The organism is Pilimelia columellifera subsp. columellifera (genome assembly GCF_039532605.1).
Lineage (GTDB): Bacteria > Actinomycetota > Actinomycetes > Mycobacteriales > Micromonosporaceae > Pilimelia > Pilimelia columellifera.
Genome location: NZ_BAAARY010000005.1, coordinates 111,450 through 169,120 on the forward strand (window position 1 = coordinate 111,450; position 57,671 = coordinate 169,120).

The 57,671-nt window shown below is 72.4% G+C and carries 48 protein-coding genes, 1 tRNA gene and 1 pseudogene (2 of these 50 cut by a window edge); 23 read left to right on the forward strand and 27 right to left on the reverse strand.

Translation table 11 applies throughout. The features are described from left to right. A protein-coding gene (locus tag ABD287_RS07275) for an aspartate-semialdehyde dehydrogenase (protein ID WP_344170200.1) crosses the window boundary here: on the forward strand, window positions 1-693 show its 3' portion. 441 nt of this gene lie to the left of the window's left edge; 693 of the gene's 1,134 nt are visible here — the last part of the coding sequence; its start codon lies beyond the left edge, outside the window; its stop codon occupies window positions 691-693. Between the two features lie 19 nt (window positions 694-712). On the opposite strand, the gene ABD287_RS07280 is transcribed toward ABD287_RS07275, so the two are convergent. From ABD287_RS07280 to ABD287_RS07305, 6 genes are all read right to left on the reverse strand, one after another. Beyond that, a complete protein-coding gene (locus ABD287_RS07280) occupies window positions 713-1,870 on the reverse strand; it encodes a SigB/SigF/SigG family RNA polymerase sigma factor (RefSeq protein WP_344170202.1) in 1,158 nt (385 codons plus the stop codon). Window positions 1,871-2,094: 224 nt separating this feature from the next. Next, a complete protein-coding gene (locus tag ABD287_RS07285; protein WP_344170204.1) occupies window positions 2,095-3,510 on the reverse strand; it encodes a hypothetical protein in 1,416 nt (471 codons plus the stop codon). Between the two features lie 77 nt (window positions 3,511-3,587). Further along, complete coding sequence (locus ABD287_RS07290) at window positions 3,588-4,019, reverse strand: hypothetical protein (RefSeq protein WP_344170206.1); 432 nt, start codon at window positions 4,017-4,019, stop codon at window positions 3,588-3,590. Between the two features lie 60 nt (window positions 4,020-4,079). After that, window positions 4,080-4,877 (reverse strand): spherulation-specific family 4 protein, encoded by a 798-nt coding sequence (locus tag ABD287_RS07295; RefSeq protein WP_344170208.1) that lies wholly within the window; start codon window positions 4,875-4,877, stop codon window positions 4,080-4,082. A gap of 407 nt (window positions 4,878-5,284) precedes the next feature. Continuing rightward, a tRNA-Pro gene (locus ABD287_RS07300) sits at window positions 5,285-5,361 on the reverse strand. A gap of 64 nt (window positions 5,362-5,425) precedes the next feature. After that, entirely contained in the window at window positions 5,426-6,370 is a 945-nt protein-coding gene (locus ABD287_RS07305; protein ID WP_344170210.1) for a metallophosphoesterase, read from the reverse strand. Between the two features lie 132 nt (window positions 6,371-6,502). Between ABD287_RS07305 and ABD287_RS07310 the strand changes: the two genes are divergently transcribed. Next, window positions 6,503-6,958, forward strand: coding sequence for a GatB/YqeY domain-containing protein (locus ABD287_RS07310; protein ID WP_344170212.1), 456 nt, complete (start codon window positions 6,503-6,505; stop codon window positions 6,956-6,958). 58 nt (window positions 6,959-7,016) lie between these two features. Here ABD287_RS07310 and ABD287_RS07315 read toward each other — a convergent pair whose 3' ends face one another. Next, on the reverse strand, window positions 7,017-9,410 hold the full coding sequence (locus ABD287_RS07315; protein ID WP_344170214.1) for a transglycosylase domain-containing protein: 2,394 nt from the start codon (window positions 9,408-9,410) through the stop codon (window positions 7,017-7,019). A gap of 731 nt (window positions 9,411-10,141) precedes the next feature. Here ABD287_RS07315 and ABD287_RS07320 point away from each other — a divergent pair. After that, the gene (locus ABD287_RS07320; RefSeq protein WP_344170216.1) at window positions 10,142-10,444 is read left to right on the forward strand and encodes a WhiB family transcriptional regulator; all 303 of its coding nucleotides are present in this window, start codon (window positions 10,142-10,144) and stop codon (window positions 10,442-10,444) included. A 24-nt stretch (window positions 10,445-10,468) separates the two neighbouring features. Here the strand turns inward: ABD287_RS07320 and bagB are convergent, their stop codons facing one another. The 3 genes from bagB to ABD287_RS07335 are packed head-to-tail and all read right to left on the reverse strand — an operon-like array spanning window position 10,469 to window position 13,185. After that, window positions 10,469-11,593 (reverse strand): ArsA family ATPase, encoded by a 1,125-nt coding sequence (gene bagB, locus ABD287_RS07325; RefSeq protein ID WP_344170217.1) that lies wholly within the window; start codon window positions 11,591-11,593, stop codon window positions 10,469-10,471. Window positions 11,594-11,602: 9 nt separating this feature from the next. Beyond that, complete coding sequence (gene bagA / locus ABD287_RS07330) at window positions 11,603-12,565, reverse strand: ATPase BagA (protein ID WP_344170220.1); 963 nt, start codon at window positions 12,563-12,565, stop codon at window positions 11,603-11,605. A gap of 53 nt (window positions 12,566-12,618) precedes the next feature. Continuing rightward, window positions 12,619-13,185, reverse strand: coding sequence for an Rv0361 family membrane protein (locus ABD287_RS07335; RefSeq protein ID WP_344170223.1), 567 nt, complete (start codon window positions 13,183-13,185; stop codon window positions 12,619-12,621). A 66-nt stretch (window positions 13,186-13,251) separates the two neighbouring features. On the opposite strand from ABD287_RS07335, the gene sp36 reads away from it, so the two are divergent. From sp36 to ABD287_RS07360, 5 genes are all read left to right on the forward strand, one after another. Beyond that, window positions 13,252-13,416 (forward strand): Sp36 family protein, encoded by a 165-nt coding sequence (gene sp36 / locus ABD287_RS07340; protein WP_344170225.1) that lies wholly within the window; start codon window positions 13,252-13,254, stop codon window positions 13,414-13,416. A gap of 29 nt (window positions 13,417-13,445) precedes the next feature. After that, the gene (locus ABD287_RS07345; RefSeq protein WP_344170968.1) at window positions 13,446-13,874 is read left to right on the forward strand and encodes a RidA family protein; all 429 of its coding nucleotides are present in this window, start codon (window positions 13,446-13,448) and stop codon (window positions 13,872-13,874) included. A 166-nt stretch (window positions 13,875-14,040) separates the two neighbouring features. Then, a complete protein-coding gene (locus tag ABD287_RS07350) occupies window positions 14,041-14,802 on the forward strand; it encodes an MBL fold metallo-hydrolase (RefSeq protein WP_344170228.1) in 762 nt (253 codons plus the stop codon). Further along, window positions 14,799-18,386 (forward strand): adenylate/guanylate cyclase domain-containing protein, encoded by a 3,588-nt coding sequence (locus ABD287_RS07355; protein WP_344170231.1) that lies wholly within the window; start codon window positions 14,799-14,801, stop codon window positions 18,384-18,386. Before ABD287_RS07350 ends, ABD287_RS07355 begins: the two co-directional genes overlap by 4 nt. Before the next feature lie 101 nt (window positions 18,387-18,487). Next, entirely contained in the window at window positions 18,488-19,459 is a 972-nt protein-coding gene (locus ABD287_RS07360) for a serine/threonine-protein kinase (RefSeq protein WP_344170234.1), read from the forward strand. 65 nt (window positions 19,460-19,524) lie between these two features. On the opposite strand, the gene ABD287_RS07365 is transcribed toward ABD287_RS07360, so the two are convergent. After that, complete coding sequence (locus tag ABD287_RS07365; protein WP_344170237.1) at window positions 19,525-20,202, reverse strand: Crp/Fnr family transcriptional regulator; 678 nt, start codon at window positions 20,200-20,202, stop codon at window positions 19,525-19,527. Between the two features lie 394 nt (window positions 20,203-20,596). Between ABD287_RS07365 and ABD287_RS07370 the strand changes: the two genes are divergently transcribed. Genes ABD287_RS07370 through ABD287_RS07390 form a run of 5 tightly spaced genes read left to right on the forward strand, consistent with a single transcriptional unit; the run spans window position 20,597 to window position 25,031 of the window. Further along, complete coding sequence (locus ABD287_RS07370; protein WP_425565540.1) at window positions 20,597-21,766, forward strand: CapA family protein; 1,170 nt, start codon at window positions 20,597-20,599, stop codon at window positions 21,764-21,766. 14 nt (window positions 21,767-21,780) lie between these two features. Further along, a complete protein-coding gene (nth, locus tag ABD287_RS07375; protein WP_344170243.1) occupies window positions 21,781-22,587 on the forward strand; it encodes an endonuclease III in 807 nt (268 codons plus the stop codon). After that, on the forward strand, window positions 22,584-23,162 hold the full coding sequence (locus ABD287_RS07380; protein WP_344170246.1) for a TlpA family protein disulfide reductase: 579 nt from the start codon (window positions 22,584-22,586) through the stop codon (window positions 23,160-23,162). Before nth ends, ABD287_RS07380 begins: the two co-directional genes overlap by 4 nt. Then, a complete protein-coding gene (locus tag ABD287_RS07385; RefSeq protein ID WP_344170249.1) occupies window positions 23,159-23,848 on the forward strand; it encodes an NUDIX hydrolase in 690 nt (229 codons plus the stop codon). Before ABD287_RS07380 ends, ABD287_RS07385 begins: the two co-directional genes overlap by 4 nt. 4 nt (window positions 23,849-23,852) lie before the next feature. Beyond that, window positions 23,853-25,031: a MarP family serine protease gene (locus ABD287_RS07390; RefSeq protein ID WP_344170252.1), complete on the forward strand. Its 1,179-nt coding sequence runs from the start codon at window positions 23,853-23,855 to the stop codon at window positions 25,029-25,031. An 18-nt stretch (window positions 25,032-25,049) separates the two neighbouring features. On the opposite strand, the gene mycP is transcribed toward ABD287_RS07390, so the two are convergent. Together mycP and eccCa are read right to left on the reverse strand one after the other, a co-directional pair. Further along, window positions 25,050-26,363, reverse strand: coding sequence for a type VII secretion-associated serine protease mycosin (mycP, locus tag ABD287_RS07395; RefSeq protein ID WP_344170255.1), 1,314 nt, complete (start codon window positions 26,361-26,363; stop codon window positions 25,050-25,052). A 76-nt stretch (window positions 26,364-26,439) separates the two neighbouring features. Then, window positions 26,440-30,366, reverse strand: coding sequence for a type VII secretion protein EccCa (eccCa, locus tag ABD287_RS07400; RefSeq protein ID WP_344170258.1), 3,927 nt, complete (start codon window positions 30,364-30,366; stop codon window positions 26,440-26,442). Between the two features lie 97 nt (window positions 30,367-30,463). On the opposite strand from eccCa, the gene eccD reads away from it, so the two are divergent. Continuing rightward, complete coding sequence (gene eccD / locus ABD287_RS07405) at window positions 30,464-31,876, forward strand: type VII secretion integral membrane protein EccD (RefSeq protein WP_344170261.1); 1,413 nt, start codon at window positions 30,464-30,466, stop codon at window positions 31,874-31,876. An 81-nt stretch (window positions 31,877-31,957) separates the two neighbouring features. Here eccD and ABD287_RS07410 read toward each other — a convergent pair whose 3' ends face one another. Then, on the reverse strand, window positions 31,958-32,464 hold the full coding sequence (locus tag ABD287_RS07410) for an inorganic diphosphatase (RefSeq protein ID WP_344170264.1): 507 nt from the start codon (window positions 32,462-32,464) through the stop codon (window positions 31,958-31,960). A gap of 411 nt (window positions 32,465-32,875) precedes the next feature. On the opposite strand from ABD287_RS07410, the gene dacB reads away from it, so the two are divergent. The 3 genes and pseudogenes from dacB to tilS all read left to right on the forward strand — a co-directional run. After that, a complete protein-coding gene (gene dacB / locus ABD287_RS07415; RefSeq protein ID WP_425565541.1) occupies window positions 32,876-34,306 on the forward strand; it encodes a D-alanyl-D-alanine carboxypeptidase/D-alanyl-D-alanine endopeptidase in 1,431 nt (476 codons plus the stop codon). Between the two features lie 29 nt (window positions 34,307-34,335). Next, window positions 34,336-35,394: a zinc-dependent metalloprotease gene (locus ABD287_RS07420; protein WP_344170270.1), complete on the forward strand. Its 1,059-nt coding sequence runs from the start codon at window positions 34,336-34,338 to the stop codon at window positions 35,392-35,394. A 3-nt stretch (window positions 35,395-35,397) separates the two neighbouring features. Further along, window positions 35,398-36,381, forward strand: a pseudogene (gene tilS, locus ABD287_RS07425) (tRNA lysidine(34) synthetase TilS); the annotation flags it as partial. Window positions 36,382-36,411: 30 nt separating this feature from the next. On the opposite strand, the gene ABD287_RS07430 reads toward tilS, so the two are convergent. Further along, a complete protein-coding gene (locus ABD287_RS07430; RefSeq protein WP_344170273.1) occupies window positions 36,412-37,047 on the reverse strand; it encodes a histidine kinase in 636 nt (211 codons plus the stop codon). 237 nt (window positions 37,048-37,284) lie between these two features. Between ABD287_RS07430 and hpt the strand changes: the two genes are divergently transcribed. The 3 genes from hpt to folE all read left to right on the forward strand — a co-directional run bounded on the left by hpt (window position 37,285) and on the right by folE (window position 40,694). Continuing rightward, entirely contained in the window at window positions 37,285-37,860 is a 576-nt protein-coding gene (gene hpt, locus ABD287_RS07435; RefSeq protein ID WP_344170276.1) for a hypoxanthine phosphoribosyltransferase, read from the forward strand. 162 nt (window positions 37,861-38,022) lie between these two features. After that, complete coding sequence (ftsH, locus tag ABD287_RS07440) at window positions 38,023-40,032, forward strand: ATP-dependent zinc metalloprotease FtsH (protein ID WP_344170278.1); 2,010 nt, start codon at window positions 38,023-38,025, stop codon at window positions 40,030-40,032. 35 nt (window positions 40,033-40,067) lie between these two features. After that, window positions 40,068-40,694, forward strand: a complete 627-nt coding sequence (gene folE / locus ABD287_RS07445) for a GTP cyclohydrolase I FolE (protein ID WP_344170971.1) — start codon at window positions 40,068-40,070, stop codon at window positions 40,692-40,694. A 21-nt stretch (window positions 40,695-40,715) separates the two neighbouring features. Here the strand turns inward: folE and ABD287_RS07450 are convergent, their stop codons facing one another. The 6 genes from ABD287_RS07450 to ABD287_RS07475 all read right to left on the reverse strand — a co-directional run bounded on the left by ABD287_RS07450 (window position 40,716) and on the right by ABD287_RS07475 (window position 46,425). Beyond that, window positions 40,716-41,318 carry a hypothetical protein gene (locus ABD287_RS07450; RefSeq protein WP_344170281.1) on the reverse strand — a complete coding sequence of 201 codons (603 nt, stop codon included), beginning with the start codon at window positions 41,316-41,318 and terminating at the stop codon, window positions 40,716-40,718. Next, the gene (locus tag ABD287_RS07455) at window positions 41,315-43,939 is read right to left on the reverse strand and encodes an FtsK/SpoIIIE domain-containing protein (protein WP_344170284.1); all 2,625 of its coding nucleotides are present in this window, start codon (window positions 43,937-43,939) and stop codon (window positions 41,315-41,317) included. The genes ABD287_RS07450 and ABD287_RS07455 overlap by 4 nt, the downstream gene beginning before the upstream one ends. A 99-nt stretch (window positions 43,940-44,038) precedes the next feature. Then, window positions 44,039-44,647: a hypothetical protein gene (locus tag ABD287_RS07460; protein ID WP_344170287.1), complete on the reverse strand. Its 609-nt coding sequence runs from the start codon at window positions 44,645-44,647 to the stop codon at window positions 44,039-44,041. Window positions 44,648-44,686: 39 nt separating this feature from the next. Then, window positions 44,687-45,112, reverse strand: a complete 426-nt coding sequence (locus tag ABD287_RS07465) for a hypothetical protein (RefSeq protein ID WP_344170289.1) — start codon at window positions 45,110-45,112, stop codon at window positions 44,687-44,689. 76 nt (window positions 45,113-45,188) lie between these two features. Next, a complete protein-coding gene (locus tag ABD287_RS07470) occupies window positions 45,189-45,713 on the reverse strand; it encodes a hypothetical protein (protein ID WP_344170292.1) in 525 nt (174 codons plus the stop codon). Between the two features lie 226 nt (window positions 45,714-45,939). Beyond that, on the reverse strand, window positions 45,940-46,425 hold the full coding sequence (locus tag ABD287_RS07475; protein WP_344170295.1) for an Lrp/AsnC family transcriptional regulator: 486 nt from the start codon (window positions 46,423-46,425) through the stop codon (window positions 45,940-45,942). Window positions 46,426-46,535: 110 nt separating this feature from the next. Here ABD287_RS07475 and ABD287_RS07480 point away from each other — a divergent pair, with 110 nt between their 5' ends. Together ABD287_RS07480 and ABD287_RS07485 are read left to right on the forward strand one after the other, a co-directional pair. Further along, window positions 46,536-47,717 (forward strand): trans-sulfuration enzyme family protein, encoded by a 1,182-nt coding sequence (locus tag ABD287_RS07480; RefSeq protein WP_344170298.1) that lies wholly within the window; start codon window positions 46,536-46,538, stop codon window positions 47,715-47,717. 181 nt (window positions 47,718-47,898) lie between these two features. Beyond that, a complete protein-coding gene (locus tag ABD287_RS07485) occupies window positions 47,899-48,804 on the forward strand; it encodes a M28 family peptidase (RefSeq protein ID WP_344170301.1) in 906 nt (301 codons plus the stop codon). Between the two features lie 120 nt (window positions 48,805-48,924). Here ABD287_RS07485 and ABD287_RS07490 read toward each other — a convergent pair whose 3' ends face one another. Next, window positions 48,925-52,227: a S8 family serine peptidase gene (locus ABD287_RS07490; protein WP_344170304.1), complete on the reverse strand. Its 3,303-nt coding sequence runs from the start codon at window positions 52,225-52,227 to the stop codon at window positions 48,925-48,927. Between the two features lie 304 nt (window positions 52,228-52,531). Between ABD287_RS07490 and ABD287_RS07495 the strand changes: the two genes are divergently transcribed. Beyond that, the gene (locus ABD287_RS07495) at window positions 52,532-53,083 is read left to right on the forward strand and encodes a hypothetical protein (RefSeq protein ID WP_344170307.1); all 552 of its coding nucleotides are present in this window, start codon (window positions 52,532-52,534) and stop codon (window positions 53,081-53,083) included. A 37-nt stretch (window positions 53,084-53,120) separates the two neighbouring features. Here ABD287_RS07495 and ABD287_RS07500 read toward each other — a convergent pair whose 3' ends face one another. The 5 genes in view from ABD287_RS07500 to ABD287_RS07520 are tightly spaced (at most 6 nt apart) and all read right to left on the reverse strand, a layout consistent with a single transcriptional unit that may run on beyond the window. Further along, on the reverse strand, window positions 53,121-53,699 hold the full coding sequence (locus ABD287_RS07500) for a hypothetical protein (RefSeq protein ID WP_425565520.1): 579 nt from the start codon (window positions 53,697-53,699) through the stop codon (window positions 53,121-53,123). Continuing rightward, a complete protein-coding gene (locus ABD287_RS07505) occupies window positions 53,696-54,868 on the reverse strand; it encodes a M23 family metallopeptidase (protein WP_344170977.1) in 1,173 nt (390 codons plus the stop codon). Before ABD287_RS07505 ends, ABD287_RS07500 begins: the two co-directional genes overlap by 4 nt. Then, a complete protein-coding gene (locus ABD287_RS07510) occupies window positions 54,853-55,386 on the reverse strand; it encodes a hypothetical protein (protein WP_344170310.1) in 534 nt (177 codons plus the stop codon). The genes ABD287_RS07505 and ABD287_RS07510 overlap by 16 nt, the downstream gene beginning before the upstream one ends. A 6-nt stretch (window positions 55,387-55,392) precedes the next feature. Beyond that, a complete protein-coding gene (locus ABD287_RS07515; RefSeq protein WP_344170313.1) occupies window positions 55,393-57,300 on the reverse strand; it encodes an MFS transporter in 1,908 nt (635 codons plus the stop codon). 1 nt (window position 57,301) lies between these two features. After that, window positions 57,302-57,671, reverse strand: the end of a protein-coding gene (locus ABD287_RS07520; RefSeq protein ID WP_344170316.1) for an ATP-binding protein. It continues 2,870 nt past the right edge of the window; 370 of the gene's 3,240 nt are visible here — the last part of the coding sequence; its start codon lies beyond the right edge, outside the window; its stop codon occupies window positions 57,302-57,304.

Here is a 57,671-nt window from a genome sequence, read left to right on the forward strand (position 1 = left end):
GGGATCGTGGCCAACGCGGACTGCACCACCATGGCGATGATCATGGCGGTGGCGCCGTTGCACCGCGAGTACGGGCTCCGGGAGCTGGTCGTGGCGTCGTACCAGGCGGTCTCGGGCGCTGGCCAGGGCGGTGTCGACACGCTCCGCCGCCAGCTCGACAAGGTAGGCGACGACGCGGCGCTCGGCTCGCGTACGGGCAACGTCCGCCGGGCAGTCGGCGACGACCTCGGCCCGTTCCCGGCGCCGGTGGCCCTCAACGTCGTCCCGTGGAGCGGAACGGTAGCCGACGGCGGCTGGTCCTCCGACGAGCTGCGCCTGCGCGACGAGACCCGAAAGATCCTCGGGCTGCCGGACCTCAAGGTGTCGGCGACATGTGTGCGGGTTCCGGTGGTGACCGGTCACTCGGTGGCCGTCCACGCGGTCTTCGCCAGCGAGGTGGACGCCGCCGAGGCGCAGGACATCCTGCGGCAGGCGCCTGGAGTGGTCCTGGTGGACGATCCGGCGGCTGGCGAGTTCCCGATGCCCATCGACGCCGTCGGCACCGACCCGACCTGGGTGGGTCGGATCAGGCGCGCGGTCGACGACCCGCGGGCGTTGGCCTTCTTCGTCACCGGCGACAACCTGCGCAAGGGCGCGGCGCTCAACACCGCCCAGATCGGCGAGCTGCTCGCCACCGAGCTGGCGGCCCGCTGATCAGGAGACCGGCGCCCGGTCAGACCGGCTGTGGCGCCCGGACCGGCTCCAGCAGCCGGTGCAGGCCCGCGGCGGTGATCACCCGTCGGACATGCACCGGGGCCTGGCGGATCACCACCCGCAGCCCCGCCAACCGGGCGTCGGCTTCGGCGTCGACGAGCGCGGCCAGACCGGCCGCGTCGATGAACGGAACCTCGTCGAAGTCGACCAGCACAAAGCGCGCGCCGTCGGCGGTGCGGATCGCCGAGGCGAGCCCGGTGCGCAACGTCGACGCCGAGTCGCGGTCGATCTCCCCACGCACGGCCACGGTGACCCGCTGCCGTTCGTGGGTGACCCGGGCCGACGGCGTGGCGCCAGGGGAGGAATCCGGCCAGATCGCGGGGCCGTCGGTGAGCATGGCGTGCCGCAGCCAGGTCAGCGCCTTGGACAGCAGCCGGGAGACGTGCATCTGGGAGATGCCGAACTGGGCGGCGATCTCGTCCTGGGTGTGGTTCCCGTAGAAGCGCATCGCCAGGATCCGCTGCTCCCGGGCGGGCATCCGGGCGATGAGCTTGGCAACGGTGAGTCGGTCCTCGACCAGGGCCAACTCGCCGTCGGGACCGCCGAGCATCTCGCCCAGCTCCGCCCGCCCGTCCTCGGAGACAGGGCGGTTGAGCGAGGTCGCGGTGTAGGCGACGGCCAGCTCCTGTCCGGTGCGGACCTCGCTCTCGTCAACGCCGAGATACTCGGCCAGCTCGCCGGTGGTCGGAGACCGGGACAGCTGGTTGGTGAGGATCGTGGTGGCCTGGGTGACGTCGAGGCTCAGCTCCTGGAGCCGGCGCGGCACATGCACCCCCCACGAGTGGTCACGGAAGTGGCGGCGCAGCTCGCCCGTGATGGTGATGACGGCGAACGCCGTGAACGAGCCGCGCTCGGGGTCGTACCGGTCGACGGCCTTGACCAGCCCGAGCCGGGCCACCTGTTCGAGGTCCTCCAGCGGCTCGCCGCGGTTGCGGTACCGGCGGGCAAGCCGGCCGGCGAACGGCAGAGCGGCGGACACCATGGCATCGCGGGCGCCGCTACGGGCGCTGCCCGGTGGCAGGTCCGCGACGAGCCCGGCGTACGTCTCGGCGGCGGCGTCAAGGTCGACGAGGTCACCCTGATCGGTGCGGCAGCCTGGGCCCAGCGCGGTACGCATGGCGGCTCCCCTCTCCGCGGCGGGTGTTTCTGATACTGGCCAACGTGAGAATGGTTTAACACGAAATTTCGGGGTAAGTACTGTGATTGCGAATTCCCCGAACGCTTCCGCGCGCCCTGCGTACCCTCAGTCCACCACCGGCCCGGGCGAGCCCAGCAGCGCGCGTCACACCCTCAAACAACAGACGAAGGACGGGCTGCTCCGGCAGTTGGGAGGCCCGCGGTCTAACAGACGCTGAGGCCCAGAGGCGTGCCGTAGGCCCGCAGATCCCGGGTTGCCGCCTCCGGCGTCATCGGCGGCGGAACCGGCAGATCCTCGCGCAGCGCCGACAGCACCAGGCTCGCATGCCGGGTCGGCAGCGTCCCGTACGGGTAACTACGGGTGCCGAGCCTGTCCACCGCCGCCCGCTGCTGGCTGAACCAGGCCACGGCGTCCCACTGGCGCAGCGGCGCCACCACAGCCGACGGCCGTCCCGGGGGTTCGATGAGCACATCGATGCTGCGGAACGCCGGCGATCCCGCCACCCAGCACTCCGCCTCGGCCACCTCGTCCCGCAGCGGCGCCTCGCACCAGTACGGCACCAGCGCGCTGCGCAGCGCCTGACCAGGGTCCAGCAGCCGCCCGCAACCCACCGCCAACCGGTCGGCGCTCTTGCCCGCCCCCACCAACCAGCCCCGCACCGACCCGGCGACCGCCGCCGACAGGGCCGCCGGACGCCCGTACCGCACGCTCAGCGGCCTGCCGGCCACATCGCCGACGGTCTCCCGCAGATCGTCCTCGAACTCGACCTCAAGGCCCGACTCGGCCAAACCCATCGTGGGCGGCGTCGCCGGTGGCAGCCACGCCCGCGGCTCGCCGTCGGCACGACGCAACGCCTGCACGAGGTCCGGGCCCGGGCGCACGAAATCGTCCGGCTGTAGGCCCGACGACGGAGCGCCGAGCTGAAAGCTGTGCGCCGCGCCGAGGTCGAACACCGGCCAGGTCCGGCCGTCGCCGACCAGCAGCACCGTCGCGCCCGGACGCAGCTGTCGCAGCAGGAAAACCCGGTACGCCGGGGGCAGCCGGCGCCAGCGCGTGAACAGTGACAATGTCGTTCCGGCCGCCGGCCCGCGCAACACCGGGTCGTGTACCTGGCGGATGGCCACCGACGGATTCGCCGCCAGCAGGTCGCTGGCGCTCGCCGCGCCCTGCCGCTGCGCGGCCTCCGGGTCATCGACCGCGCCGTCGGGCCAGCGCACCGTCACCTCAAAGCTCGCTGGCAGCCAGGGCGCCCCCATCGTCGCGGCGAGGTGGGCGGCTGAGCCGTGCGGCGAGCCGATCACCACCGCCGGGAACCCCGGGTCGACGACCGGATACTGCGCGGTGACCCAGGCCGCCACCGCGTCGGCGTCCACCAGCTTGAGGTCCTCCGGCGCCAGCGCCACCCGGGCTGCCCCGGCGGCGAGCGCCTCGTCATCTGAGGTGGCCGCGAAGCCGCGGGCCCGGGACGCAGCCGTCGGCTCGTCGAGTTCGTCGCCGGCCCGCCCGGCGAGCGCCCGCGCCGTTACGGTGAGCAGGACCCGGCCGAGACTGTCGGCCGTCACCACCCGTTCCGGCTGGGGGCTCCCGCTGAACGGGGCGTCGATCTCCTGGTACGCCATCCGGCCGTGCTTCCCGCCAGAGGTCTGATCAAACACCGCCCCGGCGGCGCATCTGGGCTAGTGAGAGAACCAGCAGGTCAGGGCGTTGCGCTCGGCGCGGACACCCGCGGGTGGTCGCGCCGCAGCTCCCGGCGGACGAACGCGGTCAGCCCACCGACCAGGGCTGCCGCGGCCGTCGAGCCGAGGTAGACCATGACGGCGCCGACTATCCACATTCCGCTGCTGTCTTCAGCCGCCCGCCAGGACCACGCCAGCGTCAGCGCGGCCGGCAGCACTATGACGACTACCCACAGCGGCAGTCGCCAGACGGCCACGACCGCGACGGCCACGAGCGTCAGGGCGCAGCCTGCCACCTGCCAGGCCCGATAGGGGCCCTGGTGGGTCTGCAACTGCTGGTCGAAGTAGTACGTGGTGTCGTGGCCGAGCCAGGCCCACCACAGCGCTACGGTGATGAGCGCGAGCGCCGCGGCGGACAACGCTCGCGCGGCTGGCGAGGGGGTGATCGTCATCCATCGATCATCGCGGCTCGCCTGCGTGGTCGGATGAGTAGAGCTACTCATCCTGGCGACCTATCGGCAGGCGTTGCGGACCCGGTTGGTGTAGGCGGGCGCGGGCAACCGGTCCCACGGGTTGTCGGCAAGCGTCTCCGGTGTGACGTGTGCCCAGGCGACCGGCAGCGCCCGCAGCGCGTCGCACGCCGCGGGAACCGTTTCCCTACTGGTCTCGTAGACCAGCGCCGCCAACTGCTCCGGCGGCGTCTGCTGCACCCATTCCGGCGCGGCGAAGGAACCGAGGCTGGCCGCCGGGCCCTCGAAGATCACCAGGATGTCGGCGGCGGCCGGCTGGGTGAGGTGCCAGCCCGTCCCGGACGCTGTGCCCGTGTTGCCGACCACCAGGGCGCCGGCGCGGCGTTCGTTGGCCCGGGCGTATAGGGCACGGTAGTAGCTGGCTGTGGCGATGTCAGTGGCCATCTCATCGACGAAGACGCCGCTGATCCAGCTGCCGTAGAGGCCGTGCCACCGGTCGATCTCGGCGTGGACCAGCTCTGCGGACCGTCGGCCCCACTCCGTGTGCACGTATCCCAGCACCCGCTGACCGGCAAGCGCGCAGTACTGGATGGCGGCCAGATAATTTTGGTTGAGAGTGTCACCCGGACCGCTTAAGACGTTGGCCACGATCGCCGAGCCGGCCGGGGAGGAGTCGCAGGCGCGGTGCCAGTCGCTGTAGGCGTCGTCGGACTCCGGCGGCAGGACGTACAGCGGGACCAGCGCGCGCATGGGCGGCGCCGCATCAGCCTGCCCACGGGTCACCAGCCCAGCCGTGCCGAGGACGGCTGCCACGACCGCCACGGCCAGGACCTTGCGCATCGACGCCTCCCCTCCTGCGGTTTCACATGGCTGTGATCACTCTCTCATCATCCGACATGGCATCGATAGCCACGATTATGTAAAGAGGTCGTTGCCCTGAGTCAGCGATCGGCGCGCTGGCGACGGGAGGCCCTCGACAGCCTCGGGCGATGACCGCAGACCTGCCTCGTACGAGTCGGCCTTCCCGGTCAGCAACGCGACAAGCTCGTCGCCGAGCGCTTGACGGGATCAGAACAGCGACGACCGGCCAGCTCTAGGACGATCAGATCGGCGCGGGGAGAGAGGCGCGGCTACCCACGATTCGCTGATGCACGGTCATTCTGCTCCCCACCTGTTCACCGGCGGGGCGGAGTACAGCCACGGTCGGTCCTCCGTCGATGGAAGACTGCCACTGAACTGCTGTTTTGTGGTCGGGGTAGCCGGATTTGAACCGACGGCCTCTTCGTCCCGAACGAAGCGCGCTACCAAGCTGCGCCATACCCCGGTGGTGCCGAGCTATCGTAGCCCACCATCTTCGGCCGTCCAACGCGGGTATCCGGACAGGTCTGTCACCGTGGGATGAGCGTCAGCAGCGACGCCTCCGGTCGGCACGCGAACCGCACGGGCGCGGTCGGATGGGTGCCGACGCCGGCGGTGACGTGTAGCCAGGCGTCCGAGCCGGGCCATCGGTGCAGGCCTTTGGCCATGCTGCGCCGCAGGCCGCAGTTGGTGACCAGCGCCCCGACGCCGGGTAGGCACACCTGACCGCCGTGGGTGTGCCCGGCGAGCAGCAAATCGAAGCCGTCGGCGGCCATGAGGTCCAGTAGCGGCGGCTCGGGCGAGTGAGCGAGGGCGACCCGGACGGCCGCGTCCGGCGACGCGGGCCCGGCGACGGCTGGCCAGTCGTCGCGCTGGATGTGCGGGTCGTCGACTCCGGCCAGCTCGATGAGGCGGCCACCGGCGGTGATCGTGGTGCGGGCGTTGTTGAGGTCGTGCCAGCCGACGCCGGTGAAGACCTCCCGCAGGTCCTCTACCGGTAGGTCGACGCCGTGGGTGTACTCCCGTTCGCTGGCGAAGTAGCCGAACGGGTTCTTCCAGACCGGACCGGTGTAGTCGTTGGAGCCGAAGACGAACGCGCCTGGAACCTGGAACAGCGGCTGGAACGCCCGTACCACCCCGTCGAGCCCATCGGGATGGCCGAGGTTGTCGCCGGTGACCAGGACCAGATCCGGGTCCAACCCGGCGAGGGCGGCCACCCACTGCTGTTTGCGGCCCTGCCCGGGGGTCATGTGCAGGTCGGAAACATGCAACACGCGCAGTGGCTCCGCGTCAGGGGCGAGCACCGGCACGTCGAAGCGGCGGATGGCGAACATGTTGCGTTCGACGAGCGACGCGTACGCGAGGGTGGCGACACCGGCGGCGACGGCCCACGAGGCGGCCTGGAGTAGCCGCCGCCCATTCCTGCCGCGGGTCGTTGCGGGGCGGGCGGACCGGTCAGCCACAGGCGTTTGCATACGACCAGGTTAGTTTCCCGCGTGGGGAGCTGACGGAGACCAGGCTGATGCTGTGCTGGCCAGATCCCGCCGAGGGCCGCGCTGTCGATATCGGTGGGCGTCCGAATGCCGACCGGAGTAGTTTTTGCAGCCATGAGCGCTGTGAAGGACTCCCTGAACGCCGACCTACGGACCGCGATGAAGGCCCGGGATGAGCTGGTCACGTCGACGCTGCGGATGGCCCTGGCTGCCGTCCGCACCGTGGAGGTCGCCGGCGCCGCCGCCCGTGAGCTGACCGACGACGAGGTGTTGGCGGTACTGGTGAAGGAGGCCAAGAAGCGTCGTGAGGCGGCTACCGCGTTCGCTGACGCAGGACGCGCCGAGCAGGCGGCGCGTGAGCTGGCCGAGGGTGGCGTCCTGGATCGCTACCTGCCGGCGCAGCTGTCGGACGACGACCTGACCGTCATTGTCGCCGAGGCGCTGGTGGCCGGCGGGTTCGACGGCCCCAAGGCGATGGGGCAGGCGATGAAGGTCGCCCAGGCGGCCGTCGCGGGGCGGGCCGAGGGTGGACGGGTCGCCGCGGAGGTCAGGCGACAACTGGCCGCCTGAGCGGGAAACTGGACGGCCCGCGTGCGCGTGCGGGCCGTCCAGCAGCGATCGTGAGAGGTCAGCCGGGGAATTCGTCCCGGCGCGGCACGGCGGTCTCACCGGGCAGGAGGCCGTCCGGGTCGGTCGGGATCTGCCGGTCAGCATCGGGTTGGGGTTTCCTGCCGTTGCTGATGTCGATGACGACCGGGCCGCCCTTGATGGTCCGCCACTCGGGGTCGGTGCCCGCCGCTGTTCCGGTCGGGCAGCGTGACTCGACCCGACGCCCGAGTTCAGGGCTGAAGCCGGCGACGCGGATCCGCGACATGGCGGTCTCGATTGGCGTGCAGGTCACCGATGGGATACGGCGCTGTTCGCCGTTGACCAGTCCGCCGTCGGGTGCGGTGAAGTTCGGTGACTCGATGCCCTGGAGCCCGTCCCGTAGGGCTTCGCCGACCGCGTAGTTGACGACGTTGCTGCTCATCTCGGCGTAGGTGTTCGCCCAGTCGGGGTCGGCCATGGTGCCGGCCACGGCGAGCTTCTTCGAGGTGAGCACCAGGTTCGCGGTCTTGTTTCCGTCGGTAGTGCCGGTCTTGCCCGCTACCGGCTTGCCCACGAGTCCACGCCCGCTGGAAAAGGTGCCGCTGTCGCATCTGGTGGTCGCGGACCGGTCGCCGACCGGGCACCGGGCCATGTCGATGGCCGCCCGCGCGACCTCGGTCTTGACGACCTGCTCGCAGCGCGGGTTGGCGACCTTCAACGCCTGGTCGCCCTTACGGATCTCCTGGACGGGGATCGGCTCGCAGTACTTGCCTTCGGCCGCGAGGGTGGCGTAGGCGTTGGCGACCTCCAACGGGGTCGTCAGGGAGACCCCCAGGGTGAAGGCGCCCCAGGTCCTGGCGTTCTGGGAGTAGTACTGGTCGTTGGCGGCCCGGAACCTGATGCCCAGTTTCTCCGCGGCCCGCACGGCGCGGTCGGCGCCGACCTGCTCTTCGAGCTTGACGAAGTAGGTGTTGACGGAACGCCCGAAGCCCGTCCACATTGTGCGGACGCCGTTCATGCTGGGGTCGGCGTTCTTAGGGCACCAGCGGTTGGTGCCGCGGCAAGCGGACGGCGACCCGTACTCGACGACGTAGTTCGTGCGGATCTGGCCAGGCGCCCGGTAGCTGGTGGCCAGCGGCATGCCCTTTTCCAGCGCGGCTACGGCGGTGAACATTTTGAATGTGGAGCCGGCCTGGTAACCGGCGATGTCGCCGCCGCCGGTGATCAGCGGGTTGGTGGTGTTCGGGTAGGTGCCCTTCATCTTGAGCCGGCGTTTGTCCGGGTTGGTGGAGGGCTTGTTCTTGGACTGGTCGAGGCTGTAGTTACGGTTCGTGGCCATGGCGCGTACGCGTCCGGTGCCTGGCTCCACCGCGGCGATCATGAGCGCGTGTCGGTTGCCGGTCGGCAGGTGCCGCTCGACGGCCCGCTTAGCGCTGGACTGGATCTTCGGATCGAGCGTCGTGATGATCTTGTAACCCTGGCTGTTGAGGGCGCGTTCCCGGTCGTACGCGGTCTCGCCGAACTCCTCCTGCTCCATCCACCAGCGGTAGAGGTAGTCGCAGAAGAACCCCCAGTCGTTCTTGGGCGTGCTGACGCAGCCGTTCGGGGTGCGCTTGTTGCCGACCTTGAGCGGCGCGGCCTTGGCGGTGGTGGCCTGTGCCGGGGTGATCGCGCCGGTCTCGACCATCTGTCCGATGACGTAGTCGCGTCGGGCGACGGCCTGCGGGTAGCCGGTCGGGGTGTTCGGGTCGAACGCCGACGGGGCCTTGACCATGCCGGCGAGCATGGCCGCCTGGTCGATGGTTAGGTCTTTGGGATGCTTGCCGAAGTAGACCCGGCTGGCGGCGAAGACCCCGTAGGTGCCGTTGCCGAACGGGGCGATGTTGAGGTAGCGCTCCAGGATCTCGTCCTTGCTGAGCTCCCGCTCCAGCGACACCGCGTAGCGGACCTCGCGCAGCTTGCGCGCGGGGGTGTCCTCGGTGGCGGCGACGACGTCGGCGGGCTTCTCGGCCGAGTAGGAGATCGCCTGGCGGACGTACTGCATGGTCAGCGTGGAGCCGCCCTGCTGGTCGCCGCCGGAGCCGGTGGCGACCAGCGCCCGGGCGATGCCGCGCGGGTCAACACCGTTGTGCTCGTAGAACTGGTGGTCCTCGGCTGCGATGATGGCCTGGCGCATCACCGGGGCGATCTGGTCGAGCCGGGTGTCGCTGCGGTTCTCGTCGTAGAGAGTGGCCAACGGGGTGCGTCCGTCGTTGGCGTAGACGTAGGTGATCTGCGGCGCCTGTTTGACGATCAGCTCGCTGGGGAGTTTGGCGAATGTCTCGGCGCCGGCCTTGACCGCCAGCCCGCTCATCGCGGCGCCGGGGAAGGCAGCGGCGGCCACGACAAGGCCCGTGAGGACGCCGCAGACGGCGAGCGCCGCGAAGCTGCTCACGAGACTGCGGTCACGGTGCCCCGTGAAGATTCGTCCGAGACGTATCTTCTGCCCGGTTATGCCGCTCTTCTCAAGCCGGTCCGTGATGGTGCTGACGGCCTTGGCTCGGCGGCGATCGATGCCGCGCCATACATTCACGCGGCAAGGTTACGTGACGCGTGCCCGCGTTGCCCTCCGGCGCTCGGCTCATTTCGGGCTTGGGCCTGGTCATTAGTGGGGGCCGGGTGGCCGACGTCGAGTCGGGGACCGGGGCGCCGGGCGGCGCTGCGCCGTGTCGCAGAGCCGCCACTTCTTTTGAACGATGTTCTCGTTGCGTTCCACACGCGTCCGCTGGCGTCGGGTTGACTGCGATTAATGATCACGTGCCGGACTCCGGCTGGCCGAGGTGTCCCCGGCGTGTCTCCGGCTTCTGTTCTCTTGGTCGGGGCCGGGTCGGCGTGCGCGTGGGTCGAGGTGTTCGTGCAGGTCGCGACGGGTGTCAGGGTCGGTGGAAGCGGTGCGAGCCGGTCCAGTCCTCCTGGGGTCGCTGATTTGGCAGACAACGTTGCGTAATCGGATGACTACAGAGCATGATGGTCCGGCGAGTGTCACAAGCCCGCGCGCCGCGGGTGAGCGATGGCGGAGAAGCGACCGACAGGTGTGCGGCAGGGGGTCGCCGCGCAGCGCCGGTCAGCGCAGCGCCGAGGCGCGAGGGTGACGAGGGGGAACGCGACAAGGGGGGACGTGCACTGATGGGCATGATCACGGACTGGCCCAGTCTGGCCGCGTGCCGGAACGGCGATCCGGACGCGTTGTTCGTCCAGGGCGCCGAGCAGAACGTGGCGAAACGGATCTGCCGAAGCTGCCCGGTGAGGTACGAGTGCCTGGCCGACGCGCTTGACAACCGCATCGAGTTCGGGGTCTGGGGCGGGATGACCGAACGCGAGCGGCGGGCGCTGCTGCGGCGTCACCCGCAGATCACCAGCTGGCGGCGCATGTTCGAGGTCGCCATGCGGGAGCAGGACGAGGAGAAGGTGCTCGTACCGGTCGGCTAGGATCCGGCGCCACGAGCGGGGTCGTCATACGGCGAGGTTCTCGCCGATCAGCCGCAGCCCGTCGAGGTCATGGACGTCGACGGGCTGCGCCGTCACCGAAACCGTCGCGACATCCGGGAACTCGTCGGCGAAACGCCCGGCTACGAGGCGCTCCCGGTCCGCGCGACGCGCGACGGTCGCGTGTACCCGGAGCACGTCAGCGACGCCCTGATGCCCGACCGCCGACTCCAGCTGGTGCGCCGCGGCCAGGCTCGCCGCCGCTGTCAACTCCGGGATGGCCGTCCCGTGCACCCGGTTGAGGACCAGCCCGGCCAGCGGCATCCGCTCCTGCCGCAGCCGCTGCGCGAAGTACCCGGCCTCCCGGATCGCGTCGGGCTCGGGCGCGGCGACCACGAGGAACGCCGTCTCCCGGTTCTGGAGCACCTGGTAGGTCTCCTCGGCGCGCTGGCGGAAGCCGCCGAACATCGAGTCCAGCGCGGCGACGAAACCGGACAGGTCAGCGAGCAGCTGCGCCCCGAGGATCTTCTGCACCGCCCGGGAGAACACCCCGACCGCCGCCGTGGCGAGGCTGAACAGGCTGCGTCCGCCCCGGGCGGGGGCCATGAGCAGGCGCAACATCCGCCCGTCGAGGAATCGGGACAGCCGGGCCGGGGCGTCGAGGAAGTCCAGGGCCGACCGCGACGGCGGCGTGTCCACCACGATGAGGTCCCACTCGCCGCGGGCGTGCAGCTGCCCCAGCTTCTCCATCGCCATGTACTCCTGCGTGCCGGCGAAGGTGGAGCTCATCGCCTGGTAGAAGGGGTTGGCGAAGATCTCCTGCGCCCGGACCGGGTCGGTATGGGCGAGCACGACCTCGTCGAAGGTGCGTTTCATGTCGAGCATCATGGCGTGCAGCTCGCCGCCGGCGGACGGATCGAAGCCTGAGACCAGACGCGGTGAGTTGTCCAGCTCCACGAGGCCGAGCGCCTGCGCCAACCGGCGGGCCGGGTCGATCGTCAGAACTACCGTGCGTCGGCCGTGCCGCTCGGCCGCCCGTAACGCCAACGCCGCCGCTGTCGTCGTCTTTCCGACGCCGCCCGCGCCGCAACAGACCACGATCCGGGTGCCAGGATCGGCCACGATCGCGTCCAGGTTCAGGGCATCCGGCACGGTCCGAGCCTAGCCGGGCCCCGCCGCCGGCGGCTCGGCCAGCATCGCGGCGAGCAGGTCGAGGCTCGCCCGGTCGACGCCGTCCGGCAGCAGCGGTAGCTCGATCATCGGCTGGCCGAGGCCGGCCAGCTCGGCGCGCAGGCCTGCCTCGGCCGTCGCCCGGGCCCGATGCGCGTCAGCCTCCGCGCGCAGCGCCGACACTGTCGCCGGATCGCTGGCCAGTCCGGCCGCGGCCAGGCCCTTGCGGATCGCCGTCGCGGTAGGGCGGCCGCCCGTCAGCAGCGGCGGGTGGGCGGCGTTGACCACGATCCTGCCGGTCGGGATGCCGAGCCTGGTGAGCTCTGCCAGGGCGTCGGCGGTCTCCTGGACGGGCATCTCCTCGAGCAACGTCACCACGTGCACCGCGGTCATCGGCGAGCGCAGCAGCGCCGACACCCCGTCGCTCTGGGTTTTGATCGGTCCGACCTTGGCGAGGCGGGCCGTCTCGGCGGTGACGTTGAGGAAACGTCCGATCCGACCGGTGGGCGGGGCATCCAGGACCACCGCCTGGTAGACGTGCCGCCCGCCGACGGCCCTGGTCGTGGCCTCCTTGACCTTGCCGGTGAGCAGGACGTCCCGTAGGCCCGGGGCGATCGTCGTGGCGAAGTCGATCGCGCCGATCTTGCCGAGCGCCCGGCCGGCGGCGCCCAGCTTGTAGAACATCGCCAGGTATTCCAGCAGCGCCTCCTCGGCGTCCACCGCCAGCGCTCGGACCTCCCCGCCACCGGGAACGACCGCCACCGGACGCTCCTCGTACGGCAGCGGGTCGACGCCGAACAGCGGCGCGATGCCCTGCCGTCCCTCGACCTCGACGAGCAGGACGCGCTGGCCGCCGGCGGCCAACGCCAGGGCCAGCGCGGCGGCCACGGTCGTCTTGCCGGCGCCGCCCTTGCCGGTCACCACATGCAGCCGGGCCGGCCAGGCGGGGTTCATCGGGGCGCCGTCGCGGGAGTCACGGTGGCGAGGTTAGCCGAGGCAGGCTGCCGTCAGCTGGACGCGACGTCACAGACCCACCAGCCGTTGTCGCGGACGACGGTCAGCCGCAGGCGCTGCTCGGAGGTCCGCTCGTCTGTGGTGGCGAGGGTCACTGTCACGTCTGCGGCGGTCCGGTCGTCGCCGTCGCGGACGGGGGCCGGCGGCGTCCAGGTGATCGCCGGATCGGTGAGGCCGTCGAGCATGGCGTCGAGATCGTTGACGCGGGCCCGCACCGCGCCGGAGTCCTGGGCGGCGGGGCAGGTCAGGTCGGCGGCCCGGGCGGTGTCCCGGGCGGTGTAGACGGTGGTGAGGAACTCGTTGACGGCGACTGCCGGGTCGCTGGCGCCCATCCGGGTGTCCCGGCTGACCAGCCAGGCGGTGAGGCCGCCGCCGGCGCACAGCAGCACGATGGCGGCCAGCGCGGTGAGCAGGGCGAGGCGCCGCGCCGGACGGCGGCGGGTCGGGGCGTCAGCGGACGGCGGCGTGGATGACGGCGTGGCAGGCGGCGTGGATGACGGCGGCGGCGGCGCGGCCGGCGGCGGCGGGGCGGCGGGTTGCTGGTCTGGTTCGTCCGGCATGTGCCCAGTGTCGCCTGGGTTCGGCCCTGGCGGGGCCGGTCCGGGCGCGCCGGTATCGTGCCTGGCATGCAGAAATGGGAGTACGTGACGGTGCCCCTGCTGGTGCACGCCACCAAGCAGATCCTGGACACCTGGGGCGAGGACGGCTGGGAGTTGGTGGCCGTCGTGCCGGGGCCGAACCCCGAGCAGCTCGTCGCCTACCTCAAGCGCCCGAAGGGCGGAGCCGCGTGAGCGTCGACGTGCGGGCCAAACTCGCCGAGATGGGCCTGACGCTTCCTGAGGTCACCCCGCCGCTGGCCGCGTACGTGCCGGCGACGCGCTTGGGCGACCACGTCTACGTGTCCGGCCAGCTGCCGATGGTCGACGGGAAGCTGTTGGCCACCGGCAAGGTCGGCGCCGAGGTCTCGCCAGGCGAGGCGACGGAGTTGGCGCAGCGGTGCGCGCTGAACGCGCTGGCCGCGGTCGATTCGGTGGTCGGGCTGGACAAGCTGGTCCGGATCGTCAAGGTGACCGGCTTCGTCGCATCGGCTGAGGGCTTCACCGGGCAGCCCGGCGTCGTCAACGGGGCGTCGGAGTTCTTTGGGCGGGTGCTGGGCGACGCGGGGGTCCATGCCCGCAGCGCCGTCGGCGTCGCCGAGCTGCCGCTCGGCGCCCCGGTCGAGATCGAGATCATCGCCGAGGTGCGCTGACGCCCCGCCGATCGCTCGTCCGATCGCCCCGCCCCGCCCCGCCGTCTGTCCGTTCTGGCTGTTGAGCATGAGCGATACCGCCTAAATCGGACGGGTTTTCCCGTAGGAGTCATGATCATCACGGGGTGGCGGGGTGGGACGCGGGGACGGGCCTAGTATCGCTGTCATGGTGGGGGGTCCGGCACGCGTCACGGTGTCCGCAGCAACAGCGACCGAGCGGCTTCCGGGCTGGGTGACGCTGGTTCGCGCCCCCAATCCAGGCCCGATGACCCTCGACGGCACCAACACCTGGGTGTTGAGGCCCTCGCCCGACGCGCCGGCGGTCGTCATCGACCCCGGGCCGCTCGACCACGGCCACCTCGACGCCGTCCTCGCCCTCGGGCCGGTCGGCCAGGTGCTGGTCACCCACCGACACCACGACCACATCGAGGGCCTCGACACGTTCTGCGACCGCGCCGGCGCCGAGTTGGTCGACAGCGACCAGCTGACCGTCAACCGTCTCACCATCACCCGGCTCGCCACCCCTGGCCACACCGCCGACTCGGTCTGTCTCGTCGCCGAGGTCGCCGGAGAGCGGGTCGTCGCCACCGGCGACACCATCCTCGGGCGCGGCACCACCGTCGTGGCGTGGCCCGACGGCAGCCTCGCCGACTACCTCGACAGCCTCGCCACGCTTGCCGCCTACGCGGGCGTGCCCGCGCTGACCGGACACGGGCCCGCGCTCGCCGACACCGCCGCCGCAGCGGCGTTCTACCGCGACCATCGGCTCGCCCGGCTCGAACAGGTGCGGGCGGCGGTACGGGCCGGCGCCGTCACCGCGGCCGACATCGTCGACCGCGTCTACGCCGGCCTCGACCCCGCGCTCCGGGAAGCGGCTGAATGGTCCGCCCGGGCCCAGCTTGAACATGTGCGAGGGGAGCGGACGTGACCTGCCCACGCTGCGGCACCGTCGCCGTCCCCGGCGCCCGCTACTGCCACCACTGCGGGCTCGCTCTGGCCCTCGCCGCCACCCTCCCGATCGCCGAGCGGCGGGTCGTCACGGTGCTGTTCGGGGACCTGTCCGACTTCACCTCCTGGTCCGAGGACGTCGACCCGGAGCGGGTCGGCGCCGTCACCGACCGGGTGCTTGCCTCGCTCGCCGGCGCGGTCAAGACCTACGGCGGCCACGTCGACAAGCTCACCGGCGACGGCATCATGGCCGTCTTCGGCGCGCCGGTGGCCCACGAGGACGACGCCGAGCGGGCGATCCGGGCCGCGCTGTCCATGCAGCGCTCGGTGCGTCGGGTGCTCGACGACGAACGCGGCGGGGGCGCCCCGCTGGGGCTGCGCGTCGGCCTCAACACCGGCGAGGTGGTCGCCGGGGTCCAGGCCGCCATCGAGTACACCGTCATTGGCGACACCGTGAACACCGCCGCCCGGCTCGCGGACGCGGCCGCCGTCGGCGCCGTCTACGCCGGGGCGGCCACGGCGACGGCCACCCGGCATCTGGCGTCCTGGCGACAGCTACGGGCGCTGCGACTCAAGGGCAAACGGGTCCCGGTCGAGACGTTCGAGCTGCTCGGCCTGCACGACGCCCCCGGCACCCGGCCCGGCCTCGGCGACGAGGCGCCGTTCGTCGGACGGGAGTCGGACCTGGGCCGGTTCGTCGGCCGGCTCGCCGAGGTCGTCGACCGGCGTGAGCCGTACGTCATGCTTCTGACCGCCGAGGCTGGCACCGGCAAGAGCCGCTTCGCCGCCGAGGCCCAGCGGGCCGCCGCCGACTACGAGCCCGGCCCCGGCCCGTACGCCGGTCGGCCGGCCCGGGTCTTGGCGGCGCGCTGCGCCGCGTTCGGCGAGCGCCGCCTGCTGGCGCCGCTGGCGGATCTGGTCCGGTCGGCGATCGGTCTACCCGCCGACACCACCGAGGCCCGGCCGGCCGTCGAGGACCGCTTCCACCGGTTGGCCGCGCGGCTGGGCCGTGGCGGCGAGCGCGCCCTGCCCACGGACCTGCTGCTGGGCCTGCTGGGTTTCGGCGAGGTGACGCCCCGGCCGCCAGCCGACGAGGACCGGCCCGGGGCCGCCGCACCGGACGCCACCGACGCCGTGTCGCACGCGGTCGCCGAGCTGCTCAGCGCATTGACCGAGGAAGGCCCGCTGCTGGTCGTCATCGACGATCTTCACGATGCCACCCCCGACGCCCTGGCGGCGATCGGCGACACCCTGTCACGGTTGTCCGGGCCGGTGTTGACACTGCTGCTCGGCCGACCGGAGCTGGTCCGCACCGCTGGGGCGTTGACCGGCATCGCCGACGCGGAGGTGCGTTCGTTGCCTCCGCTGCGGGGCGCCGACGCGGCCCGCCTGCTCTCGGCCTACCTGGGTGGCGGGCGGCTGCCCCAGGGGGACACCGACGCGCTGCTGGCCACGGCGCAGGGCAACCCGTTCTACCTGGCCGAGCTGGTGACTCTGCTCATCGAGCGGGGGGCGCTGACCGAGGCCGCCAGCCAGGCCGACGCCGGCCCGGTGTGGCGCCTGGCGGCCGGCTCGCTCGGCAGCCGGCTGCTCTCGCGAGACCTGGCCGCGGTGCTCGCCGCCCGGATCGACTCGCTGCCCGGCGATGCCCGGTCGGTGCTGCGGGACGCCGCGGTCGTGGGCGACACTGTGCCCGGGGCGGTGCTCGAGGCGCTGCGGGAGCGGCGCGGCGGGCGGCTCGGGGCGGCGGCGGCGGAGCTGGAGCGGGCCCTTGACGATCTGCTCCAGCGCCGGATGCTGCACCGGGTCCGCGGCGGTTACGCCTTCCTGACGCCGCTCATGCGCCAAGCCGCATATGTGGGCATCGGCAAGGCCGACCTGGCCCAACGGCATGCGTTCCTGGGCCGCTGGGCGGCCACCTGCGATGCCGAGGCGGCGGCGAGCTTCGCCGACCTCAGCGCGCCGGCGCTGCCCGAGCCAGACGAGGAGCTGGGCCGGGACCTGTTCGTGGCGTACCACGTGGAGCGGGCGGCGGCGCTTGCCGACGAGGTGGGTCTACGGGCTGACGCGGTGGCCAGGCAGGTGCGTCCGTTGGGGGTGGCGGCGCTGGGGCGCTGCGCCAGGCGTGCGGTCGCCGCCGGGGAGCCGGGGCCGGCTCTGGGGTATGCCGAGCGGGCGATGGCGCTGGCCGGTGAGGCATTGTCGGCCGCTGACCAGCTGGTGTACGCCCGGGCGTTGTTGCAGGTCGGACGAGTCGGCGAGGCGTCGACGCTGGTCGAGAAGCTGACCGCCGACGAGATCGACGATGCGGACCGGGCGCAGGCGCTGCTGCTGGCCGGGCGGGCCGCCCGGGTGACCGGCGACATCGGCCGTGCCGAGCGGCAGTGGGCCCAGGCGTTGGCTGTCGCCACCGCGGCCGATCTGCCGGCGCCGCGCACGGAGGCGATGCGCCGGCTGGGCATGTTGGACTATCTGTCCGGCCGGCTGACCGAGGCCGCGGCCAGGTTCACCGAGGCGTACGAGATCGCCGAAGCCGCGGGGGATCGGCGTTCGCAGGCCTGGTCGTTGCAGAACCTGGCCTGGGTGACCACGGCCCGGGCGGACTTCGCCGGCGCCGAGACCGCGTTGGCGCGGGCGTCCACCCTGTACAGCGAGCTGGGCGACCCGGTCGGTCAGGTCTGGCTGCGCGGGACGACGGCGTTCACCCGGCTGCTGGCCGGTCGGCTGCTGGAGGCCCGCCGGCTCAGCCAGGCGTTTCTGCCGGCGGGGGAGCGGGTCGGCGACGGTTGGGCGGTGGGCACGCTGCGCGCGGTGAACGCGTTCGCGGCCGCCGAGCTGGGCGAGTTGGGCGAGGCTGACCGGGAGGCCAGGCGCGCCTACCGGGACTTCGCGGCGGTCGGCGACGACTGGGGCCGTGGCTTCGCGCTCGTGGTGCGGGGGGCGGTGGCCAGGGACCTGGCCGAGCCGGAGCATGCGCGGGATCTGCTGGCCGAGGCGTTGCGGTACTGCGAGCGGGTGGGCCATCCGCTGTTGTTGGGTCTGGTCCGCACGGTCCGTGGCCTGGTGGCGCTGGAGGGCGGGGATCTGCCGGGGGCTGAGGGGGAGGCGCGGGCGGCGCTGGCGGTGGCGGGTCGCGATGACGCCCTGCCGGCGGCGGTTGTCGGACCGCGCGCGTTGTTGGCGGCGGCCCGGTTGGCGGGCGGCGACGCGGCGGGCGCGTCGCGGCTGTTGGCGCCGGTCGCGCAGGCGTCGGGCGCGCCGTCGTTGTTGTACGCGCGGCGGCAGGCCGTCGCTCTGTACGCGCGCGCCCTGTTGGCCGCGGGTCGGGTCGACGAGGCGTTGTCGTGGGCGCGTCAGGCGGTGCTGCTGCCTGGCGAGGACGTCCGCAGCGGCGTGGTGGCGACCCGGACGCTGGCGGAGGTGTTGGCCGTCGCCGGGGATCTGGCGGCCGCCCGGGGCGTCGCGAAGGAGGCGGTGCGGTTGGCGTACGCGACGGAGCAGACGAGCGAACGGGCGGCGACGGACGCGGTGGCGGCCCAGCTGGCGGTCGGCGACGCCGATTGAGCGACGCCCTGCCCGGGTGGCGGAGATTACGGGTGATTTGTGCCGCTCGTTCGGTCGGCTAGCCGACATCGGGATGGCGGCACGTGGCGTACCTTCTCTGTGTGACCGACCGACCGCGTAGCTTCCGCTCCCCGATCGTGCCTGGATTGTCAGATTTTTCGTTGTTGGCGCGTGGCGGTCACGCAACCATCTACCGGGCCGTGCAGGACTCGGTGGGCCGCGAGGTCGCCGTCAAGGTGGAGAACCACCGCCTGGAGAACGACCGTGACCAGCGCCGGTTCCTGCGCGAGGCCCGCGCCTCCGGCCGGCTCTCCTCGCACCCGCACGTGGTGGACCTCTTCGATGTCGGCGTCACCGAGGACGGTCACCCCTACCTGATCATGGAGCTGTGCGACGGCTCGTACGGCGACCGGATGACCAGCGCCCCGCTTTCCGCCGTCGAGGCCCGCGACCTGGGCGTCCGGATCGCCGACGCGCTCGTCTACGCGCACGAGTTCGGCGTGCTGCACCGGGATATCAAGCCCGCGAACATCCTCTACTCACACTTCAACTCCGCGGTCCTGGCCGACTTCGGCCTCGCCATTCTCGCCGAGCATCGTGACACGTCGGTCACCCTTGAGGTCATGACGCCGGCGTACGCATCGCCGGAGATGTTCCGACACAGCCACCCGTCGCCGCCGGTCGACATCTACGCCCTGTCGGCGACGCTGTACGCGGTGATGCGCGGGCGTCCGCCCCGTTGGCGTGAGGACGTCAATCCGGGTCTGCTGACCTTGATGGAGCTGTTCGCCGAGCCGATCCCCGATCTGCCCGGGGTCCCGACGGCGCTGATCGAGGTGCTGCGCGCGGGCATGGCCAACGACGCCGCGAGCCGTCCGACCGCCGCCCAGATGCGCGAGATGCTGTCGTCGGTGAGCCTGGTCGGCGGCCCGACGGAGCGGGCGGCCGAGTCGCGTCCGGGCTATGGCGTGGCGTCGGTCAAGGCACGCGGCACGGCGCCGGCGCCTCGGCAGTCCGATCCAGGCGCAGGGGGCACGCTACGTCGGTTGTTCAACTGGCCGCGCCGTGGCTGACCGGCAGTCGCCGCGCCCCGCTGACCGACGATCTGGAAACCGGCGGGCCCGCTGAGGCGGAGAACTCAGACGCGGGCGCGCCGCGCCAGCCGCTCCGGGTCCAGGATGATGACGCTCTTGCCGTCCAGACGCAGCCAGCCGCGGGAGGCGAAATCAGCCAGGGCCTTGTTCACCGTCTCCCGGGACGCGCCGACGAGCTGGGCCAGCTCCTCCTGGGTGAGGTCGTGGGTGACCCGCAGGACGCCGCCGTCACGGGTCCCGAAGCGGCTCGCCATCTGGAGCAGGTTCTTGGCCACCCGGCCGGGAACGTCGGTGAAGATCAGGTCGGCCAGCGCGTCGTTGGTCCGGCGCAGCCTGCGCGCCAACACCCGCAGCAGCTGCTCGGCGATCTCCGGCCGGTCCGCCAGCCACGGTCGCAGCGACTGCTTCCGCAGCCGGGCCAGGCGGGTGTCGGTGACCGCGGTGGCGGTGGCGGTGCGTGGGCCGGGGTCGAACAGCGACAACTCACCGAGCATGTCGGACGGGCCCATCACCGAGATGAGATTCTGCCGTCCGTCGGCTGCCCGGCGACCGAGCTTGATCTTGCCGGCGATGACGATGTAGAGGCTGTCGCCCTGCTCGCCCTCGTTGAAGACGACATCGCCCTTGCGGACGTCGACGGTCTCCATCTCCTTGGCGAGCGCGGCGGCGGCGTCGGCGTCAACGCCCTGGAAGATCCCGCTACGGGCCAGTACCTCGTCCATCGGTGAACCTTTCTCCCGACCCGCCGTCTACCCGACCCCGCTGGCGGCTCTCACGACTGTCGCCGGCCGTGCGGCTGCTGCTGGCGCGTGCACAGTCTAGGCGTACGACGGCCCTGTTGGGGCAGGACCCCCGAGTGAGATTCGCATGCCGCGACCCAGGTGGCGGCCGGGTGACGAGGCGGCTCCGCTGCGCTCGCCGCGTCCGTCCGGGAGCAGGGGCGTGGCGAGCGGCGGGCTCCTTTGGGGACTGTCGGGGGCGGTCCGGGGGCGGTATGGTTCCGTGACTATGCCTGATCCGCTCCCCGACCCGGCAGCGCCGACAGACCCGCCCGACCCGGCGGACCCGTCCACAGCGGCTGAGGGTCGCGTGTCATTGTGGCGTCGGCCCGGCGTGATGGCCGGGGTCATCGCCACAGTGGTGATCGGCGGCGCGGCTATCGGCGTGGGCGCCCTCGCCTCGACCGGCGCCCCTGCCGACGCGCCGCGTTGGCTCGCCCCGCTGGCCGACGCGCCGGGGCAGACGCCGCCCAGCCCGCGCTCGGACGGCGAGGCGGTCTCGCTCGCCGCGGTCGGGGACATCGTTCTCGGTAGCGCCCCACACCGGTTGCCGGCCAACGACGGCGTCGGCCTTTTCGACGGCGTGTCCGAACGGATTGAGGCCGACCTGGTCATGGGGAACCTGGAAGGCGTCCTCACCGACGACACCGGCGTCAGCAAGTGCCGGCGCGTCGCGGATCCGAGCGCGTCCCCGCGCATCGCGAGCCCGACACCCAACGAGCGTCCGCAGGGCGGCGACTGTTTCCAGTTCCGGGCGCCTCCCCGGTACGCGCGGCACCTCAAGGCCGCCGGCTTCGACCTGCTCAACCTGGCCAACAACCACGCCAACGACTTCGGCTCGACGGGGCTGCGTAACACCCACCGGGCGCTTGAGGGCGTGGGCCTCGATCACACTGGAGGTCCGGACGAGATCGCCGTGGTCGAACGCAACGGCATCGCGATCGCCGTCGTCGGTTTCTCGTCCTACGCCTGGTCGAACAGCCTGCTGCGGCTGGACGAGGCCCGTGAGGTGGTACGTCGGGCGCGGGATCGCGCTGAGATCGTGGTGGTCCAGGCGCACATGGGCGCCGAGGGGATCAACGAGACCAGGGTGACGCCGGGCGAGGAGCGCTTCCTGGGCGAGAACCGGGGCGACCCGGTCGGGTTCTCCCGCGCGATGGTCGACGCGGGCGCGGATCTCGTCATCGGTCACGGCCCGCATGTGCTGCGCGGGATGGAGTTCTACCGGGGGCGGCTGATCGCCTACAGCCTCGGCAACTTCGCGGCCGGCGGCGGCGTGCTCAGCGAGCGCGGCCGGCTGGGCCTGGGCGGCCTGCTGACGGTGACCCTCAACCGTGACGGCGCCTACCGATCCGGGCGATTCCTGTCCACGGTGATGCGCTACGGCAGGCCCACTGTGGACCCCGACGGCGCCGGCCTGGCGCTGGTCCGGCGGCTGAGCAGCGACGACTTCCCCCAGTCCGACCCTGACTTCGATGGCACGGGCCGCATCGCCCCGTCGTCCTGACGCCGCCGCCGTCTGTGGTCGGGCGGGGGCGGCGACGTACCCTCGTCCCTGTGACTGACACCGCCGAGACGCCGCTCGGCCGCAAGCGGCGGGCCCGTCGGATCGCCCGGGCGCTGGAGCAGGCCCACCCGGACGCCCACTGCGAACTCGACCACGCTGACGCGTTGCAGCTGGCGGTGGCGACGATCCTGTCCGCCCAGTGCACCGACGAACGGGTCAACTCGGTCACCCCGGCGCTGTTCGCCCGGTACCCCACGGCCGCGCACTACGCCGCCGCCGACCGGAGCGAGGTGGAGCAGCTGATCCGGCCGACCGGCTTCTTCCGGAACAAGACCGACTCCTTGATCAAGCTGGGGCAGGCGCTGTTGGAGCGGCACGACGGGCAGGTGCCGGGCCGGCTGGTCGACCTGGTGAAACTGCCCGGCGTCGGGCGGAAGACCGCCAACGTCATTCTCGGGAACGCCTTCGACGTTCCCGGGCTCACCGTCGACACCCACTTCCAGCGGCTGACCCGTCGCTGGCGGCTGACCGACGAGAACGACCCGGTGAAGATCGAGTTCGCGATCGGGGCACTGATAGAGAAGCGCGACTGGACGATGTTCTCGCACCGGATCATCTTCCACGGTCGCCGGGTCTGCCAGGCCCGCAAACCAGCCTGCGGAGCATGTTCGGTGGCTGCGATGTGTCCGTCGTACGGCGAGGGCCCGACCGATCCGGCCCAGGCCGTCCGGCTGCTCAGGGGGCCCCGGGCGGCCGAGCTGGCGGCGCTCGCCGGGGTCGATCCGGCGCTGGCGCCCACGGCTGCCCCGGAGGGGCCGTGACGGGCCAGGCGCGCCGGCTGGGCTCGGCGGCGCTGGCGGCGGGCGTGGCGCTGGCGCTCGTCGCCGGGTGCTCGGGCGACGCGACGCCGCCGGCGACCGCTGCCGCCTTCGCTTCCTGCGCCGGGCTCACCGCGCCGGACCGCGACCCCGGTATCCGGGACGGGTTGCCGGCGCTGTCGTTCGAGTGCCTGACCGGCGGGGCGGTGGTGCGGCTGGACCAGCTGGCCGGTCCAGCCGTGGTGAACCTGTGGGCCACCTGGTGCGCCCCGTGCCGGGCCGAGCTGCCGGCGTTCCAACGGCTCGCGGAACGGGACGCGAGTCCGGTCCGGGTCATCGGGGTGCTCACCGGGGACGAGCCGTCCCGCGCCGCCGAGTTCGGCCAGGCGACAGGGGTGCGCTTCCCGCAGCTCGTGGATCGGGACCACCAGCTCGGTCGGGCGTTGGGTCACAGCGTCCTCCCGCTCACCATCTTCGTCGACGCCGGCGGGCGGGTCGCCCACGTCTACCGGGGGCCGCCGCTGACCGACCGGGCCCTGTCCGACCTCACCGCCCAGCGTCTCGGAGGTGTCGCATGACGGCGGAGCTGCCCGCCTGGTGGGAGCCGTTGCTGAGCCGGGCCCGTGCCGCGCGGACCCGCGACTTCACCCAGCTGCGCCGTCCCGAGCCCGGCGGCCGCCCGGGCGCCGTGCTGGTGCTCATCGGCGATGACGGCGACACCGGCCCGGACGTGCTGGTCATCCAGCGTCCGGACACCATGCGCACCCATGCCGGCCAGCCGGCGTTCCCGGGCGGCGCCGCCGAGGCCGGTGACGCGGGGCCGACGGACACCGCCCTACGCGAGGCCGCCGAGGAGGTGGGTCTGGTTCCGGCGTCGGCGGTGGTGGTGGCGCAGCTGCCCCCGCTGTGGATTCCGGTCAGTGATTTCACCGTCACGCCGGTGTTGGCGTGGTGGCGGGCGCCGCACGAGGTGGGGCCGCGTCAGCCACGCGAGGTCGCCCGGGTGGCCCGGCTGCCGGTGACCGAGCTGGTCGATCCGGAGAACCGGTTGCGGGTCCGGATGCCGAACGGGTGGACCGGCCCGGCCTTCGATGTCGGCGGGATGCGGGTCTGGGGCTTCACGGCCGGGATCCTGGCCACAGTTCTGGACTTCGCCGGCTGGTCACGGCCCTGGCCCACCGATCGGATAGTCGACCTTGCACCATCCGTCACCACGAGCGGACCGCGCGTCGTGGTCGACGGCGTGGCACCGCCCGTACTCTGAACGAGTGTCCCCGGTTGACTTTGTCCTCATCGTGCTCGCGCTGGCGTTCGGATTCAGCGGCTACCGGCAAGGCTTCGTCACGGGCATTCTGTCCTTCTCCGGATTCTTTGTCGGAGCGCTGGTGGGGCTACAGATCGGTCCGTGGGCCGCTGACCAGATCGTTGATCCCACCTGGAAGGTGACGGTCGCGCTCGCCGCCGTCTTCGGACTGGCGGTCGCTGGTCAGGCCGCCGCCGGGTTCCTGGGGGCGAAGGTGCGCCGGGCCATCCCCAACCGGACCGGCCAGCTCGCGGACGACATCGGCGGGGCCGCTGTGTCGTTGCTGGCGATGGTGCTGGTCGTCTGGCTGGTCGCGGTGCCGCTGGGAGTGTCGGCGCAGCCGTGGCTGGCGTCAGCGGTACGCAACTCGCGGGTCCTCGACGGCATCGACTCGGTCGTTCCGGCCGAAGCCAAGGCGTTGTCCCAGAAGCTGCGGGACAGCGTCGACACCCGGGGCTTCCCGGACGTGTTCGACGGGCTCGACGCAACCCAGGTCACCGAGGTGGCGCCGCCGGACCCGGCGTTGGCGAAGTCACCGGCGGTGGCCGCCGGTCGGCGCTCGGTGGTGAAGGTGCTGGGCACCGCGCCGTCGTGCTCGCGGCGGATCGAGGGCTCGGGGTTCGTCTATGCCGCCGAGCGGGTCATGACGAACGCCCACGTGGTGGCCGGCACCGACCGGGTGCGGATCGAGCTCGACGATGACCTGCACAACGCCCGCGTCGTCGTGTACGACCCGGGTCGTGACCTGGCCGTCCTGCACGTTCCGGGGCTCCGTGCCCCGGTGCTGCCGTTCGTCGGCAAGCCGGCGCCCGCCGGGGCCGACGGCCTCGTCCTGGGTTTCCCGTTGGACGGACCGTTCAACGCGCAGGCCGCCCGGGTGCGGGAGCTGCGGCAGATCACCGGGCCGGACATCTACGAGAAGCGGAAGATCAACCGCGAGGTGTACACGCTGCGCTCGTTGGTGCGTAGCGGCAACTCCGGTGGACCGCTGCTCGCCGCTGACGGTCGGGTGCTCGGGGTCATCTTCGCGGCCGCCGCGGACGACCGGAACACCGGTTTCGCCGTCAGCGCGGCCGAGGCCGCCGGCGTCGCCGCAGCGGGAAGGACCAGCAACGACAAGGTCCGCACCGGCAAGTGCGCCTGACCTTCCTCTGACCGTGGCTCAGTGCGCTGGCGGTCCGGTGGCGCGGTCAGTGGCGCCGCGTCGGGTGGACCGGATCGCGAGCGCCGCGACCGCGAGCGCCACCACCATCCATCCGGCCATCGGCCACCACCAGCGGTTGTTGTCCGCGGGACGGTCGACGCTGGCCGCGGCCAGGTCGGCCGGCGCCGCGGGGGTGGCCCCGAAGGCGGCCGCCTGCGGGGCTGCCGCGGCGGCCGGCGTGGGGCGGGCGGCCGACTGCCGGGGTGCGGCGGCCCGACGCGGCGCCTGGGCGACGGCGGCGCTGGAGCGCAGCGGGTTGGCGGCGACGGGCTCGCCGGACCAGGTCAGCGCGGCCACCGGGTCGACCACGCCGAAACCGTAGGCGTCGTCGCGGCCGGCGGGACCGATGTCGCGGGACGTGCGGATCATCTGGTTGACGACGCTCGCCGCGGACATCCCCGGCCAGCGCGAGCGGATCAGCGCGGCTGTCGCCGACACCAGCGGGGTGGCGAAGCTGGTGCCCTGGACCGTCCAGTAGCCCCCGGGACGGGCCCCGACGAGGCCGGCCGCGGGGGCGCTGAGGACCGATTCGGGGCCGCTGACCGACTTGGGCCAGCGTCGGGTCGGCGGCTGGTCGAGTCCGGCGACGGCCACGACCCCGGGCACGCGGGCGGGGAACCAGACGTCCGCGCCGGTGCTGGGAGTGAGATTGCCGGTGCAGGCGACCACGACGACGTCGTTGTCGAACGCGTAGGTCAGGGCGTCGGCGAGGGCGTCGTTGTCGCCCGGGCCGCCGAGCGAGACGTTGATGACCTGCGCGCCCTGGTCGACCGCCCACCGGACGCCGCGGGCGACGACGGCGGCGTCGTCGTAGCGGTTGCTGGCGTCGAGGACCCGCACCGGCAGGATTTCGGCGTCCGGGGCGAGGCCGACGACGCCGCGCCGGTCGTCGGCGCGGCCGGCGATGAGCCCCGCGACGGTGGTCCCGTGCCCGACGGCGTCGTATCGGCCGTCACGACGGCGGTCGACGAGGTCGAGCCCGGGCCGGACCTGTCCCCTGAGGTCAACGTGGGTGCTGTCCACTCCGGAGTCGACGACGGCCACGGTGACGCCGGCGCCGGTCGCATGCCGCCAGGCGGCGCGGGCGTCGAGGAGGTCGAGCTGCCACTGCTGCGCCCGGATGCTGTCGGCGCGGGCCGGGAGGTTGGCGGCTGCTGCGGTCGCGTTGCCGGTGGCGGCCGCGTCGACGGTGGTGGAGGCGACCGCGGCGGTGAGCACGACGAGCGCGGCGGCTGCCAGACGACGTGGGGTGAACGGCGAGGGGACGGGCAACTCAGGACCAATCCTCAAAAATCGGATTATCGACCTAAGGTTACCTCGTAACCACCTTTAATGGTTGAAGCACCTATTAGCCAGGCAAATGCGCCACCTGGATCAACCCCGCAGCCCGTCGCCGGGTGACGAGCCAGCCGCGACCCGGAGGTAACGGCGACGGACGAGTCGTCCCCAACAGCGCCCCCTCCTCCCGGTCCCCGGACATCACCAGACCCGGCGACGCCAGTTCCCGCAGACGTTGGATCACCGGCTCGAACAACGCCCGCCCCGCCCCGCCCGAACGCCGCGTCACCACAAGATGCAGACCGATGTCCCGGGCCTGCGGCAGGAACTCAAGCAGCGGCAACAGCGGATTGATCGGTCCGTTGGCGACCAGGTCGTAGTCGTCGACGAGGACGAAACACTCCGGCCCGGTCCACCAGGAACGGTCCCGCAGCTGCTGCGCGGTGACCTCCGGCCCCGGTAGCCGTCGCCGCATGTAACCGGCCACCGAGTCGATCAGCTCAGCCGTCTGGGCTGTCGCGGTTCCGTACCCGATCAGGTGATCGGACTGGATCGCCCCGAGCAGGCTCCGGCGGTAGTCGACCAGGATGATCCGGGCCTGGTCCGGGCTGAACCGGCGGGTCAACGACGTCGCGACGCCCCGCAACAGGGTCGACTTGCCGCACTCCGCGTCGCCGAAGATCAGGAAGTGCGGATCGGCGGCGAAGTCGATGGTCACCGGACGCAGATCAGCCTCGGCGATCCCGATCGGCAGTCGCAGCCCCAAGCCGGCGGCCAGGTCGAGCTGGTCGTACGGCAACACCGCCGGCAGCAGCCGCACCCGCGGGGCGCTCGGGCCCGCCCACGCCGCGGCGACGGCTCTGACCAGCGCGGTCCGGTCCGGCCCGAGCGCGGCGATCTCCGGACGGACGGTGAGAAAGTGCAGGCCCGCCGCGGTGACGCCCCGGCCCGGGCTCCGTTCAGGAACATTCGCGGCGGCCTTGCGCGACACCACCGAGTCGGTCGGGTCGCCCAACCGCAGTTCCAGCCGGGAGCCGAACAGGTCCCGGATCCCCGGGCGGAAGTCCATCCACCGGGCCGCCGTCGCCACCACGTGCACCCCGTAGGACAGGCCCCGGGTGGCGATGTCGGTGAGCACCGGCTCCAGATCCTCGAACTCCCCGCGCAAAGTCGACCACCCGTCAACGACCAGGAACACGTCGCCGAACGGGTCGTCGGCGATCTCCCCGGACGCCCGTCGGGCGCGGTAGGCCCGCATCGACTCCACACCCGACTCGGCGAACCGGCGCTCCCGGTCCGTCAACAGCGTCGCGGCCTCCCCGACGGTGCGCCGCACCGCCGCCACGTCCAGCCGCCCGGCCACCCCGCCGACGTGCGGCAGATCCCGCAGCGAGCCCAGGGACCCGCCGCCGAAGTCGAGGCAGTAGACCTGCGCCTCGGCCGGGGTATGGGTCAACGCCAGACCGGCCACCAACGCCCGGACCGCGTGCGACTTGCCCGACTGCGGCCCCCCTACCACGGCGACATGGCCGGCGGCCCCGTCCAGGGACAGCCACAGCAGGTCCCGACGCTGCTCGAACGGCTTGTCGACCACCGCGACCGGCGCCTGCAACGCGCCGTGCAGCTGCGGGTTCGCCACCGTCAGCCCGCGTGCAGCGTCGGCGACGACAGGGCCGAGCAACTCGTCGAAAGCCGACGAGTCGGTCAGCGGCGGCAGCCAGACCTGGTGCGCCGGCGGGCCCTGGCCGGTGATCCGGTCCACCAGAATGTCCAGCAGGCTGTCCCCGCTGGCTGGGGCGGGCGTCGCGGGCGGGCGCTCGTCGGCATCCGGCAGCGGCACGAAGTAGCTGGTGAACGGTTGCGTCCGCGTGGCCGGGTCGCCGCCGTCGGCGACCACCGGCGACTGGCGCACATGCGGCCCGGAGACGTACGCGGCCTTGAACCGGATCAGCGGCTCGGTGCCGAATTTCAGGTAACCGTGCCCGGGGGAGCGGGGCAGCTCGTAGGCGTCCGGCGCCCCGAGCACCGCCCGCGACTCCAACGCTGAGAACGTCCGCAGGCCGATCCGGTACGACAGGTGGGTGTCGAGCCCACGGAGCCGACCCTCCTCCAGTCGCTGGCTGGCCAGCAGCAGGTGCACCCCCAGCGAACGCCCCAGTCGTCCGATCTGGACAAAGAGGTCGATGAAGTCCGGTTTCGCCGACAGCAGCTCGGAGAACTCGTCGCAGATGAGGAACAACGACGGCAACGGGGCCAGCGGCGCCCCGCCGGCGCGGGCCTTCTCGTAGTCACGCTGGCTGGCGTAGTTGCCGGCCGAGCGCAGCAGCTCCTGACGGCGGACCAGCTCGCCGTTGATCGCGTCGACCATGCGGTCCACCAAAGGCAGCTCGTCTGCCAGATTCGTGATCACCGCGGCGGTGTGCGGAAGCCGGTCCAGCGAGGCGAACGTCGCCCCGCCCTTGAAGTCCACCAGGACGAAGTTGAGCAGCTCCGACGAGTGCGCCGCCGCCAACCCCAGCACCAGGGTGCGCAACAGCTCCGACTTGCCTGAGCCGGTCGCCCCGATGAGCAGGCCGTGCGGACCCATCCCGTCCTGGGCTGACTCCTTGATGTCCAACTCGACCGGTCCACCCTCGACGCCCACGCCGATCGGGGCGCGCAGCAGGTCCCGGTTCGGACGGGGCGCCCACGCGGCGTCCGCGTCGAAGCCGTACGGATCGGGCACTCCCAGCATCTCGGCCAGACCCACGTCCGTGGCGAGCGGCTCGTCCCCGGCGGTGGCCTTGGCCGCCAGGCGCAGCGGAGCCAGCTGTCGAGCCATCGACTCGGCCTCGGCCGCGGTCAGGGCGTCCGGGGCGCCGATCTCGGCGGCGTCGTCCAGCGCCAGCGTCTGTAGCTGACCGTCAGCGACGGTGAGGACCAGGGACGCCCGGTCCAGTAACCGCGGCGGCGCCTGGCCGACCTCGATGACGGTGACGGCCTCGACGCCGCCGTCGTCGGCGAGGTGGGCGGCGCCGGTGAGGTCGCCGTCGTCGCAGATGACCACCAGGTGCGGGCCGTCGGTCGGTGGCTGGCCGGGGCTGAACCGGGACCGGCGGGCCAGCGTCTCCTCCAGCAGCCGCTCCAACTCCACCGCTGTGCTGGCGATGAGCCGGACCGGTCCGAGCAGGTCAGCGCGGCTCGGGTGCTGGACGTGCGGCAGCCACTTGACCCACTCCCAGGCGGCTCGCCGCTCCGGACCGGCGCAGACCGCGATGAGCAGGTCCTCCGGCGAGTGGAAGACCGCCAGCTGTACCGCCATCGCGCGGGCCAACTCCCGCGCCCGGTCGGCTGACTCCTCGTCCGATCCGCTGAGGAACACCCGGCCGAACCCGCGCACCGACACAGCGACGGGCAGTTCCGGCGCCACCGCGTAGGTGTCCAGAAAGCGTCGCAACGCCCCGGCGGTCATCGGCTCCAGGTCGTCGTGCGGGCGGGTGGCCGGAGCGACCAGAGGCGTGGCCAGGGTCTGCGGGCCCACCCCGACCCGAACCACGCCGAAGTCCGCGTCGCCGCGTCGCCGCTCCCACAACCGGTGGCTGGCGATCGTCGACCACAGCTGCTGCGGCGCCGGGTGCCGGTAGACGAGGCCGCGACGCTGGGCGGCCGCGTTCTCACGCACCTTCCGGCGCAGCGCGGCCAGGTGCAGCAGGTACTCGCGGCGCGCATTGATCAGCTCCGCCTTGCGCGGCCCGCCGCCGCCCCACGAGGTCGCCAGCATGGCCAGCGACGACAGTCCGAAGACGCCGCCCACCACATACGAGTACGCTCCGCCGCCGCGGCCCATCATCATCGCCATCGCGACGGCGCCGCCGAGCATCGGCAGGGCCATGAGCAGCTGCTGCCACCGGCCGCCGGTCGCCTGTGGGATCTCCGGAGGCGGGTCCACCGCGATCTCGCCGGACGGGATGTCCGGCGCCGGCCGACGGGGGCGGCGTCGAACCACCACAGTGCTCACGGATCCTCCACGGCCCGGCGAAGAGGGTCGGCCGGGCGGAGCCCATGGTAGGTAAGGTGCCTGCGTTCCCGCAGCACCGTCGTGAGAGGAGGCGGCGATGGCCGTCGATGTCAGTGGGCGGACCGGCGTCGCCGCTGGACTGTCCAGAGTCACCGTGAGCGCCCCGCGACGGCGCGTCGACCTCACGGTTCCGGAGCACCTGCCCGTGATCGAAGTCCTTCCCGAGTTGCTGCGACACGCGGGCGAGGACCTGGCCGACGACGGCGAGCGGCAGGGCGGCTGGCTGTTGCGGACCGCTGACGGCGCCGTGCTGGCGCCGGGGCAGTCGTTGTTCGCGCAGGGCGTCCGGGACGGGGCGCTGCTGTTCCTGGCGCCGGCCAGCGCCCGGTGGCCCGAGGTCGAGTTCGACGACGTGGTCGAGGCCATCGCCGACGGGTCCCGTCGCCACGGCCCCGCGTGGTCCGCCCTCGACAACCGGGCGGCCGCGCTGGCGGCGGCGGGGGTCCTGCTAGCGCTGCCGTTGCTGGCGTTGGCCGGCCTCGGCGTGGCCCCCGGGGTCGGCGGGCCGGTGGCGTTGGCGGTGGCGTTGCTGCTGGCCGGCGCCGGCGTCGCCGGCTCGCGGGCCTACGGCGACGCCGTGCTCGGCGTGGCTTTCGGCGCGTTCGCCCTGCCGTACGCGTTCGTCGGCGGCGCCCTGACCGTCGCTGCCGACGCCGGCATGGGCGTGTTCGGCGCGCTGGGTTGGCTCGGTGCCCCGCAACTGCTCGTCGGCTCTGTCGCGATGACGATCGTGGCCGTGGCCGGACTGGTCGGGGTGGCCGGCGTCCGCGCCGTGTTCGTCGCCGGCGCGACCGCCGGCGCCCTCGGCGTCGCGGCCGGGCTCGGGGGCTACGCCGGGCCCGCCACCTCCGTGGCCGCGGTGACCGTGGCGGCGCTGGTGTGCGGGATCGGCCTGCCGCCGTTGCTGGCTATCCGGCTCGGACGGGCGCCGGTGCCACCGCTGGCGGTCGACGCCACGGAGGGGGCCGGCCGGGGCCCGGACCGGCAGGAGGTCGGCGCCGCCGTCGCCCGGACCAGTCGAATCCTCGGCGGGCTGCTGGTCGGTCACGCGGTGGTGTGTGGGTTGGCGATGGTCGTGCTGGCCACGCACGGCGGCCTGTTCGGGAGGCTGCTGGTGGCGGTAGGGGCGGCTGCGCTGCTGCTGCGGGCTCGGCTGTTCGTCGCCGTCGCGCACCGGACGCCGTTGCTGCTCGCGGGGCTGGCCGGCCTCGCGGCCGTCGGGGCCGCGCTGGTCCTGGTGGCCGCGCCGCCGACGCTGACGGCGCTGTGCGTCACGGCGGTGGTCGCGGCGATGGCGACGATGGTGGTCGGCTCCGGCGAACGCCGGCCCGCGTCGCCGTATCTGGGACGGCTTGCGGACCTGTTGGACACGCTCACGGTCGTGGCGGTGATCCCGGTCGCCTGTGCGGTCCTGGGCCTGTACTCCCAGGTCCGAGCCCTGGTCGGCTGACGCCGCGCCGGGTCGTCGGCCCGGAGAGCCACAGGGCCCCGACGCTCGTCGCGCGGGGCCCTGTGGGACAGCTCTACCGGCTCAGTGGCCTTCGCCCTCGAGGGCGACCTGCTCCTCGTGGCGCTTGCGGGAGTTGATGATCTCGGCCTCGGCCTCGGCCCGGCCCACCCAGGTGGCGCCCTCGACCGACTTGCCGGGCTCGAGGTCCTTGTAGACCTCGAAGAAGTGCTGGATCTCCAGGCGGTCGAACTCGGCGACGTGGTGGATGTCCCGCAGGTGCTCCTGCCGCGGGTCGTCGGCCGGGACGCACAGGACCTTGTCGTCGCCGCCCTTCTCGTCGGTCATCCGGAACATGCCGATGGTGCGGCAGCGGACCAGACAACCGGGGAAGGTCGGCTCCGGGATGAGCACCAGGGCGTCCAGCGGGTCGCCGTCCTCGCCGAGGGTGCCCTCGATGAAGCCGTAGTCGGCAGGGTACTGGGTCGAGGTGAACAGGGTCCGGTCGAGCCGGATGCGCCCGGTGATGTGATCGACCTCGTACTTGTTGCGGTGCCCCTTCGGGATCTCGACCGTGACGTCGAAGTCCATCTCACGCTCCTCATTGCCAGTGCTGAACGCCGCTCGGGGCGGGCTTCCCTGTCGCCGCCGGATGCGGACCTTGAGTAGTGTCCCGTAAGGCGACAACGAGCGGGGAGGGTGGGGTCGGTGGAGAGGCATGGTTCACAGGACAAACCACCACAAGACGGTGCGCAATCTCCGGTCGATCCCGTCGAGGTCGGTCCATCGACCGACAAAACCGCCGAAATAGCGGAGCCCGCGGCGGTGCTGTCGGACCGCCGGACCCCCGATGCCGACGACACGGTGTCGCTGGCGGCGGGGCCCGTCATCACTCGTCCGGACGCCGAAGTGACCGTCGTCCTGCCGTTCCTTCGCGGCGCCACCGCCTCGTCGCCGCCGGCATGGCTGCCCTGGTCGGGGTGGTCCCGGCGGAACCGCCTGCTGCTGGCCGCGCTCCTGGCCACCGCCCTGGCTGGCGCCGTCGCGCTCATCGCGGGGTGGCCGCCCGCAGCGCTGGAACGACTCGTGGGCGCCGCGCCCACCCCCACGCCCAGCGTCGGCCCCGAACCCGCCCCAGGTCCGGTGCTCGCCGCGCTGGCCCAGCCCCCGGCCGCCGCGCCGACCGCGGCCGGAGTCAACGCCGCCCTCGCCCCGGTCCTCGCTTCGACCGGCCTGGGCACGGCGGTCGGTGTCTCGGTCGTCGACGTGGCCACCGGGGCGGAGTTGTACGACGCGGCCGGCGACAGGGCCTACATCCCCGCGTCGACGACCAAGCTCGTCACCGCCGCGACCGTGCTCGCCACCCGGGGGCCCAGCTACCGGCTCCGCACCACGGCGGTGGCCGGCGTCCGCCCGGGCGAGGTGGTGCTGGTCGGGGGCGGTGACCCCACCCTGGCGGCCGGCGCTGTCGGCGCCTACGCCGGAGCCGCCCGGCTGGACCGCCTCGCCGCCCAGGTGAGCAGGTCGCTCGGCGGCGTGCGACCCAGCCGCGTCGTGCTCGACGTCTCGCTGTTCGCGGGCGAACAACAGGGCCCAGGCTGGGACGCGGGCATCGTCGCCGGGGGGCACGTCGCGCCGATCACCGCCCTGATGACCGACGGCGGCCGGCTGCGCCCCCGGCAGGGCTCCCCGGCGGCCCGGCACACCGCTCCGGACCTGGCCGCCGGGCGCCGGTTCGCCCAGCTGATCGGAGCGCCACCGACGGTCGTCACGGGCACGGCCCCCGCGCCGCCGGTCCCCGCTCCGGGCAACCCGGTCCCCGCTCCGGGGAGCCCGTTCGCCGCCCCAGCCCCGGGGACGCTGCTCGGCGCCGTCGCGTCGCCCCCGATGCAGCGCCTGGTCGACATCATGCTGGCGGACAGTGACAACGTGCTCGCCGAGGCGCTCGCCCGACAGGTCGCCCTCGCCCGGGACCAGCCAGCCTCGTACGCCGGTGCGTCCTCGGCGATGGACGCCGTCCTCACCGAGCTCGGCCTGCCGGCCGACGAGAGCGGCCTGGTCGACGGCAGCGGGCTGTCCCGGTCCAACGCCCTCACCCCGACGTTGCTGACGGACCTGGTCGCCCTCATCGCGTCCGGCCGGACGCCGGCGCTGTCCGGCCTGTTCAACGGGCTGCCGGTGGCCGGCTGGTCCGGCACCCTGGAGGATCGCTTCCGGGCGCCGTCCGGCGCGGGTCGGGCCGGGCTGGGCGTGGTCCGGGCCAAGACCGGAACCCTCAGCGGGGTCAGCGCCATGGCCGGCGTCGTGACCACCGCTGACGGCCGGCTGCTGGCGTTCTCGCTCCTGGCCAACGACACCACCCTGCCCCCGTACGAGGCGCCGGCGGCGTTGGACGCCGTCGCGGCCGCCCTGGCGCGTTGCGGCTGCCGTTGAGCGCCGCCGGCGCCGGTACGGTTGACGGCATGACGCAGGTGGTGGACTGGGAGCTCGCGGCGGCCGCGGCGGCCGCGTTGGGCCGTTCCGGTCCCCGGGTGACGTTCGACGAGGCCGCGGACGCGGTCCACCAGCTCCGTCAGCTCACGGACGTCGCGGCCGGGCATGTGGCCGCGTACACCGGGCTGTCAGCCCAGGTCGAGCACCCCCCGGTCCGGGTGGTGGACCGTCGGGACTGGGCCGCCGCGAATGTTGCCGGTCTCCGCCAGGTGATGGGCCCGCTGCTCTCCCGGCTCGTCGCGGAGAAACGCCCGTCCCCGGTGGCGGAGGCGATCGGCGCCAGGCTGAGCGGCGCGCAGGCCGGCGCGGTGCTGGCGTACCTGTCCGGGCGGGTGCTCGGCCAGTACGAGGTCTTCGCCGGCGACCCGGGGCAACTGCTGCTGGTGGCCCCGAACATCGTCGACGTGGAGCGGCGTCTCGGCGTCAACCCGCACGACTTCCGGCTCTGGGTCTGTCTGCACGAGGTGACACACCGAACCCAGTTCACCGCCGTGCCGTGGCTGCGCGGGCACTTCCTCGACCAGGTCGGGCAGTTCGTGGACGCGGCCGGGACCGACCGGGACGAGATGGCCGCCCGGCTGCGGCAGGCGCTCGCCGGGATGGCCGACACCGTCCGCGGGCGGCGGACGCGGGTGTCGGTGGTGGATTTGGTGTCGACCCCGGCCCAGAAGGTGGTCCTGGACCGACTGACCGCCCTGATGACGGTCCTTGAGGGCCATGCCGAGCACGTCATGGACGAGGTGGGGCCCGAGGTCATTCCGAGCGTCGCCGCCATCCGTGAGCGGTTCGACCAGCGTCGCCGGTCCGGGAACCCGTTGGAGAAGGCGCTGCGCCGGTTGCTGGGCGTGGACGTGAAGCTGCGTCAGTACGCCGAAGGGCGCAAGTTCGTCCACGCGGTGGTGGAGGAGGTCGGTATGACCGGCTTCAACCGGGTTTTCACCGAACCGGCCGCGCTCCCGGACCTCGCCGAGCTGGCCGACCCGTCACGCTGGGTGGCCCGGGTCGGTCGTTCTGGGCCGACGGCCTGACCGGTGGCCGCGCTTCCGCCCGCTCTGGCCGCGGTCCGGGTGGCCGTGCGACGGTCGTTGGCCGGTCTACCGTCCGGCGCGCTCATTCTGGTGGCGTGTTCGGGCGGCGCTGACTCGCTGGCGTTGGCGGCAGCGGCGCTGTTCGTCGCGCCGCGTCAGGGTCTGCGGGTGGGTCTGGTGACCGTCGACCACGGGCTCCAGGACGGTTCCGCGCAGCGGGCCGCCGGGGTGCTGCGGTGGGCCTCGGAAGCGGGGTTCGCGCCGGCCGAGGTGGCGACGGTGAGCGTCGTGGGCCGCCCCGGCGGGCCTGAGGCGGCGGCCCGGTTCGCCCGGTACGAAGGGCTGACGGGCGCCGCGGCGCGACACGGCGCCGCGGCTCTGCTGGTCGGCCACACCCGCGACGACCAGGCCGAGACGGTCCTGTTGGCCCTGGCCCGTGGGGCGGGCCCGCGCGGCCTGGCCGGGATGCCGGCCAGGCGGGAACGGGACGGGGTGCTGCTGCTGCGCCCGTTGCTCGACGTGCCCCGTGACCAGGCTCGGGCGGCATGCCTGGCGGCCGGGCTGGTCCCCTGGGACGACCCGCACAACGTCGACGCGACATTCGCCCGGTCCCGGGTCCGTGCCGAGGCGCTGCCGGCGTTGGTGGCCGCGCTCGGGCCGGCCGTGGTGGCGAACCTGGCCCGCACGGCCCGGCTCCTGGGCGCCGACAGCGCGGTCCTCGACGAGCTGGCTGTCGTGGCCGCCGGGGCCGCCGCCGACGGCGACGACCTTCGGGTCGGGGAGCTGCGGCGGTTACCCGAGGCAGTCCGGACCCGGGTCCTGCACGCCTGGGCGCTGCGGTCGGGGGCGGTGGGTGGCGCGTTGGCGATGCGCCACGTCGGAGCGATCGACGCGCTGGTGGCACGGTGGCGGGGGCAGGGCCCGGTCCAGCTGCCCGGGGGCGTCGTGGTGTCCCGCCGGGCCGGCCGGTTGACGGCCTGGCGGCCGGCGGGCGCTCCGGGCTCTGGCGGGTCTTCCTCAGATGGCGCCGGGGAGATCGACGACGACGCGCCAGCCGCCCTCGATCTCCCCGGCGGGCTGGACGTGCATGGCGCCGCCCTCTCCGACCACGATCCGGGCGCAGATTCGCAGTCCCAGCTCGGCTGATGCGCTGGTCGGACGGCCCACTGCGGTGTTCGAGACGGTGAGTCGGACCCGTCCGCCCTTCTCGGCGGCGCTGACCGTGACCGGGGCGCCGGGGGCCTGGCGGGCGCTGGCGGCCAGCAGGTGCAGGAAGACTCGCGCCAGGGCGTGCTGGCGGACATGCACCGTGATGCCGTCCGGGACCTCCCAGGAGAGCTTGTCGCTGTCGGCGCGGCCGATGGGGGCCAGCGGGGCGAGGGCTGTGGCCAAGTCCTGGTCCCGGCCCACGGCCCGGCGGTCGACCTGTCCGCGCAGCCCGGCGAGCGCCCCGTCCAGGGCGGTGATGAGGCGCAGTTGGGCGGCGGTGGGCGCGGGCCGTTGCCCCGGTGGTCGTGGGGTCAGACGGTCACCGGTCCGGTCGTCGACCCGTCCGGCGGCGCCGCGCATTCGGCTGGTGAGTCTGTGGACGCAGGCGGCGGCCCGCTGGGCCAGCCCGTGGCTGCTGAACCCCGCTGTGCGCGCGTCTGACACTGGGCCGCCTTCCCTGGCCGCGCCGACGGCGACCTGCTGACGGGTACGGCCTGCTGGACGCCGCGGTTGGGTTGCGGGTCAGGTTCAGCCGGTCAGGGTGGCGCTCCGGTCCGGTTGGCCGACGGCCAGGCGCCGGATCGGGTGACAGACATGGGCGAGTCTGGCGAATCGGTTGACCCGGATCGCTGAGGGTCCCCCGCGTAGCGCGGCCGCGGGTGATACGGCACTCTTAACGGCATGGCAGACGGCTCCTGGTACGACGCCGACATCGACCGCGTGATCATCTCTGAGAAGGAGATCCAGGAGAAGGTCGAGGAGCTGGCGGCCGAGGTCGCCGCCGACCACGCTGACGTCGAGGACGGGGTCCTTCTCGTCTGTGTCCTCAAGGGCGCGTTGATGTTCATGGCCGACTTCTCCCGCGCGCTCGGCCGCATCGGTCCCTCGGCTGAGCTGGAGTTCATGGCGGTCTCCTCGTATGGACACGGGGCCACCTCGTCCGGCGTGGTGCGCATTCTCAAGGATCTGGACCGGGACATCGCCGGCCGCCGGGTGCTCGTGGTCGAGGACATCGTCGACTCCGGGCTGACGCTGTCGTGGCTGCTGCGCTACCTGGAGTCGCGGCGGGCGGTGAGCGTGGACGTGGTCGCGCTGTTCCGTAAGCCCGATGCGGTGAAGGTGAACGTTCCGGTCCGTTATGTCGGTTTCGATCTGCCGAACGAGTTCGTTGTCGGCTACGGCCTCGACTACGCCGAGCGCTACCGCGAGGTCCCGTACGTCGGGGTGCTGCGTCCCGAGGTCTACAACCGCGACTGACCGGCCCACCATCGCGTCGGGGCGTCTATGACGCCGCGCCCCGCCCGGCCTCGCTGACGGTGTACCGTCGAGTGACCGGTTGTCTGTTCACGTATGACCGCCGGTCTCGTGGTGGCCGACGTCGATCAGGAGGGTCCGGGCGCCTAGCGTCCGAACAACAGCATGGAACGTACGCGTTTCTTCCGCCGTCCGGTGGTCTGGATCGTCCTGGTGATCATCGGGGCGATCGCGCTCAGCTCGTTCTTCACGGGCGGGCCCAGCTACCACACGGTGACAACGTCCGAGATCCGCACCCAGCTCGACGCTGGCGGCATCAGCAAGGCCGTCATCCTCGACAAAGAGCAGATTCTGCAGCTGGACCTCAAAGACGAACGGACCTTCGGCCGCACCAAGACCAAGCTGATCGAGGGCACCTACCCCAGTGGCGCCGAGGGGGACATCTACCAGCTCGTCGTGGCCGCCCAGAAGAACGGCAAGGTCGACACGTACGACGCCAAGATCAACGAAGACAGCCTGCTGGTCAGCCTCCTGCTGAACCTGCTGCCGATCGTCTTCCTGGTGTTCCTGCTGCTGTTCTTCATGTCGCAGATGCAGGGCGGCGGCTCACGGGTGCTCAACTTCGGCAAGTCCAAGGCCAAGATGGTCTCCAAGGACATGCCCAAGACGACCTTCGCCGACGTCGCCGGCGCCGACGAGGCCGTCGAGGAGCTGGAGGAGATCAAGGACTTCCTCCAGAGCCCGGCGAAGTACCAGGCGCTCGGCGCGAAGATCCCCAAGGGGGTCCTGCTGTTCGGCCCGCCCGGAACCGGTAAGACGCTGCTCGCGCGGGCCGTCGCCGGCGAGGCCGGGGTGCCGTTCTACTCCATCTCCGGCTCGGACTTCGTCGAGATGTTCGTCGGCGTCGGCGCCAGCCGGGTGCGTGACCTGTTCGAGCAGGCCAAGACCAACGCCCCCGCGATCGTCTTCGTCGACGAGATCGACGCCGTGGGCCGGCACCGTGGCGCCGGCATGGGCGGCGGCCACGACGAACGCGAGCAGACCCTCAACCAGCTGCTGGTCGAGATGGACGGCTTCGACGCCAAGGGCGGCGTCATCCTCATCGCCGCCACGAACCGCCCGGACATCCTCGACCCGGCGCTGCTGCGTCCGGGCCGCTTCGACCGCCAGATCGCGGTGGACAGCCCCGACATGGAGGGCCGCAAGGCCATCCTGCGGGTGCACGCCAAGGGCAAGCCGTTCACGCCCGACGTCGAACTCGACTCGGTCGCCCGACGGACCCCCGGCTTCACCGGCGCCGACCTGGCGAACGTCATCAACGAGGCCGCCCTGCTGGCGGCCCGTAATGACAAGCGCGCCATCGGCAACGAGCTGCTGGAGGAGTCGATCGACAGGGTCGTCGCCGGCCCGCAGCGGCGTAGCCGGGTGATGAGCGACCACGAGAAGAAGATCACCGCCTACCACGAGGGCGGGCACGCGCTGGTGGCCTGGGCGCTGCCGCACTCCGCGCCGGTGCACAAGGTGACGATCCTGTCCCGTGGGCGCTCGCTGGGTCACACCCTGGTGCTCCCGGTCGAGGACAAGTACACCCAGACCCGCGCCGAGATGATCGACACTCTCGCCTACGCCCTCGGCGGCCGTGCCGCCGAGGAGCTGATCTTCCACGAGCCGACGACCGGCGCCGGCAACGACATCGAGAAGGCCACCAACCTGGCCCGGGCGATGGTCACCCAGTACGGCATGAGCGCCAAGCTCGGCGCCGTCAAGTACGGCACCAGCGGCGACGAGCCGTTCCTGGGCCGCACCTACGGCCACCAGCAGGATTACTCCGACACCGTCGCGGCCGAGATCGACGCAGAGGTGCGCGCGCTCATCGAGATCGCCCACGACGAAGCCTGGGAGATTCTCGTCGAGTACCGCGACGTGCTCGACAGCATCGTCCTGGAGCTCATGGAGAAGGAGACCATCTCCACCTCCGACATGGCCCGGATCTGCGAGCGGGTCGTCAAGCGTCCGCCGATGGCCCCGTACAACGGCATCGGCAAGCGGCGTCCGTCGCAGGGCGCTCCGGTGCTCACCACCGCGGAGCAGGAGGCGCTGGCCCAGCAGGCCGCCGCCAACGGCGCGCAGGCGACGGTCAGCGGCGGCGGCGAGCAGCGGGAAGGTCAGCACTGAGCACGCACGACGCCGCTCCAGCCTCCGGCGCGCCGCTGGACTACCTGGCGGCCCGGATCGTCGACGGCAGGTTGACCGGCGGCCCGGTCGAGGGCGCCGTCGACCTGCCCCGGATCGAGAGGGCCGTCCGGGAGATCCTGTTGGCGGTCGGCGAGGACCCGGACCGCGACGGTCTCATCCGTACCCCGGCCCGGGTGGCGCGGGCCTACGCCGAGCTCTTCGCCGGCCTGCGGGTCGACCCGGAGCAGGTGCTCACCACCACCTTCGAGGCCGACCACGACGAGTTGGTGCTGGTCCGCGACATCGAGGTGATGTCGCTGTGCGAGCACCACCTGCTGCCGTTCAAGGGCGTCGCCCACATCGGCTACATCCCCGGGCCGGACGGCCGGATCACCGGTCTGTCGAAGCTGGCCAGGCTGGTCGAGGTGTACGCCCGACGTCCGCAGGTCCAGGAGCGGCTGACGTCCCAGATCGCCGACCTTCTCATGTCCAAACTGGTCGCGAGCGGCGTCATCGCGGTGCTCGAGTGTGAGCACATGTGCATGGAGATGCGGGGCATCCGTAAGGCCGGCGCGAGGACGATCACGTCAGCGGTGCGGGGTCTGTTCAAGGACCAGGCCAAGTCCCGCGCCGAGGCGATGAGCCTCATCATCGGCCGCTGACGGCTGGCCCCCGCGCAGCGGTCACAGCAGGGTCAGCAGGGCGAACAGCAGCGGAACGGCGCACACCACCGCCCCGACTCCCGGGGTGCGTCGGGCGGCTCCGTCCGCCGCCGGCGGAAACACCAGCCCGACCATCACCCAGCCCAGCACGAACGCCAGGATCGGCATGCCGACCCCCCACGCCTGTGCGTAGACCGACGCGGGCGCGCCGGAGGCGGCGTAGAGCACCAACTCGACGAGCGCCGCCACCAGGGCGAACGGCGCGTAGACGAGCAGGTTGCGTGGCCAGGCGGCGGTCGGGGCGACCGGGACGTGGACGATGAGGCTGTCGGCGCGGTCGAGGTCGATCGCGGCGAGCCGCAGCGCGGCCAGCGCCCGGGCCGGGTCGACGCCGACCCGCGCCGTCGCGGCGCCGGACTCGACCGAGGTCGGTGTCAGCTCCATCGCCGACACCCCGGTGGCGGCGAGTCGGGACGCCTGGTCGGCGAGCCGCGGCCGGAGCGTCGCCAGCTCGGTCGCGACGAGCTGACGACCGGTGGCGCCGTCCGGGTCGGCCAACGCCCGGCAGGCCAGGTCGAGTTGTTGGACGGTCGCCACGTACGCGCCCCAGGCGTCCTGGCTCACCCGATGTCCTCTCCGGCGGCGAACGGCGCCACCAGGGACGTGCGGTCGGTCCGTCGGTCGTACAGCAGGACCCGCCCGGGCCGGTGGCGCCAGTCGAGGGGTTGCCCGGTAAGGGCGGCGACGTCGATTCCCGCCACGTCGAGGAAGACCAGACAGCCGAGGCTGTCGCGGCCCCGGGCGCCGAGGGCGTCGGCGAGCCGGCGTCCGCTGCGCCACCACGACAGCAGCCGGACGCCGCGTTCGGGCCCGTTGCGCAGGAGGTCGCGCAGCGTGTCGCCGGGGATCCGGCCGGTGTCGACGAGCGCGTCCATGCCGAACACGACGAGGTAGCAGTCCCTCGCCGCGGCGCCGGCGAGGTCGGCGCTCTCCACCCGGGTCACTTCCTGCCCGGCCCGGGTGAGGGCGGCGGCGAGATTGTCGGCCACCGCGACGCTCTCGATCTCCTCTTCGCAGAGCACGAACCGGGTGGGCCGGGACGGGATCGCCAGCGAACGCGCGGCCACGTCGAGCAGGCGGGCGCCGTCGACACCGGAGCCGACGATGGCCACATGGCTGCCGGCGGTGGCGTCCATCGCGAAGGCGGCGGTGGCCCTGGGCAGGTCCACTGTGTGTCCGAGTAGCACGGCCGGTCGGGTGACGGTTCCGGCGAGCGCCGCCCGGTACGTCGGGTCGTCGGCCAGTCGGGGCGCCTCGCCGCCGAAGAAGACCGTCGGCGGGGTGGTCTCCGGACGGCGGGCGGCGAACCATTCGTCGCGCCAGGCGACCAGCGCGGACCGGCTGGCGTACGGGTCCGGGAAACGGATGGTGCGTTCGTGGCCGCGGGTGGCGCCGCGGGGGCCGCCGAAGCCACCGGCGGTGTTGACGACGGCGGCGCCCAGGCCGAGGCTGGCCGCAGCGTCGTTGCTGGGGTCGAGGATGTCGCCGCCGCCGGGCAGGGCGATCCGGACCGGGAACTGGCCGCCGATGGGGTCGCGGGTGCTGGCCAGGGACTCGGCGCCGCGCAGTCCGGCGCCGGCGAGGATCAGGTGGATGCCCTGCTGGCGCCCCTGCCGGGCCAGTTCCTCGATGAGAGTACGGGCTTCCTGCGCGAGCGCGTCCTCGGCTGCCAGCAGCTGTGGGTGTTCGTCGATGACGCAGAGCACCCGGGGGCTGCGGGGGGCGTCGGCGCCGCGCAGTTGGTGGAAGCGCTCCACACCGGCTACGCGGCAGGTCTGTTCCCGACGCCTGGTCTCGGCGGTCAGCTCGCGGAGCACGGCGACCGCGAACTCGCGGTCGGCGTCGATGCCGAGCACCCGGGCATGCGGCAGCCATCGCGCGTCGGTGGGGGCAAGCTCGGCGGCTGCCCCGCCGGGCGTCAGGTCCACCAGGTAGAGGGCCAGCTCACCGGGGGAGTACCGGGCACACAGTCCGTGTAGGACGTTGAGCAGGAAAGCCGTCTTGCCGCCGCCGGGACGTCCGCTGATCATCCAGTGTGGGGTGGCGTCGTTGAGTCGTAGCTCCAGCGCGCGGTCGCCGTCAACGCCGACGGTCACGGTGAGCCCGTCGGTGGCGTCGCCGTGCCAGCGGCGTTCGGGGAGGAGATCGGCCAGACGCGGGGCGGCGGTGGCCGCCTGCCGGCCGGCAAGGGCCGCGCACAGGCGCGCGACGAGCGCGGCCGGGGGCGCCGGGTCGAGCTGCGCCGGCGCGGTCAGGCCGCCGACGAGAGCCCCGGCCCGGCCGGCAGGTCGGCTGGCGGCTGAGCCCGGCGTGGGCAGGGCGGAGAGTCCGAAGAGGGCCCCCGGCGGGTTGCCCACCCGGGCGCCGTCGTCGTCGAGGCTGATGGCGGTGGACCGGGGCAGGCCGGGGGCGGTCGTCGGCCAGCCGGCGACGACCAGATGAAGGCCGAGCTCCGGCCCGCGGTCGGCCAGCGCGGCGATCCGGGTCAGGTCGTCATGGTTGGCGCCCGCGGGCAGGGCCGCGACGACCAGCAGGATCAGGTGGTTGCGCTGCGGTGGTCGGCCGGCGACCGGCGCGGTCCACCGTTCGAGGTCGCTCAGGGTGGAGCGCAGGCCGGCGAGCTCGGTGACCGGCGGGGCGAGCAGCCCGGTGTCGGCGAGGGAGGCGAACGGGGCGAAGACGGCGCCGCCGTGCCCGTCGACCGGGTGGACGAGCAGCGTCTTGGCCGGGGAGGCGGCAAGCAGTCGCAACAGGATCGACTGGAGCAGGCCGGCGACCCGGCTGTCGCGACCGTCCCGGTCTGACACCAGATGGCCCTCGCCGGCCAGTGGCACGAGCAGCGGGAAGGAGAGTCCGATGCCTGGGCGGGCCACGCCGATCCGCAGGCGCCGGGCGTGTGGCTGGTCGCCGAACTCGCCGTCCTCGCTCGCGTTGGCGAGGTCCCGGCCGAGCCAGTTGGGCGCGAGGTCAGCGGCGATAGCGGTGAGCCGGTCGCACAACTCACGCGGCGCCTCCGGCGAGGGCGGCGGCGGGCTGGGCCGGCTGAGGAACGCCTCGACGGCGCTGGCGGTGGCGACCGCCTGGCGATGCACGGCGGTGACGCCGGCGATGCTCGGGTGGGGGCCCGCGGCATTGACGGGGCTGTTCGTGGGCACGGTGGTGACGTCGTCGGACCGTGTCGTCACCGTAGGCCACCTCCTCGCCACCGGTAGACCGTAGCGCAGCGACCGGCGTCGCAGCTCATCCGGCGGGCCTGGCCGAGGTTGAATCACTCGACCGGCCGCTTACCTGGTCGGCGCGGACGAGGTCGGCGGATCGATGGACAGCAACGGCAACGGCAGCGGCCGGTCCGGCTCGGGCCGATGGCCGGCCGAGGTGGACGGGCTGGGCGAGCCGGCCGGGGCGACGGGTCCGGGGCTGGCCGCCGGCGTGGCCGTCGGGGTGGCCGTCGGGGTGGGCGAGATGGTCGGAGACGCGGCGTCGGGCCCGCCGACGACCACCGGCTCGGACAGCGCCCCGGGCCGGCCGACCCAGTGCCCCCGCGTCGAGAGGACCGCGTACCGCCATCGTCCTGGGGGGACCCCGGCGTCCCGGCAGGTGGGCGTCGTGACGAGCCGGCGGCAGGACCCGGCTGGCTGTACTGGCTGGTCCGTGCCCTCGGCGAACCGGAGCACGAGGTATCCGTCCGGGGTCGGCCGGGGCGTGTCCCAGCGGAGGGTGACCGCCCGGCCCGCCGACTCGGCGGTCGGCGACCCCACCACCGGCAGCGCGGCGGTGGTGGCCTGGGCGGTGGCGGCGCTGTCAACGGTCCAGGTGGCGTACGCGGTTCCGGTGGCGGCGCCGGCGACCACGATGCCGGCGACGGTGAGCGCGTAGGCGGTGCGCCGGCTCATCTCAGGCCTCTCGTCAAGGGGCGGAGCTGGTGACAGGGGTCAGCTCAGCCGGAACGGCAGTGTGAAGGCGGCGCCCTGGCAGCCGTTGTCGCTGTCGATGGTCATCCTGAGCGCGTCCTCGACGACGAAGCGGCGGCTGCCCCGTGGCGGGATGGTCCAGTCGACCGGGCTGGTCCGCATGATGATGCCGGTGCGCCGGCAGTCGGGGTGGTGCCGGTCGGCGATCGCCGCGCCGTCGGGGCTCAGCAGCCGGACGCGTCCGGTGTGGTCACCATGGTTGATGACGGTGATGGCGAGGGCGGCGACGCGGCCGGGGATGAGTGGCCGCCCGACGATGGCCACCCGGGTGATCTCCAATCGGCCCGGCTCGGCGGCCTCGGCGGGCCGTAGCGCGGCCATGACCGCGCCGACGGTGGCGACTGCCGCGACGGACATGACGAATGTGCGGAGGGTGCGGCTACGCATCGTGCGCTCCTTGCGAACGTGGGTCTCCGGGGCCGGCGGGGCCGGGCGCGGCTGGCGCTCCGGCCCCGCCGGGCGGTCAGGACGCGGCCGGGGCAGGAGCCGGGGCGTCCTCGGCGATGCTCTCGGCGGTGACGACGACCGGGACGCTGAAGGTGGCGCCCTGGCAGCTGTTGACCGACTCGTTGGTCATCTCGATGGCCTTTTCCAGGACGAGCTGCCCGGTTGTGCCGGCTTCGACGATCAGCGGGGTCTTCATGGCCTCCGGGTGGAAGACGACGCCGGTCGCGGCGCCGGTGCAGCCCTTGGCCTCGGCAGCTGCGTTGGCGCGGATGCCGCCTTCGGCGAGCGCGATGCTGGTGACCTTCATCCGGCCGTTGTCCGCGGGGTTGGCGACCTTCATCGACAACGCGGCGAACGCGCCCGGCCGCAGCTTTCCGTTGATCGCGACATCGGAGACGGCGACCTTGGCGAGGGTGCCGGCCTCGACGGTGCCCTTGCCGGCGCTGCTGGAGGTCCAGGCGGCGAAGGCGATGCCGGCGATGGCGACGCCGGCGACTGAGGCGGCGGCGATGACGGCGATGCGCTTGGTGCTCTTGGCCATGGGGGAGGCTCCTTGATGTTCGGGGAGGAGAGCGGCGACTACGCATGGGGAACGGCGGAATCAGCCGCAGCGTTGTTGGCTGCTACAAATGTGGGCGAATGTCCGTCTAATAGGGTGAGTTGGCCGGGATACCACTTCGACCGGACGAAGTGGAGCGATCGCTATTCGGCCGATGGGGTATCGGTTATCCGGAGACGACCAGCGTCAGGCGTCAGGTGTCAGGCGGTCAGGCGTCCGGGAGCGAGGCGCCGCGCAGGTGCTCGAAGATGAGACTGGTCTCGGCGTGCGCGACCTCGGGCAGACTGATCAACTCGTCCATGACGAAGTCGCGGAGCGCGCCGGCGTCGGCGACCGCGACGTGCAGCAGGTAGTCGGTGGCGCCGCTGACGTGGAAGACGCCGATCACACCGGGCAGGGTCGGGGCCAGCGCCCGGAACCGGGCCACCTGGTCCCGGCTGTGCGCGGCCAGCCGGACCGCGACCATCGCCTGGAGCGGGCGCCCCAGCGCGGCCTGGTCCACCTCGGCGTGGAAACCGCGCAACACGCCGCGCTCGCGTAGCGCCCGGACCCGGGCCAGGCAGGTCGACGGGGCCACCCCGACGGCGGCGGCCAACGTGGCGTTCGGGGTACGGCTGTTGGCGGACAGCAGCGACACGAGATGCCGGTCGACGGCGTCCAGGGCCGCGGCGGCTGGCCGTGAATCGTTCGGCATACCATCATCCTGGCACGGACGGCTTGGGCATGTGTTCGCCCTCAGGTGCCCTCGACAGCCGAATGTTCGGCGATCTTGCCTGTCCGCGACGTCTTGTTCACCATCGCCCCATGAACCAGCGACCTTTCCCCGCCGGCCTCTCGCCCGCGACTCTGGCCGTCCGGGCCGGCCGCGACCCCGAGTCGCTGGGCGGCGCCCATGTGCCGCCGATCGATCTGTCGACCACCTATCCGCTGCGCGACGTCCTCTCCGGTGGTGACAGCTACGAGGCGTTGGCCACCGGCGGGGTTCTCCCCGACGACGGCAGCCCGGTCTACCAACGGCTGTGGAACCCGACCGTGGCCCGGTTCGAGGAGAGCCTGGCCGTCATGGAGGAGACCACCGAGGCCGTCGCGTTCGCCTCCGGCATGGCCGCGGTGACCGCGTGTGTGCTTGCCGCCGTGGCGGAGGGTCGGCCGCACGTCGTGGCGGTCCGGCCGTTGTACGGCGGCACCGACCACCTTCTCGCCAGCGGCCTGCTGGGCGCTGAGGTGACCTGGGCCGAACCGGACGCCGTCGCCGCGGCGGTGCGCCCCGACACCGGTCTGGTCATCGTCGAGACGCCCGCCAACCCGGACCTGCGCCTGGTCGACCTCGCCGCCGTGAAGGCGCAGTGCGGAGCCGCCGCGCTCCTGGTCGACAACACCTTCGCGACGCCGGTGCTGCAACGTCCGGCCCGCTTCGGCGCCGACCTCGTGCTGCACTCGGCGACCAAGTTCATCGGTGGCCACGGGGACGCCATGGGCGGCATCGTGGCGTGTGAGCCGCGCTGGTCGTCGGCGCTGCGACGGGTCCGGGCGGTGACCGGGGCGCTGCTACACCCCTGGGCGGCGTACCTGCTGCACCGGGGTTTGCAGACACTCCCGGCGCGGATGCGCGTCGCGCAGGACGGGGCCATGAAGCTCGCGGGTCGGCTGGTGGAGCACGCGGCCGTCACGGTGGTGCGGTACCCGGGGTTGGCCGAGTGCGATCCGACGGGTCTGGTGGGCCGGCAGCTGTCCGGGCCGGGCGCCGTGCTGTCCTTCGAGGTCGCTGGCGGGCACGAGGCCGCTGCGGCGGTGGCTCAGCGGTGTCAACTGATCCTGCACGCGGTGTCGCTTGGCGGCGTCGACACGCTCATCCAGCACCCGGCCTCGTTGACGCACCGGCCGGTCGCCGCGGACGCCAGGCCGGACGCCGCACTGCTGCGGCTGTCGATCGGTCTGGAGGACCCGGACGACCTGTGGGCCGATCTTGCCGCGGCTCTGGAGTGACGTCGCCGCTCCCAAGCCATCGACCATGGTTGATGAAAGACGGCGCTGAGCTGCCCGAATATCCAGAAAGTGAGCTGGAGCACAAGTAGCCGTTTCGATATAGATCAACATCGAGTAGGGTGCGGGCAACGGACGCTGAGGCGCCTGAACCGCCTGAGCATTCACTCGACAAGGAGTAGCAATGCGGTTACGTCATACCCTCATCGGCGGCCTGAGCGCCACCCTGGTCGCGGTATCGGGAATTGGATTCGCGACCGCCCAGGCCAACGCCGGCCAACGTCAGCAGGCGCCCCAATCGGCTCCGGCCGTCCCGCCGGAGATCCCGAGCGCCGAGCCGATGAAGCACCTCGCGGCGCTCCAGAAGATCGCCGACGAGAACGGTGGCACCCGGGCCCACGGCCGACCCGGCTTCAAGGCGTCGGCCGACTACATCAAGAAGACCCTCGACGACGCCGGCTTCCAGACGTCGTTGCAGTCCTTCACGTACCAGGGCGCCACCGGTTACAACGTCCTCGCCGAGTGGCCCCACGGCGACGCCAACGACGTTGTCATGATCGGCGCCCACCTCGACAGCGTCACCGCCGGACCCGGCATCAACGACGACGGCTCCGGCACCGCGGCCGTGCTGTCGAACGCCCTCGCCGTCGCCAAGGCGGACCTGCGGCCGACCAAGCGGATGCGATTCGGCTGGTGGGGCGCCGAGGAGATCGGTCTCATCGGCTCGAAGCACTACGTGCAGACCTTGTCCGCCGCCGAAAAGTCGAAGATCAAGTACTACCTCAACTTCGACATGGTCGGCTACAAGGCCAGCAAGACCTGGGGCATCTACAACCACAGCCCCGAGGTCAGCGCCATGTGGAAGCGCCACCTCGACGCCAAGCAGGTCTCGACCAAGGCAATCAGCTGGAACGGATCCTCTGATCACTCCTCGTTCGCGAGCGCCGGCATCAAGGTCAGCGGCATCGGCGTGGACGAGGACCCCAACTACCACACCCGCGGAGACACCATCAGCAACGTCGGCGACAAGGCGATCGGCATCTCCACCAACGCCATCGCCGACGTCTTCTGGCAGCTTGCCGGCGCGTAGGCCGCCACACCGTCGGACAACATGAGGGGCGGGCCACGACACTCACGTCGTGGCCCGCCCCTCATGGCGCCGGGGCGCTGACCTGTTTCGCCGATCAGCGGCTCACAGGTCAGTTCGCGGTCAGCTCACCGCGTCGATCACCACGTTTCCGCTGCCGACCTGGGCGCCGTCAGCGGTGACGATCGTCAGGTCGCCGAGGAGCTTGCGGCCCTCAGCCGGGGCGATCTTCGGGCTGACCATGCCGGCCATCTTGACGGTCGCGCCGCTGGCCAGGGTGATCGCCGGAGTGGTCACCGTCAGCGACCCGAGGGTCGACGACGAGAACGCGTCCAGGTAGTCGATCTCAGTGGTCCCGGTCGGAACCGCGTATCCGTCGACCACCACGGTGTACGTGCCGGCCTGCGGGTTGGCGATCGTCACGGTCTCGTCCGAGTCGCCGTCGGCGTCCGCGCCGACCTGGACGCCGTTGCGCAGCACCGACAGGTCGAGGTCGGCCCCACGGTCGCTCGGGTTCTTGATCGCGGCCGTGAGCTTCTCCACGCCGGCCGGGACCTCGACCGTGTAGGTCAGCTGCTCGCCGTTCCTGATCGACGGACGCTTGACCGCCGCGCTGGACAGCGGGCCGCCCTTGCCGGTGACCGAGACGGAGCCGAACCGGTTGGTGATGTCCCAGCCCGCCGGGGTGTCCTTGCCGAGCGGAGCGACCGGGAGGGTCAGCGTCGCGGGGTTGACGTCGACGCCGAACACGGACACGGCCAGCGTGTACGGGTTGTCGAGCGTCGGCGAAGTCCGGCGGGCCTCCATCTCGATCTCCCAGATGCCGGGGATCGGCTTGGCGTACACCCGCTGCTGCGGGTTGCAGAGCTTGGCGTCGGAGAGGTTGGTGTAGCACTGGGTGGTGGTGGTCGGGTCGACCGGGACGCCGTACGGGTTGATCGCGATGAACCGCGTCTGCGACGAGGTGGCGATGCCCGACAGGTTCACCTTCAGCGCCGCCGCGCCCTTGGGCACGTTGACGAAGTAGGACGTCGGCCCGCTGCGCTCGACCGCGCCCTCGTAGTCGGTGCTGTACGACGGGGCGACCAGCTCGTCGGCGGCGACGACGACGGCGGACATCTCGAAGTCGAGGAAGGTCGTCTTCGGGTCGTCCACCAGCAGGATGGCGCTGTGGGCGCCGGCGGTCGGCCGGGCCTTCACCGAGATGGTGACCGGGACGTTCCGGTCCAGCTTCACCGTCTTGGGCTGGCCGGAGAAGGTGCCGTCGTTGCCCTTCCAGGCCACGTTGTGGGCGACCTTTCCGGCCTGGCCGCTGGTCCGGGTCAGGGTGATCTTGTATGTCCTGCTCTGGCCGATCTTGTGGCCGCCGCCGGACGCGCCGCAGCGGTTGTAGAGGCCGTCGCCGCGGTGCGGTTTCTTCAGAGCGTCCGACAGCGGCGTGCAGACCGGGGCGTCGACGGAGTACTCGCGGGTCGCCAGCGGCGCCTTGGCCAGCAGCTTCCACGCGTCACCGACGTTGACCTGGCCGTGGCCCTGCTCGTACGTCGCCTCGCCGGCGATGGTCCTGGCGGTGCTGTACAGCGCCCGACGCAGCGCCGCCGGGGTGACCGCCGCGCCGGTGCCCTTCGCCGCGGACAACAGCAGCGCGCCCGCGCCAGCGGCCTGCGGCGAGGACATCGAGGTGCCGTTGTACATGGCGTAGCCGGCGGGCAGGCCGTAGCCGGCCTCCGCGGCGGGGCCGCCAGCGGTCCACATCGGGGTCGTGGAAATTGCCGAGCCGGGCGCCACGATGTTGGGCTTGAAGCCGCCGTCCTCACGCGGGCCGCGCGAGGAGAACGGGAACAAGGCCTGCTCGGCACGCACGACCGAGCCGTAGTTGTGCAGCCAGGTGTCCTTGCTGACAGCGGCGCCGACCGAGATGGCCTTCGAGGCCACGGACGGGTCGCCGATGGTGTTCACGCCCGGGCCGGAGTTTCCGGCGGAGATGAACAGCTGGACGCCGTAGTCGGTGATGAGTCGGTCGTACAGCTCGGCACGCGCGTTGTTGCCGTCGTTGAGCGCCGGCAGGCCGCCGATCGAGATGTTGACGACGTCGACCTTGCGCCGCGAGACCAACTCGACCAGGCCGTCGGTCAGCGCGGCGGCTGTGCAGCCGCCGGTGAAGGTGCAGGCTCGCGCGGACACGATCTTGGCGCCGGGGGCGACACCGTCGAAGACGGCGTTGCCGAACAGGTCGTTGGCGGCGGTGATGCCGGCGACGTGGGTGCCGTGGCCGCCGTCGACGATGCCGATGTTGACGAAGTCGCTCTTGGCGGTGCCGGCGGCGTTCAGGGCGACGTCCTTACGGAACTCGACCGTGAACGGCATGGCGTCCTTGACCGGGGTCTCCGGCTTGTCGACGCCGAACGCGCCGATCTGGAACTTCTCGCTGTAGGGCCGGAGCGTCTCGCCGTCGGTGAAGTCGCGGTCGGCGTCGCTGTCGACCCAGATGTTGTTGGTCTGGGGGTCGAACAGCACGCCGAAGGTGTCGGTCTTGTCGCCGTCGCGGTTGACGTCGCCGCCGTTGTCGCCGGTGCCGGCCGCGTTGTCCGTGACCTTCTCGGCGAACAGGGCGAAACGGTACGAGCCGGCGGGCGCCGTGAAGGTCTGGCCGCCCTGGGTGAACTCGGGGCCGGTGACCTCCGTGTTCATCCGTAGCCAGGTGCCGTCCACGGGGCTGGCGCCGAGTCCGTCGAGCGGGGAGGTCGCCGTGAACCAGTCGACGATCTTGCGTTCGCCGGTGGTCGTCTTCTGTAGCGCGGGGTGGTCGATCGCGACGCCGGAGTCCAGGACGCCGATTGTCACGCCACGACCGTCGAACCTGGGGTTGGCCTTGACGAACGAAACCGCGCCCATCTCCTCGGTGGGCATGAACGCGTTCACGGCCGGCGTGTTCGCCCCAGGGGCCTGCGGCGACGGGGTGTTCGCGCCGCCGTCGCCCTCGGCGACGACCCTCGGGTCAGGACCGCGCAGCTGCTCGTCGAGGTCGACCGCGAAGATGCCCGGCAGCTTCGCGGCCTTGCGCACCTTGCTGGTGGCGACCCGTGTCCGCAGGTATCCGAGCTTGTCGTTGCGGGTGGCGATGAGGCCCCCCATGGCGCCGAAGCCCCTGGCGACCTCCGCCGCGCGGCCCTTGCGGGTGGCCACGATGAGGTCGACGGTCGGCTGGTTCTCAGCCTCGGCTTCGGCGAGCAGGTCGAGGTCGTGCGCGTCGAGAGCGCCGGCGGGCGCGTCCTTCGGCGTCGCCGAGGTCTCGGCGGTGTCGACCAGGGTGGCGGGGGCGGGCGGGGCGGCCGACGCGTTCGCGGCCGTCACGGCGAGCGCTCCGGCCAGCAGGCCGGCGGCGAGCACAGCGGCGCGACGTGTCGCAGTGGATGGCTGTTTCACGGAAAGGTGATCCTCCGTACGGGAGCGGATACGAGGTGCGCGACAAAGCCACATATCAACAATCGGCCATATCATTGTTTCACGAGATGAGGGCATAGATAGGACGGTTGTCAAGGTCCTGGCGGCCTGGGCGCACGCCAACAAACTGTCGACGTCAGATAACAGCATGTCAATACGCGATTCGGTGATCGCATCCGCAGTGGTGGATGCATGTGGACGCTCGGGCCGCCCATCGCGCTCGGACCGCCCATGCGCGCGAGCGCTGAATGTCGCTTCCGTCCCCGATCGCCGATAGGCTCTCCCGGTGCAGACACCACTGCCGCCGAGCCCCCATCCGCCACGCCAGCCCCGCCCGCCACGCCAGCGGGGTGTGGCGCCGCCCGCAGCCGCGACGCCGTGGAACCGCCAGCGCGTGCTGCTCGGCGTGCTCGCCGGGGCGGTGATCCTGATGCTCGTCGGCGGTCTCGGCGTCGCAGTGACGCTGTGGGACCGGGCCAATCCGCCGGCCGCCAGCGTCCCTGACGCGGCTGTCGACAACTACCTCCGCGTCCTGCTGGTAGACCGCGACCTGCCCGCCTCACGCGAGCTGGCCTGTCCGGACGTCGCCCGGCTGGCCGCCATCGAGGATCTGCTCGACGAGGCCAGGGACCGCGAGCGGGAGTTCCAGGTGGCGGTCCGGGTCTCCTGGGGCGCGTTGGCGGTGAGTCAGGACGGCGCCGCGTTGGCCAGTGTCGAGACGGATCTGACCGTGGCCGGGCTGGCCGAGGGTCAGGTTCGTAGCAGTAGTGTGGAATCCTGGCGCTTCGGGTTGATTTGGGATGGCCAATGGCGAGTGTGCGGAGCTAATCCTGTTTAGGGCAATTACTTCTTCCGCGTAAAGAAGCCAGTGGCCGCTATTCAGCCCATAGCGCCCAAACTGGTAGCGGTCGCGTTGTCGGCGGCTGACCACCCCAGGCCCACCGGTACCAGTCCAACTCGTCGGCCACCCGGACGCACACCTCGTCGTCGGCACCGGCATGCAGCTCGGTCACCGCACGAAGGTCCCGCTGCTCCACGCCGTCGACGAGAGCCACCACCCGACGCCCGGTCAACGGGCCCGCGTCCAGCACCGGCGCCGGGCCGCGGCACGCCGGCCCGTCCAAGGACACCAGGCGGGACACCTCGTCCGCCGGCGCGGCCCACGTCTCCACCCATACCCGTTCCACCGGCACCAGCGGAGCGAACACCTCCACCTGCTCGGCCTCGGCCCGGTACCAGTCCGCCTCAGGCAGCACCGGCACGAAGGTCCGGGCGCCCCGGACCACCGGATCGTCGCCGCGCAGGTCGCCCCGCCAGCCCAGCCCGGGCCAGCCGACCAGCACCCGGCGGCCCCGCAGGTCGGTCGCGGCGGCGGCAGGCGTCGGCGCCACCGACAGCGGGGTTGGCGTCGACCAGTCAGCGGCGCCGGAGAACGGATCCGACCAGTCGCTCACCTGAGAAACTCCACCCGGACGCCGCGGGCCCGTAGGAAGCCGACCGGATCGACCGTCCCCCCGCTGCCGCGGTCGCCACGCAGGTGGACCTCGAAATGCAGGTGCGGCCCGGACGAGTTCCCACTCGTGCCCACCACCCCGATCTGGTAGCCGGCCGGCACCCGCTGACCCTCCCGCGCGGTGGGCCGGCGCAGCAGATGGCAGTACCGGGTGATGACGTTGTCAGCGTGGGTGACCTCGATGTACCAGCCACAGCCGGGCGTCTGGGGAGATCCGTCGCGGTCACACCAGTAGCTGGGCCGGGACTGGTTGTCGCACTCGATGTGGGTGACCACACCGCCGGCGGCGGTCCGCACCGGGGTGCCCCGGCGGGCGATCATGTCCACGCCGTGGTGCCCGGGACGTTGAGCGGTGCGGTACCCCGACCCCATGAGCGCCTTGGCCGGCGACGCCCACCCGGACGCGGTGATCTGCCCCACCTCCGCACAGCGCAGCTCGCCCGAGACGAGCTGGCCGGCCGCCCGGGCCGCCCCGTCGGCGAGCGCGTTGACCACATCGGTCGCGAGCGGCTCGTGTTTGGCGTAGGCGTCCGGGTAGGCGCTGCGCTGCACCCGCTGGGCGGCGTCAGTCAGCGACATCGACTGCCAACCCTCGACGGCCTTGAGCTTGTCGAAGAACTTGCGCGCCGTGTAGGCCGGGTCCCGTAGTTGGGCCGGCGAACCCCAGCCCATGCTGGGACGTTGCTGGAACAGGCCGATCGAGTCGTGGTCATTGCGACGCCCCAGGTGCCCGAGGTTGGTCAGCCGGGACTCCTGCATCGCCGTCGCGATCGCCACCACCCAACCCCGGGGCGGGACCTTCATCGCCGCCCCGACTCCGATGATCGCCGAGGCGTTCGCCATCTGCGCCTGGCCGAGGCCGCGTACCGAGCCGCGCACCGGACCGCGACCACCGCCGGCCGGCACGACGAAGCGCTCGCCGCAGCCGATCCCCCCGCCGATCCCGGACTGGCTGGCCGGCCCGGCGCCGCTGATGCCGCCGACGTCGGTGAGGAACGCCGCCCCGAGCATGCCCGCGCAGCACAACAACGTGATGACGGCGCCGACCGCCAGCGCGATGACGCCCGGATGCAGTCGCCCCCGGCGCCGGGGGCTCACCTCGGCTCCCAGTCGACTCCGTCGACCAGCCACTTTCCGCCAGCCGTCACCAGTCGCAGCTTCAGTTCGCCGGTGTCTGTCGGCACGGTCACCTCCACCAGGGTGTCGTTGAGGGGAGCGACAGCGGTGTCGCCGGCGGGCTTGGCCACCGGGACGCTGACCGGATCGGCGAGCGCCATCCGTTCGGTGAGGTCGGCGGTGCTATGCGGCCGCAGCCCCGACCGCCACGCCTCGGCCGCCTCGTCCCGGCGCAGCCAGGCACGGGCGAACCAGAGCGCGCGCTGGGACGGCCCCGCGCCGGCGACCGGCGCCAGCGTCGTCACCGGATCAGGGCTGGACAGCCCGTCGTCGCCGGCGCTGGGGTCGGCGGTGACGATCGGCGGGAGCTGTCCGTCGTTCGGCTCGCCAGGGGCGCCGCGGTTGATGAGCGCGCCCGTGCCAACCGCCCCGACGACCAGCAGGATGAGCACCGCGGCCAGCCCGTAGCGGGAGCGCAGCACCGCGCCGACGAGCCGGGCGAGGGCGTTCACCGTCCGTCAACTCGCCTCGGCCCGGACCCGGGGTGGGGCGGGGGCGGTCGTGTCGGCGCGGTCCGGGCGGTAGACCGCGTAGCTGGTGGGGGTCTCCTCCGGCTCCGGCGGCGACCACTCGGCCGCGACCCGGGTCGGGCCGCGTCGCTGCGTGGCCGGGCCGGTCTCCGGCCGGCTTGCCGGCGCCTGCGCGGGGGCCGCCGGCGGGCCCGCGGGCGCGTCCACCCCGGTGTCCTCGTAACGGGTCTCGGGCCGTAGCGAGGTCTGATCGGTGCTGAGCAACTGAACCCGGTCGCGGTCCCGGTGGCTGACCGACACGGCGGCGTTGAGCACCGCGGCGTCGCGCACGTCCCGGAAGAACCGGCGGTGCCAGCCGCCCGCCGCGCCGACGACGGCGCTGGAGTCCTTGCCGCCGAGCTGGGTGATCCGCCGGTACGGTCGCAGCAGCAGCCATCCGACCACCCCGCACAGCCACACCAGGACGACCTGGAGCCAGCCGGGCAGGGTCGCCGTTCCCATGATCATGTCGACAGCGAAGAGGTAGATGGCCGCTCCGGTGCCGAAGATGGCGATATTGAACACCGCGGCGACGACCGCGTTGGCCAGCCTGCGGATGCCGGCGCTCGCCGGCCGCAGCAGACCGATGGTGCCAAGCACGGGGGCGGCGATCACCGCCCACCGGAAGATGAGGAAGCCCAGCAGGACCAGCAGCGAGGCCGTCAGGTCGAACATCGCGTAGAGGATCGCCGCGAGGACCGCGATGAAGCCCGCCCCGACGCGCTCCATTCCCTTGACGCCGGTGAGGTACTCGTACGCCTCCGGGTCCTCGGTCTTGATCTGCGCGGCGACCTTGTTCCACTGCTCCTGCTTGGCGGCGATCGTGGACGTGCGGGTCGCCGGGTTGGTCCGCATCTTCTGCGTCTCGGTCCAGGTCAGCGACTTGGCGTCGTACAGCGCGCGACCGTACTTACGGGCGGTGGTCGTGTCGGCCGACCCGAGCGCCCCGCGCAGCCAGTTGCGGTAGAGCATCGTCTCGGTGGCCGTGTCGCTGGCCCGCACCGCCGGCGGACGCTTGTCGTCGCAGGCGTCCGGCTTGGGGCTGTCGCAGGTGGTGGCGGTCTCCGGGCGCGGTCCGACCGCGTCGTGGACCACGCCGAGCGTCCCGGTGAGGGCGGCGTCGGCGAGGTTCGCCGACGCCACCGGCCACGCCGCCAAGGCTGTGACCGCCACCATGACGAGCACCGCCCAGCCGGCCGTGGTCATCGCGCTCGACATGTCCGACTGACGCGAGCGCCACAGCAGGTAGAGCCCGACGACACAGAGCGTGAGCACGCCGAAGACGCTGAAGACCTTTTCGTAGATCGCCCTGGTGGCGTGGGTGACCAGCGGGTCGGCCCAGGCCCACATGCTGCCCGGGTCCCAGGCGCGCTCGCGTAGGGCGTTCGACGCCCCGATCACCGCCGTCGCGATCATGAATTCGGCGTCGGCGACCGTGCTCTCGAAGGCCCCCTGCGGGTTGAGCACGTCCGGCACGCAGCTGGCGTCGTAGGCGGGGTAGTCGTAACCGGCGTACCCGTACTGGCTGTAGATGCCCTGGGGGCCGCCGCTGCCCGCCGAAGGCGGCGCGGCGGCGAACCAGCCGGCCAGACCCGAGTCCGGGGCCCCCGGCACCGGCGCCTTCATGCAGCCCAGCTCCACCGCACCCACATCGGACAGTCGGCCCACGCAGGCGCGGAAGTCGGCCTGCCACTCGGCCACCGAGCAGCCCGGCGCCTGGGCGGCGGTCGCCGGGGCGCTCACCGCCCCGACGCCAGCCCCGGTCCCGGCGGCGGCGGTGGGCGCGGCGGCGCCCAGCGTGCCCATGGCGGTCACGAAGACCGCCACGAGCGACGCGACGACCCTCATCCGCGCCATCTCAGATCTCCTCTTCGACGGTCAGCTCCGTGCCGATCCCGGCCAGCATCGACGCGGCCCCGACCCGGCCCGCCGGAGTGGTGTCCAGGTGCTCCAACAGTCCCTGCACGTACGAGACGTCGACCCGCATCTTCTGCACCCGCCCGTCGACGTCCCGCATGACGAACTCGCGGAAACCCAACCGGTCCGCCGAGGCGGAGTCCACCGCCGACAGCGACGCCAACGTCGCCTCGTAGCCGTCGTTCACGGGAACCCGTAACAGCCGTAGCGCCTCGGAGGCGATCTCGGCGTCCTCTGCGATCCGGCCGACGAATACCGTCGAGACGAGGTTCTGCACGTCCAGGCCCAGAATGTCCCGCGGGTTCTGTGAC

Coding starts and splice junctions, on each gene's coding strand:
- ftsH (WP_344170278.1), top strand. CDS start 38,023: ATGGAACGTACGCGTTTCTTCCGCCGTCCGGTGGTCTGGATCGTCCTG.
- bagA (WP_344170220.1), bottom strand. CDS start 12,565: ATGAACCCCGCCTGGCCGGCCCGGCTGCATGTGGTGACCGGCAAGGGC.
- ABD287_RS07320 (WP_344170216.1), top strand. CDS start 10,142: ATGGGCATGATCACGGACTGGCCCAGTCTGGCCGCGTGCCGGAACGGC.
- hpt (WP_344170276.1), top strand. CDS start 37,285: ATGGCAGACGGCTCCTGGTACGACGCCGACATCGACCGCGTGATCATC.
- ABD287_RS07470 (WP_344170292.1), bottom strand. CDS start 45,713: ATGGCCAAGAGCACCAAGCGCATCGCCGTCATCGCCGCCGCCTCAGTC.
- ABD287_RS07310 (WP_344170212.1), top strand. CDS start 6,503: ATGAGCGCTGTGAAGGACTCCCTGAACGCCGACCTACGGACCGCGATG.
- ABD287_RS07475 (WP_344170295.1), bottom strand. CDS start 46,425: ATGCCGAACGATTCACGGCCAGCCGCCGCGGCCCTGGACGCCGTCGAC.
- ABD287_RS07285 (WP_344170204.1), bottom strand. CDS start 3,510: ATGGCGTACCAGGAGATCGACGCCCCGTTCAGCGGGAGCCCCCAGCCG.
- ABD287_RS07515 (WP_344170313.1), bottom strand. CDS start 57,300: ATGGCGCGGATGAGGGTCGTCGCGTCGCTCGTGGCGGTCTTCGTGACC.
- ABD287_RS07280 (WP_344170202.1), bottom strand. CDS start 1,870: ATGCGTACCGCGCTGGGCCCAGGCTGCCGCACCGATCAGGGTGACCTC.
- ABD287_RS07420 (WP_344170270.1), top strand. CDS start 34,336: ATGACGCAGGTGGTGGACTGGGAGCTCGCGGCGGCCGCGGCGGCCGCG.
- ABD287_RS07350 (WP_344170228.1), top strand. CDS start 14,041: ATGGTGGGGGGTCCGGCACGCGTCACGGTGTCCGCAGCAACAGCGACC.
- ABD287_RS07480 (WP_344170298.1), top strand. CDS start 46,536: ATGAACCAGCGACCTTTCCCCGCCGGCCTCTCGCCCGCGACTCTGGCC.
- ABD287_RS07305 (WP_344170210.1), bottom strand. CDS start 6,370: ATGCAAACGCCTGTGGCTGACCGGTCCGCCCGCCCCGCAACGACCCGC.
- ABD287_RS07485 (WP_344170301.1), top strand. CDS start 47,899: ATGCGGTTACGTCATACCCTCATCGGCGGCCTGAGCGCCACCCTGGTC.
- ABD287_RS07365 (WP_344170237.1), bottom strand. CDS start 20,202: ATGGACGAGGTACTGGCCCGTAGCGGGATCTTCCAGGGCGTTGACGCC.
- ABD287_RS07335 (WP_344170223.1), bottom strand. CDS start 13,185: ATGCCGGACGAACCAGACCAGCAACCCGCCGCCCCGCCGCCGCCGGCC.
- ABD287_RS07345 (WP_344170968.1), top strand. CDS start 13,446: ATGGGCCTGACGCTTCCTGAGGTCACCCCGCCGCTGGCCGCGTACGTG.
- ABD287_RS07460 (WP_344170287.1), bottom strand. CDS start 44,647: ATGAGCCGGCGCACCGCCTACGCGCTCACCGTCGCCGGCATCGTGGTC.
- ABD287_RS07410 (WP_344170264.1), bottom strand. CDS start 32,464: ATGGACTTCGACGTCACGGTCGAGATCCCGAAGGGGCACCGCAACAAG.
- ABD287_RS07385 (WP_344170249.1), top strand. CDS start 23,159: ATGACGGCGGAGCTGCCCGCCTGGTGGGAGCCGTTGCTGAGCCGGGCC.
- ABD287_RS07465 (WP_344170289.1), bottom strand. CDS start 45,112: ATGCGTAGCCGCACCCTCCGCACATTCGTCATGTCCGTCGCGGCAGTC.
- ABD287_RS07370 (WP_425565540.1), top strand. CDS start 20,597: ATGGCCGGGGTCATCGCCACAGTGGTGATCGGCGGCGCGGCTATCGGC.
- ABD287_RS07290 (WP_344170206.1), bottom strand. CDS start 4,019: ATGACGATCACCCCCTCGCCAGCCGCGCGAGCGTTGTCCGCCGCGGCG.
- ABD287_RS07295 (WP_344170208.1), bottom strand. CDS start 4,877: ATGCGCAAGGTCCTGGCCGTGGCGGTCGTGGCAGCCGTCCTCGGCACG.
- sp36 (WP_344170225.1), top strand. CDS start 13,252: ATGCAGAAATGGGAGTACGTGACGGTGCCCCTGCTGGTGCACGCCACC.
- eccD (WP_344170261.1), top strand. CDS start 30,464: ATGGCCGTCGATGTCAGTGGGCGGACCGGCGTCGCCGCTGGACTGTCC.